The sequence below is a fragment of the uncultured Campylobacter sp. genome, from assembly GCF_937981295.1.
Taxonomy (GTDB): Bacteria; Campylobacterota; Campylobacteria; order Campylobacterales; family Campylobacteraceae; genus Campylobacter_B.
In genome coordinates, this window is sequence record NZ_CALJPC010000071.1 from 112,551 (window position 1) to 170,221 (window position 57,671).

The window sequence follows — 57,671 nt, forward strand, 5'->3', positions numbered from 1 at the left end:
TTTGTCGGTCGCGTCGATAACGACCCAGTCGCGCTTAACTTCGCTAGGCTTTGTAATTTCTGTCATGGTTTCCGCCTTATTAAAATTTGAGCTGTGATTATATAGAAATATCCTTACGTATAGCTTAATTTAAGCTATCTTTAATCTATCTGCGCTCAAATTTCATCTAAATTTTAAAATTTTATCCCTCCTCATTTACTTCGATCAACCTAGCGCCCGCAGCTTCGAGAGCCAGCACAAAGGCGCGCACCCGCGCATGCGGATAAAACTCGCGGATCACGCTTTTATACCGCGCCACTTGAGCTTTGTTTTGCGCGAGGTATTTTTCGGAGCTTTTGTAATCAAAAAGCAAAATTTCATCCTGCCTAAAGCACGCCAGATCCACGCGCAAAAGCTCACCCTCCGCGCTTTTGATCGGCATCTCTTTATAAGCTTGAGCGCCTCTTATCAGAGCTAAAAATTCCTCGTTTTTGCTTAGACCAAGCGCCCGCGCCGCGATATTTTCAAAATCCGCGTCATTTAAAAATTTAGCGTAGCGGCCTTTTGCCAGGCTAATTCCTCGTAAAATTTCATCTGCCGCAAATCCTTCGCTCATCTCGAGCGCATAGTGCAGCGCCTCGCCGAAATATATCGCGCTTAACACCTCCGCTTCGTCTTCGCTATCTTTTTCTTGCGCGCCTTGAGGCTCGCCGGCTACGAGCGTGATCTTTTTGCGCGACGACTGCTCTTCTGATTTTATGAAGCTTGGGATTACATAGCCGTATTGAAAATCCGGGATATCCAGCCACTTCACGACACCCGCGCCCTTGGTCTTTTTAGCGTAAGGCGAAAAAAAGCTATAATTGTATTGATCTATTTTTGCCTCGGAGCGTTTTACGATGATGAGCGAGCGTTCGGCGCGGGTAAATGCCACATAGAGCTTATTTATATCCTCTTCATGCGCAGAGCGATCGTTTTCATCCATTAATGCTGCAAATTCCGTATCCAGGCTCTTTCTGCTCGCAAATTTATAAAAAATTCTCCACTTATGCGTAGCAAAATCATAGTCCGTCGCGAGCTTTGAGCTCTCGCCCCGGTCTTTTCCTCCGATGCGATCGCAAACGATTACGTGCGGGAACTGAAGCCCCTTGGACTTATGCACAGTCATAATTTTAATGCCGCTTTGTTCCTTGGCAAATACCTCCGTTTCGTCGTTTGCAAATAGATACTCGCTAAAACTATTAAATTTTGCCAGCGTCTCAAAAAATAGCAGCAGATCCGGATCGACAAAATTTAATTTCAGCGAGCTAGCTATAAATTCTGCCGTTTTTTGCGCATTTTTATGCAAATCGACCGCTATTTTTTTAAGCCGCCTCCCTAAAATCGCTTCGGCGTTTCGTAGATAAATTTCATCGCCACCTACGCAAAATTTCGCGTATTGAATTACGGCATTTACCTGCTCGCTGCAACGCAGAGCCTTATTTGAGCCGCTGCAAACCTCGCAAAATTCCGATAGCATCTCTTTTAGCGCGCTTACGTGCTCGTTTTTCCAGCATAAAATCGCGATATCATCAGCTCTTACGCCGCACTCCTCAACAAGTCTGCGCGCTTGCTCCGCAGCCCCCTTTAGCACGTCGTCGTATGAAAACGCTGCTACGTAGCCGTAATCGTCGCTTTGCACCTCAAATAGCGGCATTTGTGGATGGAAAAGCGGATAGTCCTTGATTTTTTGCAGCACCGAAGCAGGCATATCGTCATCTAGCTTATTTGCTGCGATTTGATCTTCATAAGACGCAAATTTATCGCGCAAGATCTCATTTACAAATTTTACGATGAGTTTTAAGCTGCGATAATTGCACGGCAGGCTCTGCGTTTTGATTTGACTAAACTGCTCGCGCAATATATCAAAAATTTTTCTCTCCGCGCCGCGAAATTTATAGATGCTCTGTTTTTTATCGCCTACGTAAAAAAAGCTGCCGCAGCGCTCTTCCGCTCCTTTGCCAGCAAGCGCCTCAGAGATTAGCGGCAGCATGATTTCATACTGGCAAATGTCGGTATCTTGGAATTCGTCAATTAAAATATGCGTGATTTTAGAATCGAGCCTGAAATACAAAAGCTCGCGGTTGCCCTGTAACGCCTCTGCGCTTGGATTTAGCAGCGAGTGCACGGCCGCAGTGACATCACCGAACGTGAGCTTGCCGCTTTTACGCTGCACCGATTTAAGCGCTTCGGCATAAATTTTAATTAGTCCTGCCAGCTTAGCCGCATATGTCGCATCCATCCACGCTATTTCGCGAGCTATAGCGTCTTTTAGCCTTGCTAGCTCACCGTCAAGATGCGAAATTTTTTTAAGCTGTGAGCGCGGATAATCGAAACTGCCGTTGGCAAGAGCCGAAAGAATGAAGCCCGAGGATAATTTTGACAGATCACTAACAGGGCTTAGCCCATTTACGGCTCCAGCGCTTACGCCCGCATCTCTCGCCGCTTTTTGCAAGCAGGATAAAATTTCATTTATCTCTGCTAGCGCCGAGCTTGCAGGAAACGTGGGCGGATTTATGCTTATATCGCCTCTCCAAATGCTTTGTAAGCTATTTAAAAACTCGTTCTTTGTCATTCCTGAGTCGCTTACATAATCCACGACCTCTCTTAATAGCGCTTCGTTTTTACAAATCGCGCCTAAAAACGCAGCCTGCTGCACACTCAAAATCCCTTCATCGTTTTCAAAACCGGGATCGATGCCGCTGTTTAACGCAAATGAGCGCAGAGCCTTTGCAAAAAACGCATCGAAGGTAAAGACGTTTAGGCTCTCGCTTAAAAATTTAGGCAGTAGGCGCTGCTGCGCTGCCAAAACCTCATCCGCGCTCATATTTAGATCCTCGCAAATTTGCGCCAGCTCGGGGCTTGGCACAAGGGCGCCGTCGCGCACGACAAGCAAATTTTGAAATTTCTCCACGATGCGCGTTTTCATCTCAGCAGCAGCTTTTTTGGTGAAGGTAAGCGCTAAAATTTCATTGATCGGCTCGCCTTTTAGAACCAGCTCGATGAACCTCACTGCGAGATTGAAGGTCTTGCCGCTGCCTGCGCTTGCTTCAAGCGCCAGATAATTTTCAAATTTTGCCATCGATCTGCCCCTTGCAAATGATTTTATAATCGCAGTATTCGCAGCTTTGCACCGCTTCCGTGCGCGTAAAAGCGACCTCGCTTGCAAATTCCTTGCCGATAGAGCTTAGCGTCTCGCGCAGATTTTCTAAGCTAGGCGTTTTGTCGCCAGGAGCCGCAAACGCGCAATCTTTTAGCGACAGATAGGCGCATTCGCACTCCTGGGCTAAAAGCGCGCGGTAAAACGTAAGCTGGAATTTTTCCATATGCTTTTTAGCTGAACCACGTTTGTAATCGATGATAAACTTCCGCCCTGCCTTATCTTCGTCGATGCGGTCGATCCGCCCGCTCAGCCGCACTCCGTCAAGCTCGCCTTTTAGCGATACTTCACTGCCGCTAAAGCTCCAAATTTGCTCATGCTCTTCTAAAAGCCTAGCTAGCTTTTCTACAGCTTTTAGCTCAAGCTCCGCATCAAAGCGCGCGATGCTCGCTTCTCGCGCAAGCTGCGAATAAATAGGGCGAAATTTTTCCATGCTAAATTTCATCCCCGCTCGCTCGTATAAACGCTGAAAACTCGTATGTAAAATTTTGCCCAAAAGCGCATTATCCTCGCCAAATTTTAGCCCCTCTTTTAGCCCGAAAACGTAGCGGTAATAATACTTCCTCTTGCATTCTAAAAACGTATCCAGCCGCGAAAACGACAGCTCCTCGGCAAAAAAATCATGGCGAGCCACGGGATCTTCTTGTCCGCATAAGGCGGGCTTAAATTCCTCTCTCCCAAAAAGCCGCAAATAATCCTCCTGCGAAAATTCCGCGTCTTGTTGCACTTCAAAGCTTTTCAAAAACCGCGAAGGCAATTTCTCGACGCTTTGCAGATAGCAAATCGCGCTTTTTTTAGCGCCTCTTAGCAAGCCGTCGTAGTAAAATCTTTGTAAATTTTCGCGGTCTGCATGGCTGATGAGCCCTGCTCTAGCGCGCAAAGCAGAGTTTAAAAACATCTCTCCGCTACTGCGCTTAGGCACCAGATCATCGTTAAAATCGGGGATTATCACACCGTCAAATTGCAGTCCGCGGCTCTCTAAAAGCCCCATTACCGTGACCTTTCCGCCACGAACATCATCAAGCTTAATGCGCGAAATTTCTAACAAAAAAAGATCGATTAGATTGCCCAAGCTTAGGTTTTCATCCTTAAATTTTCGAAGCAAAATTTTAATTAGATATAGCGGCTCTTTTAGCTTTTCTTGCAGCAGCGCGTCGCTAATTTTAGGTAAACAGGCGAGCTTGGCAATTAGCGCCTCAAAATGCTCGAAGCTTACTTGCTTTGCAAAATCGCGTACAAACTCGCCAAAAAGCGCCTCATCCACGCCCACACTCGCAAAAAACAGATCAAGCTCCTGCGGGTTTGGGCGCTGCGGATACTCATCTGCGCCCTCGTGTATTTTAGAACACCTAAAGCGATCACGCTGCTCAGGGCTTTTTGAATACCCATCTTCTTCCTCAAGCTCTATATGCTCCCGCTGCATAGAGTCTCGTAGGCTCCCTTGCTGCTTCCTTGAAGGCTCCTGCCGTTTTGCACTAACCGAATAATCGGGCTGCTGCGCACACTCCAAGGACTCTTGCAACTCTGCAATATCCAAAGAAAAGCTTTGCTCTCCCGCGCTATCCGCGCGTTCCGCCGAAATTTCGTGCAGAATTTCAAAATTTGCCGTATTTTCAAACACCCCTGCAGACATAAAATTTAAATCCGCTTTAGAATTTGAAAAAATTTCGCAATCAAACGCGGAATTTTGCTGTGCTAAATTTTGTGAAATAGAATTCTCCGAAGCGAAATTACCTAGCGCTAAATTTTGCTGTATCGCGAAATCCCCCGTATCCAAAAATCCTCCATCCGGACTTTTGAATGCGTGGTAATCTACGCCAAATTTCGGCATGCGCGCTTCTTTTAAGCACTGCGAAATTTTCTCTAGCGTTACGTAAAATAGGCTATCTTTAAGCTTCTCTCCCATCGCAAAATTTAGCAGCCTGTGCGAGCCGCGAGCCCTTGCGATGCGCTCGTCGTAAAGCCGCAGCGTGCCGGCAAAACTCTCGTCGGGCAAAATCACCGCTATGCGCTCCGGCGCAATGCCCGCGCGCACAAAGGATGAAATTTTTTCAAAAACGTAGCTAGCCTGCAAGCTTCGCAACTCAAAGCCTCTACACACAACCGCCCCGCCCACGCTTAGCGGCTCTCGGCTTAGAATTTCACCCGTACTAAGATTTAGGCGGTAGGCAAAACCTAGCTCTAGACTTATGCCGCAAAGCTCCTCCACCGCGCGCACGGGCTTGGAATTTAAAGTCGTGGCTCTAAAGCTCAACACAACCTCGCTCAGCTCCGCAGCGCGCTTAAAAACCTCGAACTCAAATGCGCTAGGATTGCCGTCGATGTTGATTTCTATCCGCTCAAATCCGCGCAGATAGGATTCGTTTAGCTCATAAAGCGCAGGCAGCGTGATCTCGTCGTAAAATCCATGCTCGCGCAAAATCCTTGCATACGCCCCCGCTAGCTCTCGCAGAATTTCAAAATGCTCGGCATACCACGCATAGGTGTCGCTAAGATCGAGCGCATCGATACTTACGCGCTCCGTCGCAAGCTCCTTGAAAAAGCCGAAAAGATACTCGCGGTTGCGCATAAACTCGTAAAGCTCGTTAGGGAATTTAAGCCTCTCGCCTGCGCGCTTGCTCTCGTTTACCGCCTGCTTCATAAAAAGCGCGCGGTCTATCTCGCCGCAAGCGACAAGATCCGGCACAAAAAGCGCCTTTTCGTAGAATTCCGCCAACGTAATCCTGGGCGTCAACACGCCGCCGCTCTCGTTTTGCAGTGCCGCGCGTAGCGCACGCGAGCTAGTGTAGACAAAGAGATTTTTAGAGGGCAAATTTTTCAAAACAAATCCTTTAGAGCGATTCGCAGAACGCGGAATTTTGCGATATTTTAGCAAGAAATTTTTAGTTTGGGCTTTTAAGCAAAGAAGTTTTTGAAAAGCTTGAGAGGCTAAATTTTATCAAGTCAAATTTAGTAAGTTGGATGAGCGTAAAATTTTAATCTGTGGCGCTTTGAGCGCAAAATTCTACCTCGCTCCGCATTAATCGCGGCATATTTCGACGCAAAATTTTACAAGTGCAATTCCATAAATTACAAAGCGGCAAAAACGCGATCAAATTTAAGCAGGCTCAGGCTCGATCTTGTATCCCAGGCTCGGGACGTTTTTTATGATTTCGCCTCCCACTTTATCGCGGATACGCTTGACGAAGGTGCGAAGCGCCGTATCACTCACGGCTCCTTCGGTCCAAACATAACGCTTGATCTCCTCGTAAAGTACCAGCTCGCCCACGCGACTGGCTAGCAGCGAAACAAAAGAAAGCTCCTTTTTAGTAAGCACGATCTGCTCGCCATCCTTCAGTAAAATACGACGAAGCCCGTCAAATACGTAGCCCGCACCCATATTTACGACTCGTACAGAGTCCAGCTTAGACTTCATCAGTGCACTTATCTCTAGCACAAATGCGGCGATATCTACCGGCTTAAAGTAATACCGCTCGACGCCAATCTCCATAACGCCTTTTAGCTGCTCCTCCCTACTGAAGCCACTAAGCACCACGATTGGGGCATGCGGAAAGATCTGCTTAATCTGACGTATCATCGCTAGCCCATCCTCGATCGGCATTAGAATGTCGGTAATGACGAGATTGGGACTAAATTTTTTGAATTTTTTCACACCTTCAAGCCCGTTTTGGGCATTGTAAACGTTGTTAAAAATACCCTCAAACGCCTTATGCAGCGAGGCTAGTAATTTAGTATCATCCTCGACTAGCAAGACGTCCAGCTCTTTTAAAGCGCAGCTCATAGCAGACCCCTCAAGGCGAAATTTCAAACGAAATTCTTTCAAATTTTCTCTTTTATTGAGCTTAAAATAATGTTAAGTTAAAAATTTAATTTCATAAAGTAACACAACTCTTATTTTAGGTCAAATATGGGCGGGATTAAAAAAAACAAGCGTGGATAAAAACCGCAGCATAGAGATGGGTAAAATTTAAAGTGATGCGAGCTAAATCTTATCGGTGCGAAAAAGATTTAAGAGCGGCTGAAAGTAAAATTCCAAAGCTGGCGCAGGCAAAATTTCACTACGCGGCGGAGTGGAATTTTATTTTAGGCAAATGGCTTTTAGAGGGAAATGAAACGGCGCCGATAAGGTTTTAGTAGGCAAACGGCGTTAGATAAAATTTTACGGACGGCAAGGCAGCTTGCTAGCGAAACTTTTGACAGCAACAAGACGACTTCTCAAATTTAAACGGCTTGAGACTGGGCGAAATGTACCGCAGGATCTGTTTTGAAAGGGCTAAGTGCGTCAAGCCAACTTTTAAATTTAAAACGCATGAAATTTAGCCGCGCGTGCGCTTAAAAGCTATGTGGAAGCAAAATCGTGCAAATGAAAAGTTACGGCGCGCAGCCGGTTTAAATTTAAAATCGCGACTAGCACAGATCTGTTTCATCCAAAAAGCTTCTTAATCTAAAATCACCGCGGCAATCCTTAGTCCGTAAAAGCGCGCTTTGCGTACCGCTCCAGCCTGCAATTATCCAGGCTGCAACGAGTCTTAAATTCACGACGCAAAGACCGTATTAAAAATTTAAAGCTTGTCGTAAATTTAAAATTTTACCGCGCGACTGCGGTAAAATTTAGTGCAGGCAAAATTTCAAAAATCATAAAATTTCAAGAAATTCTTTGAAGATATATTTGCTCTCCGTAGGCCCCGCGCTGGCTTCGGGGTGGTGCTGCACCGAAAATACGGGATACTCCCTGTAGCGAACCCCCTCGATCGTGCCGTCGAAAAGATTTCGGTGCGTGATCTCGCAGATCTGCGCGATCGTCTCGGGGACGTTGTAGTTGTGGTTTTGCGCAGTGATCTCGATCGATTTGGTGCGCAGATTTTGCACGGGGTGGTTTGCGCCGTGCTGGCCGAATTTCAGCTTGTAGGTCTCATACCCCATCGCGTTGCTTAGCAGCTGATGACCCAGGCAAATTCCAAAAATCGGCACGCGCGCTTCGACCATCTTTTTGATCTGCGCGATCTCCTCTTTAAGCATGCGCGGCTCGCCCGGGCCGTTTGATAAAAACACGCCGTCGATCTGCCCCTTTTTAAATTTAGCAATCAGGCTCTCTGCCGTAACGTCGTGCGGAAAAACCTCTACTCCGAGCCCCAGATCGCAAAGCTCGTTTAGGATATTTCGCTTGACGCCGTAATCGATCACGGCTATCTTTTTGCCGCAGCTTGCGGGCTGGGCGTAGCTTCCGCGTTCGGCGTTCCAGCGACCGGAGGTGTGCTTGTACGGCGCCTTCGTGCTTACGATGCTTACGTAGTTGATCTCCTCTATGCGCGCAGACTCGCTAAGCGCCTTTTTAAGAGCCGCCTTATCGCTGATCTCGGTCGAAACGAAGGCGCGCAGGCTGCCCTGATCGCGCAACATCTTGGTTAAAAATCTAGTGTCGATGTCGTAAACGCCGAATTTTCCGTTTTGCAGAAAATAATCTTCTAGGCTCATCTGCGAGCGAAAATTTGAAGGCTCGTTGTTAAAATTTCTTACGAAAATTCCGCTGGCGTGGATTTTGGAGCTTTCTTTGTCGTTTTCGTTGATACCTACGATACCGATTTCAGGCATAGTGAAAATAATAAACTGCCCCGCGTAGCTCGGATCTGAAATGATCTCCTCGTAGCCCGTGGCAGAGGTGTTAAACACGAGCTCGCCGAATGCGCTGCCGCCCTTACCGAACGCCTTGGCTTGCAGGTAGATGCCGTTTTCTATGTAGATATACGCATTCATTACAGCATGCCCCATTTTCTTAGCTCCTCTTCGTAGAGCTTTTCAAACACCAGCTCGTATTCTTCGGTGCCTGGGATCAATTTTTGCTTGTATCCATCGATCTTTTCATAGACCGCATCCTCAATCTTTTGATAATTTTTAAGATATTCGTCGATCGCGTTATAAATTATCGTCTTTAGCCTGTTTTCCGAGACTTTGTAATCGATCAAATTTTTCTTCCAGACGGTTTCTAAAATTTTATGCGATATGGTGCCGTAGCGATCCTCGAAATTTAGCTCGAAATTCTCGTCGTTTGCGATGTGGCGTTTGATGAGCCAAAACATATCTTTTTTATTCACGCTCATCTCATCTAGCTCGCTTATGCGCTCATCTATCAGCTCGTTTGCGCGCTCGTCTATCGCTCTTTCTTTTTGCAGATCGGCCCTTATGATCTCGTCCGCTTCCTTGGCGACGGGCTCTATGCCCGCACTAAGCGTAACGCAGCCCGAGTTTAGCAGATCCAGCGCTATTTTATGCGCGATATATGGCACGTGTGGTAGTCGTATTCGCATGATCGTTCCTTTAAATTCAGTTCTACGAGCGGTCGCGCCGCCCGCGTTTGCAAACGGCGGAATTTTAAAATTCTTAAAATTCCGCCCGATTTTATAAAATTATCGTGTCGCTTCTTTCGGGACTGGTGGAGATGAAGCCCACCTTCGCGCCGCTTAGCTCCTCTATTTTGCGGATATAATTTTGCGCGTTTTGCGGCAGATCTTCAAATTTTGAAATTCCCTTGACGCTGTCCCAGCCCGGCATCTGCTCATAAACCGCCTCGGCCGCTTCCAAATCGATCGGAAAATAATCGATCTCCTCGCCTTTATAGCGATATGCGCGGCAAATTTTAATACTCTCAAAGCCGTCTAAGACGTCAAGCTTCATCAGCGCGAGCTTGTCGATGCCGCTAAGGCGCACGGCGTATTTAGTAGCCACTCCGTCGAACCAACCGCAGCGACGCGCCCTACCCGTCGTGGTGCCGTACTCTTTGCCGATCTCGCGCATCGCCTCGCCTTGCGGGCCCTTATCCTCGGTAGGAAACGCGCCGTTGCCCACGCGGGTGGTGTAGGCTTTTAAAATTCCCATCACCGTGCCGATATCTTTCGGCGCAAGCCCGAGCCCGCTGCAAGCCCCACCCGCGATAGTCGTCGAGCTCGTGACGTAAGGATAGGTGCCGTGATCGATATCAAGCAGGCTTCCTTGCGCGCCTTCTACGAGCACGCGCTTGTCGTAATCAAGCGCCTTCCACAGCATGTGCGTGGTATCGGCGATGTATGGCTCGAGCGCGCTTTTATAGCGCTTTAGCTCCTCGTAAATTTCAAGCTTGCTAGGAATTTTAACCCCCGCTTTTTCAAAAACGCTCTCATGCGAAGCAAAATCGCGCGATAGCGCCTCGGCAAGCCTTTCTGGCTCCAAAAGCTCTGCTACGCGGTGTCCCGTGCGCGCGATCTTATCGGCATACGCAGGTCCTATGCCCTTGCCGGTGGTGCCGATCGCAAGCTCGCCCTTGCTCTTTTCGCGTGCCTGATCGATCAGCGAGTGGTACTGTAAATTTAAAAACGCCTTCTCGCTTATGAAAAATCTACCCTTTAAATTTTCAAACTGCGCCATCTCGGTAATCAGCACGTCGGGGTTGATAACGACGCCGTTTCCGATGATATTTATGATATTTTTATGAAGCACGCCGCTAGGCACCAGATGCAGCGCAAATTTCTCGCCGTTTATGACGATGGTGTGGCCTGCGTTGTGCCCGCCGCTGCTGCGACATACGAAATCGTAATTCGCGCTTATCATATCTACGATCTTGCCCTTGCCCTCATCGCCCCACTGGGCGCCGATGACTACGTCAACTTTGCTCATTTCTCATCCTTTTGCATAATTTTTTCTATCAAAGCATCCACTAGCAGCGCAAAGCCGCTGGATTTTAGCCCGTCTATCTCGTAATTTCCGCCGTTGCAATACACCGCGCCCGCGTCTAAAAATCTAAAAAATAGCGCGTCGTAATAGCGCATTTTAGAGTAATACAGTAGCGAAACGCAGATATGCTCGTAATCCACGCCTAGGTTTAAAATTTCATCCAAACACGGCTTTAGCTCTTCAGGCACCTGCGCACGCAGAGCCTGCACGTCCTTTAGCGACACGGCACGAGCCGTAGCGTCCAGCCAGGGTAAATTTTGCTCAAGCAGCGTCTCAATCTTACCCTTTTCAAAAATTTCAAGCGGCAAATTTAAAATTTCGCAAATTTTTTTAGGAATTTCGATATTGCTTAGCTGAAGCGCGGGCATAAGATCAAATTCTTTAAAAAATTCCTGCGCGATTTTGATCGCAAGCGGCAAATTTTTCTCTCCGATCAGCTCCGCGCCGATCTGATAAAACTCGTCGCTTGGATATTTGAAAGTCGGCTGGACATAAAATAGCCGCCTTAGCTTATCGTCTTTCAGCCGCTTGCGCACGATACGTACGACGTCCACAGTACTGTCTGCGCGAAGCGCAAGCTCGTGGTTCGTGGGATCGGAGAGCTTAAGAAGCTTTTGCGGCGCGACGCTTAGGTGCTGATGATATGAAAAATATGGCGTTAAAATTTCGCTAAAGCCGTTTTGCACGAGGATTTCGCTCGCTTTATTTTCCAGCTCGCGCTTGAGCTGCGCGCTTTTTCCGAAATACAGCCTCGAGCCGTTTGGTATCTCGTGATCGAAATCGGCGCTAACGCTATCTATCATGCTGCCTCCAAATCGCTTATGAACTGATTTAGCCGCGTTTTAAAGCTCTGAATGAAGCTTGCCAAAGCGCGGTAATCAAGCGAAAGAATATCTAAAATTTGCTTACGTATTTCTGTAGTTAGCGCAAATTTTTCGCTGCCCACGCTTTGAGTTTTATTTAAAATTTCGCCGAATTTCGCTCTGAAGCTTTCAAACTCTCCGGGGCTCAGATCGCCCGCATCGGCGCGCGAAACGAAGCTTAAAGCAAGCTCTTTGTAATCAAGCGCGTTTAAGAAGCTGATAAACTCATCTTTGTCGATGGCTGCGAGCTTGGGCGTATCTTTAAAGCGCGCGATGAAAGCGTCTATCTCCCTGCGATCAAGCGCTTTTGCGATAAAATTTCCCTGCAGATAGTTAAATTTCAAATTGTTTAAAAGCCGCAGTGATAGCGCGTTTTCGACCCCTTGAGCACCGAGAGCAAATCCAAACTCCCGCTTTAGCTTGCCCGTGATCTCCACCATCGTTCGGATAGCATTTTTTTTCTTGCCTATGTCAAGGCAGAGCTCGCGGTCGATTTTAACGATATCGAAAGGCTGGGCATTCAAGAATGGGATATTATTTTTATTTGCGCTATTAAGAGCAAATTTAATCCCAAGATCTGCATAACGCCCACGCGCAGGGGCGAATTCCTTAAAATTTCGCTCACTAAAATCGGTTATCTCAAACATCAACTCGCCTTTTGCATTAGCTCTGTCTCGCAAACTGTGAGCTACAAAATCGTAAAATTCATCGTTTGCAAGCACGGCTAGACTCACGTTTATAGAGCAGTTTGCACCCGTTTGAGCGTTAAATTCCATCATCTTTGAAAACGCAAATTTTGAGATCGGCAACTCAAATCGCGGCTCGCTTAATATCTGCGCAAAATCCTGCGGGGCAAGAATTCCGCGCTTTCCGCGATCCCAGCGTAAAAGCAGCTCATATCCGTAAATCTGCGCGCCGCTAATGATCGGCTGATAGAGCACGAAAAACTCCCCCTCTTCGATCGCTGCAGCAATCCCTTCCTCGCTAGGTTCGTCTGCTTCGGCGCGCTCAAAGATGCAGTAGCGGTTTTTGCCGCTCGTTTTGGCGCGATACATCGCCCTATCTGCGCGCGATAAAAGTCCCGAAAAATCGATCTTTTCACTGCCGTCGTAAAACGCTGCGCCAACGCTGATGCTTGCGCTAATTTCGTTGCCTTTGAGGTTAAATTTCATCTTTGAAATCCCAAGCAGACGGTCTAATAGCACATGCGCGGCATCCTTACTTTGCAGATCGCCAATGATGGCGCCAAACTCATCACCGCCTAGGCGCGCTAAAATATCGCCTTTACGCAGTAGCCCGCTCATCGCTTTTGAGATCGCTTGTAAAAACATATCGCCGACCTCGTGCCCGTAGGTGTCATTGATCGCCTTAAAGCCGTCGAAATCGATGAAAAGCACAGCCATAAGCTTAGAATTTTCGCCCGAGTTTGCGGTAAATCTCTGCGCAGCCTTCATAAAATACACTCTGTTCGGAAGCCCGGTAAGCGCATCGTGATGGGCGATCTTGGCTAGCTCGCTCTCTTTTTGCTTGATCTGCGAAATTTCGGTAAACATCAAGATGAAATTTGAAGTAAGCGAGAAATCGTCCTTGATCGCGATCGCCGTAAATAGCGCGGGGAAGGTGCCACCACCTCTTTTTAGTCCGTAAATTTCATCTTTATAGGAGGTCTGTTTGCCAACTAGATTTTTTCTAATCCTCTCCATCACGTCTGCCCCGCCCTCTGTAGGAGCGAAGAAATTTGGAATTTTGCCGATGGTTTGGCTTTCGCTATAGCCGGTGATTTCATAAAAGGCGTTATTAGCGCGCAGCACGCGACCGCTCTCATCTGTGATTAAGATCGCCTCTAGCGAGCGCGAAAACACGTTAGCGTTTAAATTTAACTCCAGCTCCGTCTGCTTGCGCGAGCTGATATCTTCGAGCGTAGTTTTTACAAGGCGAGAGCGAGAGCCGTGCTTTTCTGTGACGTAGCCTTGCATACTGATCCAAGTATAGGCATTAGCGGCGTTTCGCAGACGAAATTCGCAGCTAAAATCGCTCCTAAGCCCGGCGGTGCATTCGCGGATCATTTTATTAAAATTCTCTAAATCCGCGAAGTAAATTTCATAACTAAACTCCCCAAAGCTCATCGCAGTGTTTAGCCTTTTGCCGCGATATTTTAAAATTTTAAAGTAATTTTTATCAAACGATAGCGTCTGCGCGTCAAGATCGATTAAGCAGGTGCAAAAATTCCTAGTCTCGATTACGGTGCGGTAAAAGTCCAGATCCTCCCGCAAGCCGCGGATCGCTTTGACATCGTCATCAATATTTTGAAAATAAAACGCAGCCCTGGCGGCAGATTTTTTGACGTAAATGCTTACCTCGTAGCTATAGCGAATATTATCGTTATGGCGAATTTTATAGCTTTGAGAAAAGCTTAGCTCTTCTGAAGGCATATCGGCTAAGCGGTTTAAAATTTCATTTTTAGCCTCATTCGCATCCTTTTCATCCAGCAAATCCCATAGCCTTATCTCGCCGCTTAAAAACTGCGCCGCTTCGTAACCCCAAAGCTCTTTTATATTTTTGCTAGCATCTACGATCTTGCCCGAAGTGTAGTCAAACACGAGCGTAACGATAGGCGCGTGATTTAAATACTCATATTTTTGCTTAGTTTCATCGTAAAATCTGCGATATTTCGACGCATCCAGCACCACAAAAAGGGTTGAAATTTTACTTCCGTCGCGGATATAAGATTTTTTAACATAAAGGTCTTTGACGCCATTTTTGGTCTCTTGGCGGGTTACGACATAGTTTTCTTTGACATAGTTTGCGCGCTGGGTTTGATAGGCGTGATCGTAAAACGAGCCTGCTTGCAGCGCGAATATATTCCGTCCTACGACGTCATCGCCGTAAAGCTCGCGTGCGCCGTTGCTAGCGCTTTCGATCGTGCCTGCAACGTTATCGATGCTAAGCACCGAAAGGGAGCTGTATTTTAGCGCATCTTTAAAGCTGAGGCTAAAATCGCCGTGGCGCAAATTGGACTTCAAAACCTCATCTATGGATTTAGAAATTTCTAAGACGGAGTTCAGAGGATTTAGTGCTTCTATATCGCGAATTTTGGAGTGGTAATCCCCTTGGCGCAGAGCGTTTTGAACTGCCGCAAGCGGGATAAAAACGCGCTTTTTTAAAAACGTAAAATTTGAAATTAGAAGGATTAAATAAGCTAAAATCGCTGCTGCTAGCGCTACGACGATAAAATCGTCCGCGCCCAAAAAATAGCCGGCTCGTTCGCGAGCCATTACGAAATTATCCCCAAATTTCGCAAGATAGGCAAAGCTTAGCCCAGATTCGTCTTCAAAGCTTACCACTTCGCCTAGGCGCGAAAAATCAAAATCCTGCCCCAATATATCGGTTACGCTGCCAGGAGCGTTAAAGAATTTGCCTTCGGCATTAAAGACCAAAATATCTCCCAGCGAGGAGAGCCTGGCAATCGGCCTAGCGGTGTTGGCAAAGCCTAGCAGATATGAATCAGCGTTTACGCGCTTGATCAAAAAATACCGCCACGCCCCATCCATCATCATATATCGAGAGACCCACTCGCCGTCTCTTAGCTCGCCTATGATATCCGCAAGCCGTATCTCGCCTAGATCTAAAATGCGAGCATCAGATGAGAATTCTGCCAAACTCTCTTGCTCTGTATCATGCACGCGCAGATAAAAAATAGCATCAAATCTATGAGAAGATTTTACGACATTGCGGATCAAATCCGCATAAAGCTCGCTTTGCGCAGCCTCATGCCTTGCGTCCAAAGAAAGGATATTTTCTTTTAAAATCTCAAGCTCGCCAAAAAGCGACTCGTCGGTATTTTTAAGTAAAGTAATCGCTGTGCGCGTCCGCAAATCAAGCTGCGTAGCGATCCTAGTGCGCAAAAAGCTAATCTCGCAAACTACTACAAGCGTAAGCAGCGCAGCACCTAGAATCAAGGCGGCGTTAAATCTTTCGGTAACGAAGTCTTTTTTATTTTTCATGCCAAATTCCAAATTTTGAAGGATTTTAGCAAATTTCGTTTTAAAGCCGATTTAAGCTTGTATTTTTGCGCTTTTTGCGCCCAAAAAATGCATAATCAAAAGCACCGCGAAGCTAAAGAGTAGCATCAGCGCCGAATACGCGTGAGCCTGCGCAAAATCGAGCGTCTCGGTCGCTTCGTAGATCGCGATGGAAGCGACCTTGGTCTGCTCGCTCACGCTGCCGCCGATCATCAGCACGACGCCGAACTCGCCCATTGTGTGCGCAAAGCAGATCACCAAGGCGCTAAGCAGGGAGTGGCGTATCGCGGGTAACGCGACGCGAAAAAGCTTGGAAAAATAGCCCTTGCCGAGCGAATCGCACGCCCAAAAAAGCGAGCGAGGAAGCGAGCGAAAGCCCGAAACCAGCGGCGAAAACATGAATGGCAGCGAGTAGATACAGCTCGCGATCACTAGCCCGCTGAAATTAAATACGAGCCGAAACCCGAAGTATCTGTCAAAAAACTCCCCCAGCACCGAATACGGCGATAGCAAAACAAGCAGGTAAAACCCTAGCACCGAAGGCGGCAGCACGAGCGGAAGCGAGATGATCGATTCGATCACGCTTTTGCCGCGGAAATTTTTTCTCGCCATAAAAAACGCAAGCGGCACGCAGATGATAAACAAAGCGAGCGTCGTCAAGCTGGCAAGCTTTAATGAAACGAGAAACGGCGTGTAATCGAGCCCCTTTAGAATTTCAAACATTTATCCTCCGAGCCGAGCCGCTGGGCCCAAACTATAAAATCTTAAAAGCCTAGCCCTACTTTAAAATTTAGAGGCAAAGCCAGATAGAATTTACGCAAACCTCATAGCCATAAGGTCTTGCAAAATAAAATTTTGAAAAATTCTGCGCAGACCTAGCTGCGCAAGAGCTTTAGCAAAATGAAATTTTAAAAATTTCGCGCAAGCTAAACTGGGCGGAATTTTATAAAAGTGCTTGGCTAATAAATTTCTTCAAGCGTGCAAATTCCGTCAGGCATTTAAGCTCTACCCAAGCTGGTAAATTTTTAAGACCACGAATTTTGCTGAGCTAAATTTCAAAAAGCTTAGCTCAGCTTTAAAACTTGAGCGGGCAGGATTTATCTGAGCGCAAATTTCACGCGAGATAGGCTAAACGACGCCCTCCGAACGACCTAGCGAAATTTCATTGAGCCCGACAAGACGAAATTAAAATTTCGCATAAACCTAAAAGACCCGGTTAATGAAACCTTGCCACAGCTTATTAGGCGAGTTTAACACTCAAGCTTCGAGCCGTTAAAGCTTTTAAAATTTCAAAGCCACAAAATCCAGGTAAAATTCTAAATCTGAAAATTTTAAATTTGCGCGAAGCTTCACATTAAATTTTTTACCAAGATCGCATGATAGAATTCGCGCAACTCCTGACAAAAAAGTAAGCTAAAAGCCGCCAAATTTAAAAATAAACCCACCACGCCAATTAATAAATTCAAAGAAGGAATTTAACGGCGCCTGTCTGCGCAAAATCTAAAATTTAAAGCTTAATTCCCACACGCTATCTAGGATCGCATTGCAATTTTGCTCTAGTCTGCGTTTAAATTTTGTGTTTCATGAAAATCTAAGCGCGATGCGAATGAAATTTTAAAATCTCACCGTATTTTGCGGGCAAATCTAGCTAAAATTTCGCAAAATCCCTCGTCTAAATTCCATAAAAGCCTGTATTTAAATCTCTAATCTAGTTGAAATTTCTCACCCAGGCACGCCCAAAAAGTTTGCCTATAAGTTTAAATTTTACGCAGAGTGATATTAAAGGCTTTGGCACCCGCTTTGACCTCATCGCCTACTTGCAAGCCATCGGCTTCTGCATTGCTTAGCACCACTTCGCACAGCTGGCTGCCGATCGCTACGACAGCCACTTTGACCCCGTCGCGTGCTTGTAAATCGACAATCTTGCCCGCGAAAGAAAACTTCTGCGAGCCGCTAGTTTTAAGGAAAATTTCCTCCGGCGTACCGGTGCGGACTATCCTGCCGTCCTTCATCTCATAAACCCGCTTGCAAAGCCTATAAATCTCACTCACATCGTGGCTTACCAAAATCACGGTCTGATGAAACTGCTCGTGGATTTTTAGCAGATACTCTTGGATTTTTTCGCGCATCGTAAAATCAAGCGCCGAAAGCGGCTCGTCAAGTAGCAAAATTTCAGGCTCTTGCATCAGTGCGCGAGCAAGTGCCACGCGCTGCTTCTGTCCGCCGCTAAGACCCTCTACGCCAGATTTTGCAAACTCGCTAAGCTCTAAAATTTCAAGCAACATCGCAACTTTTTGCGGATCGTTTCTGGCAAAAAGTAGATTGCCCGTCACACTCATATTCTCAAAAAGTGCGTAGTCTTGAAACAAAAAGCCGATCCTGCGCTTGCCCGCACTTAAGAATTCATTGCCTTCTTGTAGCACGCGATCGCCGTCTTTTATGCTACCACTATCTGCGCGCAAAAATCCCGCTAAAATGCGCAGCAGTGTAGTCTTACCGCTGCCGCTGCGCCCATATAGGCACACAAACGAGCCTTTGTTAATCTCTAAGCGAGCATCAATCGAGAAATCATCACTGATTTTTTTCTTACAATCAATCGTTATCATATTTTTCTATATATATCGCAGTGGCGCTAACGTATGCGAAAACCTCGTCGCCCTCGCGTAAAGCAAGCTCCTGCGCAGAATGCGCGCTAATGAGCACATCAAAGCTTATCTTGCCTTCAAACCTGAGCGTGCATAGAATTTCACCTAAGCTTAGGCTCATAATCTTGCCGTGAATTTCATTTTCGCTAGATACACCACTTAGGGTTTCGCGAGATAAAAGCACATCGGTGCTTTTAAAGCCCACGTAAACTTCGCTACCCACCTTAAGCTCGCTACTTAGCTGCAGAAATACGCCACGTAGCTTGATGCCGCCCGCGATAAATCCTACAGAATGGATGCCGTCTTTTTGTAAAATTTCGTTGATTCTCGCTCTAATCATTAAAACTCGTATCCGTATTTAGCAAAGATCTCTTTGCCCTTATCGCTTAGGATAAAATCATAAAACGCCTTGGCTTCGGCGTTGTCTTTAGCGCGGTTTAGCACGACCATGCCTTGAGCTATCGGCTCGTAGAGGCTGGTGTCGACCAAGACGAAATTTTCGCCCTGCTTGCAAGGCTTGCCGTTGCAGCCGTCCTTTGCCATCTTAGGCGCATACATCGCACTAGCCGCGATAAAGCCGACGTCGGAAGCTTTAAGCGCTTGCGAAAGAGCCTCGCCGATCGATTTTGCTTCTACGATTTTGCCTTTAATCTCATCGTAAACTCCCGCTTTTTGGAAGGCCTGTACGCTTGCGGTGCCGTAAGGAGCGGTCTTTGGATTTGCTATCGAAATCGTTTTTACGCTAGGGTCTTTTAAAGCTTCAAGCCCCTTGCTAAGATCTACGCCGCGCACGCTAAACATCGCCACTTTGCCTTTGGCGTAAGTTTTGGCAGGCGCCGTCGCAAAGCCCTCTTTATGCAGATCGTCTGCAAATTTCATATCCGCCGCCATAAAAATATCAAACGGCGCGCCGTTTTTGATCTGCGTACTAAGCGCTCCGCTCGCACCCAAGCTCACATTTAGCGTAGTTTGCGGATGTAGCTTGGCAAATTCCGCCTTGATCTCGTCAAACGCATACGTCGTGTTCGCAGCGGCTGCTACGCTAACCTCGCCTGCGCTAAGCGCGGCTGCGGTTAAAATTCCTAAAAGCACCGCTTTCAACTTCATTTTATGCCTTTCTTTTCGGCTCTCACCGAGAATTGAATTGTATCTAAAATTTTAAATTTACGCCTTAAATTTTAAAATTTTGCGCACCCAATTTCACCCTATTACGCGCCAATAATGATCTCGCTAGGCTCGATGATCGCCGTTACCTCATCTCCTACTCCCAGAGCCATCGCGGTGGCAGATTCTCGCGTGATGATCGCGGTGATATTTTGGTGCGAGCTTGTGTCTAGACAGATCTCTGCGTTTACCGCGCCGATTTTGACCTCGCTAATCGTGCCTTTGATTTGATTCGCCGTACTAAGTTTTAGCTTCTCCGAGGCTTCTTTAGCGATGATGACACTTGGAGCCTTAAATAAAAACAGCACATCCTTGCCCACCTTTAGCCCTAAATTTTTTTCGCTCTCTACGGTTACTGTCGCACATAAAATTTCGCTACCTGCGAGTTTAGCCGTGATTTGAGAATTTACAGCGCCTGTTTGAACATCCGTAATCTCAACGCTTAGCTGATTGCGCGCAGAAAGCTTCATGCCGATCTTCTCTAAGCTTAAAAGGCTCTCTTCGGTGATCTCGTCAAGCTTTAAAATTTCACTCAAAAACGTCTCGCCCGCGTGGCTGATAGCATCATAGGCGCGAATCAGCTTGTGAGCGTAAGGGGTAAGCTCGGAGCCGCTATTTTTCTTGGTGCCTTGAGTGCGGACGATGAGGGGTTTTTTGCTCGCGTTGTTGATTAAATTTAGCGCGTCCCAGCCGTTTTTATACGACACTCCTACGATCTCTGCGGCCTTTGTAATACTTTTAGTCTCATCTACGGCCTTAAGCAGCTTAATGTGCTTGGCTAAAAGCGATGCTTTGTTGCCAAGCAGGAATTCCAAAGCAAATTTTGCATCCATTTTCATCCTTTCTTATTTACTTTCACGTGATTTTATAATATATCCTCTGATATATTTCTTAAAGAGCCGCAGGCTTTATTTTGCGCTATAAAGAGGGAAATTCTATATGAAATTTTACCTTTATTGACAAAATTTCTTTAAACTTGTAAAATCGCCACTTTGATTTATAAGGAAGGTTTGCAATTTGAAATTTATAAAAATTCTATTCCTAGCCGCAGCCTTAGCGCTTTGCGGTTGCTCACAGAAGCAAGACGCGGCGCCTAGCGGCGATACAGATGGTTTTGACGAGGAGTTTGCCAAGCGCGAAGTTTTCGATCCGCTTAGCGGCTATAACCGCGTTATGACGAGCTTCAACGACGTATTTTACTCATATATACTAACCCCCGTAGCCAGCGGCTACGACTACGTGATGCCGGATCCGATCCAGGGGGCATTTTCAAATTTTTTCTATAATATTTTATATCCGATGAGACTCGTAAACAACCTGTTGCAGGGCAAATTTGAAAATTCTTGGGACGAGACGAAGCGATTTTTGATCAATTCGACCGTCGGCTTCGGCGGGCTTAATGATATGGCGGGCAAATACTACGGGATTCCGCGCCACGACGAGGATTTCGGGCAGACGCTCGGATATTGGGGCGTGCCGGCGGGTCCGCACATCGTCTGGCCGATCTTAGGACAAAGCAATCTACGCGATACAGCAGGACTTGTCGGAGATTATTTTTCAAACCCGATAAATTATATTAAAGATGGCACCGTTCGAAACTCCGTCAACGGATTTAGAATATTTAACGACTACTCGCGCGATCCGGAATTTTATGAAAAAATGACCAAAGATGCGGTGGATCTATATCCGTTTTTACGCGATGCTTACGAGCAAAATCGCGAGAAACTAATAAAGGAATAACAATGAAAATTTTAAAAGTTCTAGCGCTTTGCGGAGCGCTTTTGATCTCAGCGCACGCTATTAGCGATGCGGATATCGAGCCTGTGATGAGCCAAAAGGTCGCCGAAGCCGTAGGCATTATGCGAAGCAGCGCGCCCAAAGACGCAAAGCCAGCGAAAATCTTTGCGCTTTTCGACGGCTATTTTGATTATAAGATGATGGCGAAGCTCTCCCTTGCGAAGCATTACGCTAGCCTTAGCCCCGCGCAGATCGCGGAATTTAATAAGGCCTTTGAAGCGCATCTAAAGCGCTCGTTTATCGAAAAACTTTCGCTTTATACCGATCAGGATATGAAGGTGCTAAGCAAACAAAGCCCGAGCGATAAGCGCCGCGTGCTAAAAACACAGGTCATTGGCGAGCAGAAAAACTACGACATAGATTTTAAATTTTATCCTAACGGCTCTGATTGGCGCATCTACGATGTCGATATCGTGGGCGTTAGCCTAATCCAAACCTATCGCTCGCAGCTAGGCGACGTAACGCAAAATTTGGGCTTTGACGAGCTCATAAAACGGCTAAATTCCACCGTCATCAATAGTGGCGAATAGCGGCGCGCCTAAAAGAGCGGTATTTGAAAAAAATTTTTCGCCTAATCGTCGCGTTTCCGAAAATTACGCTTGCGCTGTTTACGGCGCTGGCGCTCTTTTTCGGATATTACTCCACAAAGCTCGAGATCGACGCTTCGACCCAGACGCTACTGCTTGATAACGACGAGGATCTTCAAATTTGGCGCGAAGTATCCAAGCGCTACGAAACGCCGAATTTCTTAGTCGTCGCCTACACTCCCGCGGGCGATCTTTTAGCGCCCGAGACGATCCGCAAGATAGCGCAGATGGATGCCGCTTTTTCTAAGCTGGATTTCGTCGCTAGCGTCACGGACATCACCAACGTGCCGCTTTTGCTAAACAAAAGCGAGGGCATGAGCGAGCTGCTTAAGCACATACCCACTCTTACCGACGCGGACGTAAATTTAACCGCGGCTAGGCGCGAGTTTGCCACAAGCCCCTTTTACGCGTCAAATTTAGTAAGCGCCGATCTTCGCACTACCGCAATTTTAATAAATTTAAAACCGCAGACTCGCTACGAGGAGCTTTTGCGCCTAAGAGACGGAGCCAAAAGCGCTCTAAAGCAAGCGGAGCATGAGAGCAACCGCTCCAATGCCCAAATTTCACAGCTCAAAGATGCGCTTAAAGCTTCGGAGCAAAATTTCAAATCCTATCGCGACGAGCTTCGCGAAAAAGATCACCGCGACATTGTGGCTTTGCGCGCGTTGATCGCGGGCTTTGAGAAGGAATTTGCGGGCGATAGACTGTTTTTGGGCGGACTAAATATGATCGCCGACGATATGGTAGGCTACGTCCGCTCGGATCTAACGACCTATGGACTCGGCGCCTTGGTGCTTCTGTTAGCTTGCTTTTGGCTCTTTTTTAGACAGGCGAAATTTATCCTGCTACCGCTCATCATCTGCGCGTATTCGGTCGTGCTCGCAGCGGGATTATTCGGCTTTTTGAGCTTTGAGGTCACGGTGATTAGCTCAAATTTCATAGCGCTTCAGCTCATCATCACGGTTTCGGTCTGTATCCACCTAATCGTCGCCTACCGCGAGTTTAGCGCGCGCTTTCACGCCTTTTCACAGCGCCAGCTCGTTTATGCGGTGCTGCGCGAGCGCGCAAGACCCTGCTTTTTCGCGATCTTTACGACCGTTATCGGCTTTATGTCGCTAATTTTTTGCGATATAAAGCCCGTAATTTCTCTGGGAATTATGATGAGCGTAGGCATCAGTATCTCGCTAGTTACGGCATTTGGAGTATTCGGCGCGGTTATGTCGCTTCTAAGGCGCACGCACAATAACCGCAGCTTCGAGCAGCACTTTAAATTTACGCTTTGGTGCGCCGAAACGGCGCTACGTAGCAGAAGCGCGGTCTACGGCGTGTGCGCTGCGGCGGTGATCTTCGGGCTATACGGCATCTCGCAGCTGCGCGTCGAAAACAGCTTCATCGGCTACTTCAAAAAAAGCACCGACATCCGCGCGGGTATGGAGGTTATCGATACCAATCTGGGCGGAACGATCCCGCTTGATATCGTCGTTAAATTTAAAAGCGCAGGCGGCGCAGATCCTGCTAGCGAGAGTGAAAATTCCGCAAGCGGCAGCGCAAATTTTAAGAGCGGCGAAAATTCCAATCCCGCTGGGCGAAATTTTGCGGCAAATTCTACTCGGCAAAATTCTATCGCGCAAAATTCCGCCACTCAGAATTCTACCGCCACGGTGCAAAATTTCAATGATCAAAATTTTTCCGAGCAAAGCTCCGCTGCGGCGGCGCAACCAAGCGGCGGCGCAAATTCAGATCAAACCCACGCCGCAAATTTAGAGCAAAATTCCACCGTGAGCGACGATTTTGGCGATTTCGAAGCCGAATACGCCGCCAACGAAAACAAGCCGCAGTATTGGTTCACCTCCGAAAAGATGCGTATCATCGGCAAAATAGATGATTTTTTGAAGGACAAAAACGTCACGGGGCACGAGTTTATCGGCAACGTAAGCTCGCTCGCATCGCTTTTAAAGCTCGGCAAGCAGATTAATCAGGGGCGCGATCTGGACGATCTAAGCCTTGCTTTGATCTACTCTGAAATGCCCGCAAACTACCGCGAATTGGTACTTTCGCCCTTTGTGAATATCAAAGCGAACGAGGCGCACTTTAGCATCCGCACGATAGACAGCGATCCGAATCTTCGCAGAGCGCAATTCCTAGCCGATCTTAAACGCGATCTGGACTCCCTACTCGCTAAAGATAACGTCACGGTGCAGATTAGCGGCATAATGGTGCTTTATAACAATATGCTTCAAAGCCTGATGAGCTCGCAGATAGGCACTCTGGGCATCACGGTGCTCGTGCTTTTCGTGCTTTTCGTGATCATCTTTCGCTCGCTGTCATACGCGCTCATCGCGATCGTCGTAAATTTGATCCCGCTTTGCGCCTGCTTCGGTATCATGGGGGTTGCGGGTATTCCGCTGGATATCATGAGTATCACGATAGCGGCGATTAGCATCGGTATCGGCGTGGACGACGTCATCCACTACATCTACCGCTACAAGCGGGAGTTTGCGCGCAGCGGCGACGAGGCTGCGGCGATCCGCGCGAGCCACGCAAGTATCGGATACGCGATGTATTATACGTCGTTTGCGATCATTTTAGGCTTTAGCGTGATGATGATGAGTAATTTCTGGCCTACGATCTACTTCGGGCTACTGATATGTTTGGTGATGAGCCTGCTGCTTTTGGGCGCGCTCATAATCCTACCTTCGCTAATAATGAGCCGAAAGGGATTAAAATTTAGCCTCTTTAAAGCTAAATAAATTTTATCTCGCTATAATTCCCGCATTTGGAGAGGATGGCGACCTGGTGGCGTCTGCGGACTTCAAATCCGATAGGAGGGCGGTTGACCGTTTTCCGGGGGGTTCGATTCCCTCCCTCTCTCGCCGAATTCTTTTAAAAATTCCATCTTTAAATTTTATCTTTCACGCTTTTAGCCACGTACTTCGCGAATTTATCTCAATTTTCAGCTCTAAATTTATCAGTTATTAAACAGAGATGGGTAGCATTGCTCGTTATAACTTTTCTTCAAGGAGCGAGTATGAAATACGCATTAGGCGCTGCGCTTGCGGCATTTATTTTTGCAGGATGCGGCGATAACGATGTGGAGCTTGTCAAAAACTACACCCTGCCCGATTTTGAATCTATGAGTATCGGTACGGCGATCGAGGGTTCAAAAATCTGCAAAAATATCACCTGGAGTAAAGAGGAAAATAGCGGATTAAAAACGGTTAAGATGGTCTGCGACGTGGATGTAGAGCAGAGGCTTAAATCATATAAACAAGAGATGTTGGACTCATCTTTAAAAAGGGTTATGACTTTTTATGAGGGCAAGGCTTACGACGCGCAGGGTTTGTTTAAGCTGGCAAAAGAATACTGCAAATTAAACGAAGCTAAATTTCAAGAAACGCTTAAAAATCAAAGGCAAAATAGAATTTTTGAGGAGGAATGGAAGTCGGTCGATTGCGACGACAAACTAAAAGGGGAGATACTAAAAGAAAGCAATACCGAAATCTACATAGACTCTATTATGGAGCGCTTAAAAGCAGCCGTTTATTACTCGCAAATAACAGAAGAGCAGTTGGACGCGAGCTTCGGACATAAAGAAGATGGGTTATCAAAGCTTGCTATCGAGCTAAATTTTATCGTAAATGAGGGTAAAAGCGTAACTCTGTCTGATAAATTTAAACTTATCACGAACGGTAAAGAAGATCCCGTAAATAAAATGAAGTCAAAAGATGTCATAGCGGGCTTCTACGAAAGGCAATAAGCGCCTCATCTCGCGGCTAAATTTTATGAAATTTTAAAATTTAGCCGCTTTTTATATCAAAATTTCATTCAAAATTTCAGGTGTGATTTTAAATTTAAAGCGCGACGGGAGTAGTTTCGCCCGCGGCGGCGTGAAATTTCACGCCTAATACAAGCTTATTTATCGTGTCCTTGCAGATACGCGATCGCGCTAAGTGCGGCAACCGCGCCGTCGCCTGCCGCGCAAACGACCTGCTTAGGCGCATCTTGCCTCATATCGCCCGCCGCGAATAGTCCGTGTACGCTTGTTTGCATCTTTAAATTTACCGCGACCTGCCCGCCCGGCGTGACGTCGCAGATGAACTTGCCGCTTTCATTCTTTAGCACCTCGTTTCGCACGTCAAGCCCCACGAATACGAAGATCCCCGGCAGCTGCAGCTCGCGCGCGGCGCCGCTGGTTTTATCCTTGACTACGACGCCCGTTACGCCGCTTGCATCGCCCTTGATCTGCTCTACGAGCGCATTTGTAATAAGCTCGATATTCTCACTTTCGCGCACCCTTTGCACGGTCGAAGGCGCAGCGCGAAACTCATCGCGGCGGTGGATCAGATAGACTTTGGAGCAGATTTTAGCTAGATACAGCGCTTCTTCTAACGCCGTATCGCCGCCGCCGAGGACGGCAACCTCTTTGCCTTTGTAAAAAAACCCGTCGCAGGTCGCGCAGGTACTGACGCCGCGACCGAAAAACTCATCCTCGCCCTCGATCCCCGCGCGGCGCGGAGTAGAGCCCGTAGCGACGATAACGGCGCGTGCGCGACGTGTTTGATCGCCCTCGAGATAGATCGTAAAATTTCCGTCGCCGTCTTTTGAGACGCGCAGCACGCGCACCATCTCGTGCTTCAGCCCGAAGCGGAAGCACTGCTCCTGCCAAGGCGCCATAAAGCTCATCCCGTCGGTCACCGCGGCGACGCCCGGGTAGTTTTCCATCTCGGAGCTTGAGGTGATCTGCCCGCCGGGCATCCCCATCTCAAACATCACGACGTCCTTTAAACCGCCTCTTGTAGCATAAAGCCCCGCCGCTAGCCCCGCAGGACCGCCGCCGATAATTGCTAAATCTAACATTTTTTCTCCTTAATTATTTTATTAAGTAAAGTCGCGGGCGCTAAATTTACGAATTTAATTAATATAACGATGAGTGGGAGAAAAAAGGGCGAAAGCCGCCCTTTTGAAATTTACAGAAGCGAGTTTAGCTTGTCGGCTATGATCTGCTTGGATTGCGCGCCGATGAGCTGAGCTTTTAGCTCGCCGTCTTTGAAAAATAGTATCGTTGGGATCGAGCGGACGCCGAACTGCACCGCAAGATCCTGCGCTTCGTCGGTATTTACTTTGCAAATTTTAGCCTTGCCCTCGTAATCGTTCGCAAGCTCCTCGATGATCGGGGCGATCATACGGCACGGTCCGCACCAAGGCGCCCAAAAATCGACTAGCGCGACACCCTCTTTAGTAACATCGAAATTCTCCGAAGTAAGCTCTATATACTTTCCCATAATGTTCTCCTTGTGTTAAAATTCTACGGATTATAGTTCATTATCTTAAATAAATAATAAAAATTCTAATTTAAAAAGATATGTTGGCGATAAATTTTATCTGCTTTGGATAAACTTCCACGACGTCGATCTGCCACGGCTCCTCCGTATCACAGCTCATCAGATAAAATTCCGCCGCCTTTAAAATTTTAGCCATCTTAGCGCCCGTCACGCGCTCTGCAGCGTCGTAATCGCCGCTCGTGGCTTTTACTTCTACAAAGTGCAAAATCCCGCCCTTACGCGCGATTATGTCGATCTCGCCGAAGCGGCAGCGGAAATTTCGCTTTAAAATTTCAAACCCTTCGCAGCGTAAAAATTCCACCGCACGGTCCTCGCAGGCAAAGCCGAAAAGATATTCTTTTAAGCTCAACTTAGCTTTCGATCCTGATCATAAAAGGCTTTTGCGTGATGAAATTTTCGCCGCTAATCACGCTTATAGCGCGCTTTATGTCCTTCTCGCAGCACGTATGCGTCGTGAAAAACAGCGTCACTTCCTCATCCGTTTTGAGCTTCGGCTTTTGCAAAAAGCTGTCGATCGAAAGATCGTTTAAGCTCATAATGTTCGTAAGCTTCGCAAGCACGCCCTTCTCGTCGCGCACGCGCAGCCTGAAATAATACTTCGTGCGGATCTGCTCGCTCGGTAGAATTTGCATAAAATTTTCGCTCGGCAAAATTTTATATCCGAGCATCGGGTTTTTGTTATCGCGCGCAATGTCGATGAGATCGCTTATAACCGCGCTTGCCGTAGCGCTTCCGCCGGCACCCGGGCCATAATACATACTCTCGCCGACGCAGTCTCCGTAGATGCTCACGCCGTTCATCACGCCGTCTACTTTTGAAAGCATCTGATCTTTTGAAATGAGCGCAGGATGGACGCGCAGCTCGACTTTGTTGTCGCACGCGCGCTTGGCTACCGCAAGCAGCTTGATTATGAAGTCAAATTCGCGCGCAAAATAGATATCCTCCTGCGTGATCTCCTCGATCCCCTCGATTAGGATATCTTCGGGATCGCCGTGCACGCCGTATGCGATGCTAGCTAAGATCAAAAGCTTATGCGCCGCATCGAACCCACCGATGTCAAAGCTTGGATCGGCTTCGGCATATCCGAGCTCTTGAGCTCGCTTTAGCGCGTCCTCAAATTTCTCGTTTTTTTGCATCATATTCGTAAGGATAAAGTTGCTCGTGCCGTTTACGATGCCGATTATTTTTTCGATACGATTGGCGCTTAGCCCCTCGCGCAGGGTTTTGATGATCGGAATTCCGCCCGCCACACTCGCTTCAAAGCCAAAAGGCGTATCGCCCGCCAAAGCCTGAAGCTTGTAGCGATGATAAGCCAAAAGCGCCTTATTTGCGGTAACGACCGCCTTTTTACGCTTTAAAATTTCGCTTACGATCTCATAGGGCTTTTCTACCCCGCCCATAAGCTCTACAAAAACGTCAATATCGTCGCGCTCAATAATGCTTTTTGCGTCGCTGCTAAGTGGAATTTGCACGTCCCTTTTTTTGCTCGTATCGCGCACGAGTCCGATTACGGGCTCTATACTAACGCCCGCGCGGGCAAGGATGATATCTTTGTTTTTTATCAAAATGTTTGCAACTTCGCTACCTACGGTGCCGACGCCTAAAATCGCTACCTTCATCAGATCTCTTTCAAATATTTTTTTATATTTCTAGCGGCCTGGCGGGTTCTATTTTCGTTTTCGATAAAAGCGATCCGCACATAATCGTCTCCCGCCGCGCCAAAGCCCACGCCGGGACTTACGGCGACGCGCGCCTTGGTAAGAAGCTGCTTGGAAAACTCCATACTCCTTAGATGAGCCGCCGCTGGCGGTAATTTCGCCCACGCAAACATCGACGCGCTAGGTTTAGCGATCACCCAGCCTGCGTCCGCAAAAGCGTCAATCAAAAAATTTCTACGCTTCTCATAGCTCGCGCGGATCTCCTCTACGCACTCCTGCGGCCCGTCCAGCGCGATCGTGGCGGCTACTTGTATCGGCGTAAACATACCGTAATCAAACCAAGATTTGATCTTTTTAAGCGCGGCGACGAGCTTTTTATTACCGCTAACAAAACCCACGCGCCAGCCTGCCATATTGTAGCTTTTAGAGAGCGTGTATGCCTCGACTGCGACGTCCTTCGCACCCTGAACCTCAAAAATGGACGGCGTTTTGTAACCCTCAAAAGCGATCTCTGCGTAAGCGATATCGCTGATGATATAAAACCGCTCCTGCCGCGCCATCGCTACGAGCCGCTCGTAGAAGCTCTTTTGCACGACGACGGTGGTAGGGTTATGCGGGAAATTTACGACGACGTATTTTGGGCGCGGAATGCTCTCGTCGAAAGTTTTTTGCAGATCGATGAAAAATTTATTCTCGTTAAAATTTAAATTTTCATCATAGGCAAGCGGGATTTTAACGACGTTGCCGCCCGCGATGATGAAGGCTTGGGTATGGATCGGATACGCAGGATCGGGCACCACTGCGACATCGCCCGGATTTACGATCGCGCTAGTTAGATGCACGAAGCCCTCTTTAGAGCCCATCACTGCGACGATCTCGCTTTCGGGATCCAAGATCACGCCGTATTTGCGCTTATACCAATTCGCGCAGGCAAGTCGCAGCTTGTAGATGCCCTGGCTTACGGAGTAGCCGTGCGTCTTGTCCTTTTGCGCGCTTTCGCAAAGCTTGTCTATTATATGCTGCGGCGTCCTGCCGTCGGGATTGCCCATCGAAAAATCGATTATATCCTCGCCGGCTCTGCGTGCAGCCATTTTTATGGCGTTAACCTCGGCAAAAACGTAATTTGGCAAACGCTCGATCTTTGAAAAACGGATTTCGTCAAACATCTCAAACCTCTTATCTTAAAGTAATTTTCAAGTCCCATTTGAAATTTAGCGCCTTAAGCGCCGCGATCCGCTCGTGCCGCGCGAAAGCTAGAATTTCAAGCCTTTGTAGCGGCGCGGCGGTGCTTTTATATCGCTAAGGCGATTTTAAAATTTTACCACACTAAAATTTTAAAACCGCCGAAACGTTGATCGTTTAAATTTATCGCATCGCGACCATTTGCGCGACATTTAAATTTACATCCGATCGAAACGACCGAGGCCTCCGTTTTGCAGGGCGCCATGGACGGCGCCTCTTAAATTTAGCGCGCTACCGCAAGCGCCCGCACCGTTTGAAATTTTATCGCACCGTTAATTTTACCTACGCCACTTGGAATTTTATCCAAGGCAACACGATTCAAACTTTTTAAATTTACAGCCGCAAGGTTAAATTTAAACCGAGCGCCGTAGCAAGCCGAAATTTCACCCTCGGCAGTGGCGAAGTCCTACGAACGAAGAGCCACGCACGAAAACGAGGATTTTACCACTTCTTGCCCTTGTTTAGGCGCAGAAACTCATCGGCTGAAATTTTAGTGATATTGCCATCTTTAACGTGAAATTTTTGAGTGTTTCTTTCGCTGAAAGTTACGTTGCCATCGGCTTTGCCGAGCTCAAACATCCCGTGACCGGTAGAGATTAGCAGCTCCTCATCTCCTTGCGAAGCGACGACGTAAGGGGCATTGATGACCATCTCGCGCTTCTTGCCACTTTTTAGATCGATGATACCGATCCACATCTTACCGCGCGGGCTAAGCACAATATCTTTGCTGGGCGCAGGTGCGCTTTGCGTGGCGTTTTCGTCGGTGGAATTTTCCTCCGTTTTGGCACTCGCACGCTCGATCCTGATAGAGCGGTCCAGCGCATTGAGCGAGCTTAAATTTTCATCCGCAACAGCGGCTGCATTGGCATCTGACTTTAGTGCGAATTTTTCATCTGTAGCGTTGTGCGAAACGACGTCGATACCGATGTTTTCAAGCTTTTTTTGAGTGTTATTTACGATTGGAGCGTCCGAGTAGGTGGTTTTGTTTTGTTCCCATAAAAGCGAGCCCAAAAATTCGCCGAAGCTTTTATAAAGTCCGAAATAAAAGATCGCCGCGATCAGCAAAACCGTGATCAGCAGCCACAAAAGCCAGCCGCCGCCGCTCCGCTCGGAGCTTATTTTTCTAGTGTAGACCTGCTCGACTTTGGCCTTTTTAACTGGCGCAAAGCCTTCTTTCGCGACCTCAAACTCGCTAAGCCAGTCCGACAGATCCAGCCCGAACTCGCGCTCTAAAATTTTAATGTAGCCCTTCACGTTAAAATTTGCTAGCTTCTCGAAGTCTTTGTTTATGATGTATTCTAAATTTTGCGCGTCGATGCGCGTCGTGCGCGCTATCTCGATCAGATCCATAGATTTTAATTTATCTAGATCACTGCTTTTTGGCTGCTGTGTTTGCTCGGGCTTCTCGGTTTGTTCCGCCTGCTCGTCCGTATTATTTAACTTCTCTTTTATTTCTTCCATTTAAAATTCCATCGCACAGTATCGCAAATGCCGCACTTACGTTAAGCGAGTCCCAGCCTTCGCGCATCTTTATCGATACCGTGCGGTCGCATTTTTTAAGCGCCCTAGCAGGTATCCCCTCTTCTTCGTTCCCCATTACGAGTGCGTTTTTTGCGCCGAGCTTTAACTCCTTAAAGTTCGTCCCGTCCGCACTCGCGGCATAAATTTCAAAGCCGCTTTGTTTAAGCTCGTTTAACACGCTAAGCCCGTCTGCGGCCTTAACGACGTTTAGCTCATACGCCGCGCCCGAGCTTGCGCGCACTACGCCCGCCATATTTAGATTATTTGCGACGACGATCACGCTATCCGTACCCAAGGCATAGGCGCTGCGCATGATCGCGCCGATGTTTCCGATGTCGGTAAGCCCATAAAGGATCGGCACGAATTTATCGTCTTTGACGCTAGCTAGATCGCCGAAGCTAAACTCCTCCACCTCGGCCAAGAAGCCTTGATGGTTGCCGCCGCGAGCGAGGGCTTGAGCTTTTTTCGCATCGGCGCGCTCGATTTTTACGCCGGTCGCGGCGATCTTTTTAAAAATTTCTTTCTCGCACTCCTTAGCAAGGATGATGCGGATAAATTTCTGCGGATGCCGGTTTAAAAGGTGCAAAAACAGTTGCTTGCCGTAAATAATCATTTTGGGATTTTAGCGAAAAACGGTTAAAATATGACTTAGCGTATCAAATTTTTATATATTTCTTTGGCGGGTTCGCCGCTGATTTTTGAGAGCAGTTTTGCTTTTATTTTCGGCGCGATCTCAAGCGACAGAATATCTTCTTGCGTGATTTTTTCAAAGCTTTTCTCGCCTGCGCCGTCAATCACGACGCACCATTCGCCGTTTAAATTTGCGCCATTTAGGCTGGATAAAACCTCTGCGGCGCTACCAAAAAATTTTGTTTCAAATTTTTTCGTAGCTTCTTTGATTGCAAAAATTTTGCGCTGTGCGTCGATCCCTGCGATCCGCTCAATTAGCTTTACCACGCGCTTTGGGGATTCGTAAAGTACGCATGGATAGGGGCTTTGCATTAAATTTAGGATCTGAGCTTTGCGCTGCGCGCCGTCATTATTCAAAAAACCTAAAAAGCTAAATTCTTTCTCCACTAGCCCGCTTGCGGCGGCTGCGAGCAGCAGAGCGTTTGCGCCGCTAAGCACCTCGTAAGCTACGCCGCTTCGCTGCGCAAATTTTACGAGCGCAATCCCAGGATCGCTGATGCATGGCATTCCCGCGTCGCTTACGTATGCGCAAGCTTTTTCGCGCATAAGCGACGAATCAAAGCCCGCGAAAAACTCCGCTTCGTTGTGCGTGTGCAGCGAGTAAAATTGTGAAATTTTAAATGAAATTTGAAATTTATCGGATAATAGGTTTAGAAGTTTTTTTGAAACCCTCGTATCCTCGCAGATTAGGATTTCGCAGCTTTGCAATACCTCAAGCGCGCGGCTCGAGATATCGCTTAGATTTCCTATCGGCGTAGGAATGAGATATAGCAACTATTTCATTCCGTATTTTTGCTTAAATTTCTCGACGCGGCCCGCGCTATCTACGATCTTCTCGCTGCCTGTGAAAAACGGATGGCAGTTGGAGCAGATATCGACGCGGATCTCAGGCTTGTTCGAGCGCGTTTTAAAAGTGTTTCCGCAAGCGCAGGTAACGGTCGTTTCGACAAAGTTTGGATGGATATCTTTTTTCATTTTTGATCCTTTTTGATGATTTTAAAAGGTTGCGATTATACAACTTTTTTATCTAAAAAGCAAATTTAAAGGGTTTTAAAAATCTCTCGGCGAAGCGGCAATTTTTTTCTCAAGCATACTTTTTGGACGCGAAATTTTAAAATTTAGCCCGCTTTGCGGGTAAAATTTTGATTTACTGCGACCTGCGGCTGCGTGCAAAATACAGCGCGCAAAGATACGCCGCAGCAAATACGCGCCGCGCGTTAAGCCGCTGATAAACATAACAGGTCACGCAAGGCAAAATTTAAATTCCAAAATTTAAAGCGCACGACTTTCAAATTTTAAAATTTGCCGAGCGTTTAAAACATCAGCTTCGCGCAAGTTGCGATCAACGCGGTGTTTGAGCGCAAAATATAAGGGCTATTAAGCGCATAGGCGTTTTTAAATTTCTCTCTTTCGCGCAGCGAAAACCCGCCCTCGGGGCCTACGAACGCGATCTCGTCGCCGCCGAAAATGTCGATGTTCTTGCCGCCAAAATCGATCAGGCTTACGTTTTCATATCTTTGCGCTAGCTCGTCCGAGCCGCTCAAAATCTCGATCTGCATGATGGAATTTCGCCCGCACTGCTGCGACGAGTTGATCAAAATCCGCTCCATCCTCTGCAGATCGAGCCTCACGTTTTTCTGTGACAGATCGGCATATACCAAAATAAGCTGCCCGACGCTCATCTCGTTTAGCGCAGGTAGGCTCTTTTCGATCACGGCGCTCTCGACGACTGCCCAAGCAACGCAAAAATCGTGGCTCGGCGTAAAAGCCGAGCTTTTAAAAACTAAATTCAAAGCCGCACCCTTACGCGAAATTTCAGAGATCTCATATAGATAACTCGCCCCGTCCTTTAGATTTCGCACGTCTATGCGCTCGCCCGCCCTTGCTCGTCTGGCCTTTAGGTGCAAAAACTGATCATTCTGCAAAATCAGGCTCTGTTCGCCTGCAAACTTATCGTAAAAATATACCATCAAATAACACTCGCTATCAAAATTATCGCTAAGCTTAGCCCCAAAATCACCCGCATTTTGCGCTGATACGGCGCAAAGTTTTGACTTAGATACGCTATTTTCAGCCGCTTGTACGATACCGCGCTAAGCGCGATCATCGCTAGCGATCCGACCGCCATAAAGTAAATTTTAAAGCTCAGATCAAAGCGCAGCACCGGCAGCATCACGCTTCCGCTAATTATCAGCGCCGCGAGAGTCGCATAATATATCGGCAAAAACAGCCTGATGCGCCTAAGAAATCTAAGCCCCGATCTGCTTTTTTGCTTTAAATTTTCAGCTTGCGGCGCGGAGGCGGCAGAATTTAAAGCCTCTTTGCGCGGGCAAAATTCCGCCGCCGCGTCGATCTTAAGCTGGGTAAAGATCAGATAAATTATCGTTAAAATCGCCGCAGCTAGCGCGAAAAACTTATGAAAACCCAGGGCGCTTTGATACAGATAATCCATTACTTCCGCCGGAGGGTTAAATTTGCAGGATAAAATTTTGCGCGGCTAGAGCCGAAACGACCGAATTTCAACGCAAATTTTTTCGGCGCGAGATAAGACAGACCTGTTCCGCGCCTTTGAAATTTTAAAAACCTTTCAAAGCGGTCGCGGATATTTATTGCGCCAAAATTTACCGCGCGCTCTCTCAACTCCGGTTTTGCGCCGTATCTCTCGCGCCAAGAATGAAATTTTGCGGATAGAGCTTTATAAAATTTAAAATTTCTCTGCGTAGATCGCACTGGCAAAAATGACACCAAAATCGCGCTTGCGCGCCGCATACAAACAACGCAAATTTTAAAAATTTTCAAATTTAGCCGCTGATTTTTCAACGCTCCGTCCTATTCGGTCACCGGAAGCGGCGGCATATCGGCATTTATATCGACTTTAGGCTCGCTAGGTGCGATAGGCACGTCCTTCGGCACCTCGCTATCCACCGGCGGCTTTTGCAAGGTGTCCTTTTTCTCATCGTCGCAGCCGCCCAAGGCAAGCGCGCAGGCAAAGATCGCGCACGCGGCAAAAACGCGCACAAATCCCGCGCCAAATTTAAAGAAATTTCTCATCAGCAATCCTTTGGATAGATGATTTTTTCGCCGCGCAGTAGCTTTTGCCAAAGCTCCGGCTGCCTCCACTCCTCGCGCACGGCCGGCGAGAATTCTATCTCTTCCAGCGCGATCTCGCCCATCTGCGCGTTGTAGGCGTCCTCGCGGAAGCACTGTGCGTAGCCGGTGGCCGTTTCGTGCACGATGACGCTGTGAAGCTTTACTTCGCGCTCGCCGTTTTGCATCTGAGTTAGGCTCAAAAGTCGGTCTACAAGGATGAAAAAAATTCTACAAAACTGCTCCGCGCTCGGATTTAGCGGTATCTGCACCCAGCGCGCGCTGTGTTTTTTAAGATCCGCGATATAGCTCGCATCATCGCGCGCGTAGATCGTCGTGGCGTGGTCGAAACTATCAATAAGCTCGCGAATGCCGAGCTTCATGTAGCCGAAGTCATAAACCATCCCCGCTTCATCCAAAAAATTTGAGCTAAGCAAAATTTCGCATCTGTAGGAGTGTCCGTGGATGCTCGTGCGGCACCGCTTCGAGCCGCACAGGCGCACGATGTGAGCGTTTTCGAATTCGTATAATTTCCTGATTATCATACCCCGTCCTTCTCGCCCCAAATTCTAATGTGTAGGCGATCGGAATAATTATAGCCGTTTTTTAGGCAAAAATCCACGCAAAATTGCGCGGCGCTTTCCAGCTCGCGACGATCTGCGCTGCGCGGCATACAATAAACCTCGCTCTCGCACGCCGCTAAAATTTCGGCGATCTCGGGCTGCGCGTCAAACTCGGGCGAGATAACGAACTTATAAAAGCTATCCTTTGCGTTTTGTTTTAAATTTCGTAGCACGGCGAAGCTCAACCTGCGTCCGCGCGGCTCGGCGGAGTTTGAGAGTTTAGGCGAGATCGCAAATACGCAGCTTTTGTAAGCGGGAAAATTTTCAAAATCCACTAAAATCGTGCCGTTGGTCTCAAAATGCACCGCGTGTCCGCGTGCGAGCAACTCGCAGACGAACTCGTAAAATAGCGCCTCTTTGTGATGTAACATCGGCTCGCCGCCTGTAATAACGACGATCGGCTTTTGATAAAGCTTAGCGCTCTGCGACGCGGCAGCGCTTTGCGGATCTAAATTTAAAGAATTCTGCGCCGCGAAATTTAAAGAATTTTCGCTCGTTAAATTTAAAGATTTTTCTGCGCTCTTGCCTGGGCGGAGAAGTGTTTGCGCGGCGGCGGAATTTAACGTATCGCTTTTAGAAAAAGCTTCGGCGGCGCAAAAACCCTGCGCAGAGCATGCGGGCGTGAAACAGGACGAATCGGATAAATTTGGAATTTTATTCAAAAGCTGCGCTAAATTTAAAATTTCTTCGTGCTCAAAATGGCTCGTAAAAACCGCGCGGATCGTATCGCAGCCGCGCAAGATCTCGCCGGTCTTTGGCGAAATGCGCTCGCCGCCAAAGCCCTCGCAGCGCAGATTACAGCCCGCAAAGCGAAAGAAAAACGCGAGCCTGCCCGCAAATTTACCCTCGCCTTGGATACTTAAAAAGCTCTCTACGAGCCTCATCCGCCCGTCTCGTAAAATGCGCGGCTTGAAATTTCATTCGAAGCGTCCGTTTGCCAACGATTTTTTTCGGGCTTATTCGCTAAAATTTTAGCCAAAATTTCGGCGGCTGCGGCAATGTCGCCCTCTTTGACCGCCTTTTTGATACTTAGCGCGTCCTCGAAGTAAAGACACGGGATCAAAAGCCCCTCGGCGCTTAGTCTGATACGGTTGCAGCTCTCGCAAAAATCGTGTTTGTGCGGATCGATGATACCGAAGGTATAGCCGTCCCCGAGCGCATAAAGCGACGCGGGCGAGCTCTGCGATTTCGGCAGAGCGGTAAAGATAAATTTACGCCTTAAAATATCTAAAATTTCACTCGATTTTAATCCCGTAAGATCGCCGGCATGGGTGTTTTCCATAAATTCTATAAAGCGGATCTGACAATCCTTCTCGCGGGCAAATTCCAGCAAATAAATAAGCTCGTCGTCGTTGATCCCTTTTAGCGCGACGGTATTTAGCTTGACCTTTAGCCCCGCTTCAAGCGCGGCGTCAAGGCCTTCTAGGACGTTATAAAGCACGCCGCGCTGAGCTATAAATTTAGCTCGCTCCGGTCGCAGCGAGTCAAGCGACATATTGATGCGCTTTAGCCCTGCGTCTTTCAGGGCGCGCGCGTAGTTTTTGAGATAATACCCGTTGGTGGTAAGCGCGAGATCGATACCCGGAGCGTAATCCGCGATCATCTTTATAAAATCCTCGATCCCCTTTCGCACCAAAGGTTCGCCGCCCGTGATACGGATCTTTTTCACGCCGCCGTCGATCGCAACTTTGACGAATAAAAACATCTCCTCAAAGCTTAAAATATTCTCTCGCGGCACCCAGTTAAACGGCGTGCTCGGCATGCAATATCTGCATCTGAAATTACACCGCTGCGTAACCGAAATGCGCAAATAATCGATCGTTCGTCCAAATTTATCAATTAGCATATTTTGCCTTAATATCAATTTGCGGCGATTATATAAAAAACAAAGCGATTTTGCAAAATTTTATTTTTATATTGCTCAGGCTATTTTCTTACCGAGCCGATGAGCTCTTTAAGCTGATCTAGCAGCGGCCTAATCTGCTTTTCTACCCGCTCGTCGATCATCGTAGGCACTACATCTAGCCTCTGCTCTATTGTCTCGTCGATTACGTCGGCAATCGCGTTTATATCGATGTTGGGAGCGACTTTGCCGCCCGAATCGATCATCTCTTTTAGCTCCTCGACCTTCTTTTTAAGCAGATAGTTTTCCTGCATAGCATCGGTCAGCACCTGATCGAAGCGCTCGAATTTTTTATCCGCTTGCTTATCCTTAAAATATATGACGAAAAACATCAAAAATATAACGACGCAAAGTCCTAAAATGATGATAGTGTTAAGATCCATAGGGGTTCCTTAAAATAAATTTACAAAAACAAAAGCAAAAAAGGCGATGCCCAAGTAGCCGTTGAGCGTGAAAAACGCGCGATCAATCTTGCTAAAATCTTTCTGCACGATCTTATGCTCGAAGTACAGGATCGTCGCACACGCAGCCACGCCCAGATAGGCAAAAAAGCCTAAATTTGCCGCTGCACAAAACAGCAGCCAAAAAAGCACCGCTACGGCGTGAAAAATTTTGGAGATAAACATTGAAGCTTCCTTGCCGTAAAGCGCAGGGATGCTGTAAAGCCCCGCCGTGCGGTCAAATTCCATATCTTGAAGAGAATACAGCACGTCAAAGCCGCCTACCCAAAATACTACTCCAAAGCACAGCAGCACCGACCACAGCGGAATTCCACCGCTAACGGCGATCGCTCCGGCAATCGGCGCAAGCCCTAGGCAAAAGCCGAGCATCAAATGCGCGGTCTCGCTAAAGCGCTTAAAATACGAATACCCGCCCAATGCCGCCAAAATCGGCACCGAAAGCTTAAACGCCAAAGGATTTATAAGCGCCGAAACCGCTATGAAAACCACTGCGTTTGCGATGATGAAAAGCAGTAAATTGCCGCGCCCGATCCGTCCGTCCACGCTAGGGCGCGAGGCGCAGCGCGGATTGGCGCGGTCGATATCCTCGTCCAAGTAGCGATTTAGAGCCATTGCAAAGCTTCTCGCGCTCACCGCGCATAAAATCCCCAAAAAAAGCAACTTCCAGCCGAACCAAACCGAGCCGTTTTGCAGCTTGCTTGCAGTAATCATCGCCGTAAAGATAAACGGCAACGCGAAAACCGAATGTTTAAAAACTATTAATTCGTTGATATCGGATAAAATTTCTTTAAATTTAGCCATTTTGCCCCTTATTTTGGGCACCATTGTATCAAAAAAAAGTAAGAATAGCTCTAAATTTGATATAATTTGAACGAAAAATTTACGAAAGGAAACGCCTTGAGCCAAAATCAAAACTCGCACGCAAGCCCGCAGATCGCGATCATCGGTACCACCGCAAGCGGCAAAAGCGATCTTGCGCTAAGTATCGCGCGCGAGACCGGCGCCGTGATTTTGAGCCTGGATTCGCTCTGCATTTACCGGCAGATCGACATCGCAAGCGCTAAGCCAAGCGAGGAGCAGCTACGCGAGATCAGGCACTTCGGCGTAAATTTAATCTACCCAAACGAGTACTTCAGCGTCGGCGAGTTTATCAAAGAATACGCAGCCGCGCGGGCTTTTGCGGAGCGTAGCGGCGCGCCTTTGATAATCACGGGCGGCAGCGGATTTTATCTAAAGGCGATGCTAAGCGGGCTAGCGCCGAAGGTTCCCGATTTTAAAAGCGAAATTTCAAACGATGAAATTTACGCCCTAGCGCGGCGGATCGATCCGGAATTTGCCGCAAAGCTTAGCGCGGCAGACAGCTTTCGTTTAAAAAAATGGCTAAGCATTTATAAATTTTGCGGCGAGGCGCCGAGTAAATTTCTGCGCGAAAACACCGCTCCGCCCGTGATTTCGGATATTAAAATTTTTGAGATCGACGCGCCCAAGCAGTGGCTTGCAGGACGTATCGAGGCGCGCACGAAGGCGATGTTTGAGCGCGGGCTTTTGGAGGAAGCGGAGTTTTTATTCGCTCGCTACGGCGCGGAATGCAGGGCGCTATGCTGCATCGGGCTAAAGGAGTGCGGGCAGCTTTTGCGCGGGCAGATCTCGCGGGCGCAGTGCGAGCAGCTCGTAAGCCTGCACACGGTACAGCTTGCAAAGCGCCAACGCACTTTCAACCGCTCGCAGTTTGCGGATAAAATTTCGGCGCCGCCGCAAGAGCTGGAGCGTGAAATTTTAAAATTCTTTCGCTACGAGATTTAAAATCGAAATTTATCAAAATTTGTGCTCTTACTAGAAAGCAGCGGGGCAAGGGAGTAAAATTTAGATTTAAATTTTACCGCGCCGGTCGCATCTTTGAAATTTTGCGGGTATGTTCCGAGCCTTGCATGGCGCAGAATTTCGATTAAATTTAACCGCCTTCGCAAATATCAAAGCTAAATTTATCGTTATCAAGCCTATCAAAATTTTGATTTTCCGCGCTTGCGTTGCGCTTGAAAATAAAGGCGTAGCCGTATTTCTCGAAGTGCTGCGAGCTGTTTTTTAGCCCAACGACGCAAAGCTCGTAAGTGCCGCTTTGCAAGCCAAGTTTGAGCGTGGAATTAAATTTTCGCATCTTGCCCGCAGCGCCGCTTTGGCACTCATAGCCTAGCTCGAGTTCGCCGCTTTTTAGCTTATCGAAACGATACTGCAAAGCATCGAAGCTCGCTAGGATCGCGGAGTCGCTTTGCGGGGCGAAATACAGCCTATCGCGCTTGAAAGCTACTTCGTAGCCCGCAGACGGCGCAAACTCCTCATCAATGCAAACGAAGATCTCATAGCTGCGCACCGTAAGCGGGTATAAGGGTAAAGCTTTAGCGCCCTTTACGGCGTCATAAAACAGCTGCTTGTGCGCGTCCCAGTAGCTTAGAAGCTTTTTTGCTCTGCATTTTCGCTCCTTTAAAAACTCACTCAAATCGCGCACATCAAGCAGCGCAAAACCGTAGCCGTCAGCACTTAGCTCGCCCAAAAACATATCTCTCCTTTGTTAGAGGCACGGCGGGCTCGCGACTAAAATTTAAGCTCAATACCCGCTTAAAAAGACGAAATTATTTACCGCGCCGGTTAGGAATTTCACCAAAAACGGCGCCAGCACGCACGCCACGCTAGCTAGCACGACGGCGAATTTTATCTGCACCGAGACCGCGCCCAGCGAGCCGTTAAGCTCCGCGTCCGCCCGCGGCTCGTGCAAAAACATACGCACGATGAGGCGCAGGTAGTAATACAGCGCGAGCGCGCTATTTACCGCCATGATGACGGCAAGGGCGAAGTAGCCCGAATTGACCGCGGCGCTTAGCAGATACATCTTGCCCCAAAACACGCTAAACGGCGGAATGCCCGCAAGCGAGAGCATAAAGATCGCCGCGCATAGCGCAAAGAGCGGATGGGTGCGGATCAGCCCGTCAAATTTTTCAAACGGATGCTCAAAGCGAGCCGCGAACTTGGAGCTTTGCTCGAAAGTTTCGGCGCCAGGCTCGCAAGTTTTAGTGCCGAAAAGGCTCTCTTCCGCGCAGAGCTCGCTCGTTTTCAAATTTGACCCGCTTGCTTTAGAATTTTGCTCGGCCGTCTTGGAATTTTGCTCGCTTGCTTTAAAGCTCCGCTCGCCGCAAGCTAAATTTTGTCCGTTCACTCCTAAATTTAACTCATTGGCAAGGTCTGCTAGCTCCTGGTTTTGCGAAAAAATGGACTTTGCGTTTGAGATAAAATTCCCCTCCTCGCCGTTTGCATTTAAATTTAAAGCAATGCTTTGGGTTTTAAATTTTAAATTTAACGAGCGCGCGCGCCTTTGCCGTACGCACCAGATGAAGGCAAACGCCCCGAGGTTTGCCACGGCGTATAGGATCCAGTAGGTGAAAAGCGCCGCATTTGCCTGCGTCGAGCCGATCACGATCGCGCAGAGCACGAAGCCCGCGTGCGAAACGGAGCTGAAAGCGAGCATCCGCTTGACGTCGCGCTGTACGAGCGCCATAAGGTTCGCTAAGCTCATCGTAAGCACCGCTACGGCGTAGAGCACGATGTTTAGCCACTGCACGCCGATGCTTCCCAGCGCTTCAAACAGCCTGATCGCCACGACAAAGCCCGCGATCTTGGGCACGACGGACAAAAAGCCCGCCATAGCCGAGCTCGCACCCTCGTAAACGTCGGGCGTCCAGGTGTGAAACGGAATCAGCGAGAGCTTAAATCCTATCGAGACGATCATAAATGAGCAGGCGGCGAAAAGCAGGGCATTGGTTTGTAAATTTGAACTCTTGGCGATCTGCGCGATATTTGAAATTTCCATAGAGCCGGTCGATAGAAAAAACATCGCCGCGCCGAATGCGAAAAACCCGGATCCCAGCGCGCCCATTATGAAGTATTTTAGCGCCGCTTCGACCGAACGAGCGCGGTTGTGAAGCGCGATTAGCGTATAAAGCGCCAACGAACCCGTCTCAAGCCCCACGAGGATCATCATTAAGCTTTCGCTCGCGACCATAAACTCATACCCCACGAGCACGAATAAAAACAGCACGAAAAACTCCGCAGTATGGTACTCGTGCGCGCTTCTTGCACCCAAAGATAGAAAGATGAAAAATATCGAACCTGCGAGCATGATAAGCATCGATAGCGTCGCGATTCCGTCCACTAGCATCACGTCGAAAAGCCCGCGTATGCCGCTGTTGTATCCAAAAACAAGCCCGAAGCCCAGAGCTAGCGCCAGTATCGTGATGACGGCGTAAAATTTATACGATAACGTGCGCGCAAAAAGCGAAACCGCGAGCATCAGCAGGGCAAACCCTCCAAGTATCGCCATAGGCGCGATCGAGGCTAAATTTAAAAGATTATTTTGCATCGCTTCTTACCTTAAAATTTGCTTTTTCCATATAGGCGCGAGTCGCGGTCTGAGAGGCTTTGTTAAACATCAGCTCAAGGCTTTGCGTCACGCTAGGCTCAATGCTCTTTAACATCAGATTCGGCGCGACGCCAAGCACTACCACCAGCACGCAGATCGGTATAATAGAGCAAAGCTCGGTTCTGTTTAGATCTCTTAGCTTTTTATTCTCCTCATGCACGAGCGCACCGAAGAAGGTCTTTTTATAAAGATTCATCGAATAGATCGCGCCCATTATTATACCGAGTCCGCCCAAAAGCGCATAGCTAAAGCTTATTTTAAAAATCCCCGCAAGGCTTAAGAATTCTCCCACGAAGCCGATCGTAAGCGGAAGCCCTATCGAGCCTAGCAGCACGACGCAAAAACAAAACGCATAAAGCGGCATCACCCGCGCAAGCCCGCCGAACTCGCTGAAAAGCTTCGTATGCCTGCGGTCATATAAAAAGCCTACGAGCATAAAGAGCCCGCCGCTTACGATACCGTGGCTTATCATCAAAAATACCGCACCGCTCATTCCTTCGCGGCTCATTGAAAAAATTCCTAGCATTATGACACCCATATGCGCGATCGAGCTATACGCGATTACCTGTTTGATATCCTTCTGCGCAAAGGCGATGAAGCTTGCATAGATGATCATAACGATCGCTACGGCGCACATCATCCCGCTAAAATGCACGCTCGCGTCGGGAAATAGCGGCAGCGAAAATCGCACGAAGCCGTAGGTGCCCATCTTAAGAAGCACGGCGGCAAGCAGCACCGAGCCTATCGTAGGAGCCTGCCCGTGCGCATACGGCAGCCAGGTATGAAAAGGAAAGCAAGGCGTCTTGATCGCAAAGGCGACCGAAAATGCCAAAAATAGAGGAATTTGCGTACTAAGCGGCAACGATAGGCTCTGCCAGTTTAGGATATTAAAGCTATACTCGCCCGTAGCCTCGTGATAGAAATAGCTCATCGCTACGAGCCCTACGAGTAGAAACATCGAACCGAGGAAGGTATAGATGAAAAATTTCACCGCGGCGTAAATTCTCTTGCCGCTGCCCCACGCGCCGATGATATAGAGCATCGGAATAAGCGAAAGTTCCCAAAAGATGTAAAACAAAATCGCATCCAGCGCCACGAAAACGCCCACCATCGTCATCTCTAAAAACAAAATGCAGATGATTAAATTTTTGGCGCGCTCTTTAATGCTTAGGCTAAGCAGCGCCAAAAAGGTAACCAGCGTGCTTAGGATCACTAAAAACAGCGAAATTCCGTCCACGCCGATGAAGTAGTTGATGCCGTATTCGCTTATGAAAGGGTGCAGCACGCTAAACGCGATGCCGTCCACCGGCTCGTAGAGTATCCACAAAACGAGCGAAAGCACGAACTCTATAAAGCTCATCGTAACGGCGTAGGTCTTGATGCTCGCTTCGTCGATCAAAAAGCCCAAAACCGCAGCTACCGCCGGAAAAAATATAACCAAACTTAAAAAGTATTCCATGCCCACCTCACAGCGCAAACGCCAAAATCAGCAAAATGAAAGATCCCAAAACCATCCACCTTAAATTTGCGCTCAAATCTCCGCTATTGCTTACGCGATCCGCACCCTCGCCGCTTTTTACCGCCACGCGAGCGATCAGATCGGCGCTGGCGTCTATGATCGCGCCGTCGCATTTAGCGCAGATCTCGCTAAGCTTAGCGTATCCGCGCACGATCACGCGCTCGTAAATTTGCGGGATAAAATACTGAGCGATCAAAATTTTATAAAATTTGCAGTTCTTTAAATTTTGGCTAAATTTACCCTTGCCGTATGTCCAAATCGTGCCGATCGCCACCGCGCTTATCATCGCTAGCGTTATGGCGATCAAAATTACCTCCACGCCGTGCGGGATCGAAGCTTTAAAGCCCGGCAGTATGCTAAGTACGAACTCCGCAAAATCGTGCTCGAAAAAGCCCGCAATCACCGCAGGCACGGCCAGCACGCCCATCGCGATGAGGGCAAAGCCTTTTGCCTCGTGCGGATGGTGCGAGTATTTTGCCTTACCAAAAAACACAAGCATTATTAGACGCACGCTGTAAAACGTCGTCATCGCAGCGCCTGCAAACAGCAGCGCCCAGATAAAATACGCGTCCGCGCTCCACGCCGCTTCTAAAATTTTATCTTTTGAGAAAAAGCCCGCGAACGGATAAAATCCGCAAAGCGCAAGCGAGCCTATGCACATTAAAATCGCCGTAGGTCGCATAAACTTATATAATCCACCCATATTTTGGATATTTAGATCGTCCTTCATCGCGTGCATTACGTTGCCCGCGCCCAAAAATAGAAGCGCTTTGAAAAACGCATGCGTCGCTAGATGAAATAGCGCGATCCAATACGCCCCGAGCCCCGCGGCTACGAACATATAGCCAAGCTGCGAAAGCGTGGAGTAGGCGATGATTTTTTTAAGATCGTTATGAACCAGCGCCATCGACGCCGCAAAGACCGCCACGAAAGCGCCCAAGCAGACGATAAAGCCGCTTACTTCGGGCGCGAGCGCGAAAATCGCATTTGCGCGGATCACCAGATAAACGCCCGCCGTAACCATCGTCGCTGCGTGAATAAGCGCGGATACGGGCGTCGGACCCGCCATCGCGTCTGCCAGCCAGGTATGGAATGGAAACTGCGCGCTTTTGCCCATCGCGCCGATGAATAAAAGCGCGGCGATCAGAGTTAAAATTTCAGGCTCCAAGCCCGCCGCGTTCGCAAATACCACCTCGTACCGCAGCGAGCCGAAATTTAAATAGATCAGAAAAATTCCAAGCAACATCCCAAGGTCTGCGATGCGGTTCATTATGAAAGCTTCGTTGGCGTACCAGCTGTAATTGCTCCTATCATACCAAAAGCCTATTAGCAGCCACGAGCAGAGTCCGACCCCCTCCCAGCCGATGAAAAGTCCTAAAAAATTATCGCTCGTTACCAAAACCAGCATCGAAAAAACGAAAAGCCCCAGGAAGCTGAAAAATTTAGCGAAGTTTTCATCATCCCACATATAGTAGATCGAATACACGTGCACTACGCTGGAAACGATGCCTACGACCACCATCATCACCGCACTTACGCTATCGATAAGAAAGCTAAATTTTGCGTCCAAAAATCCCGTGCTTATGAAATCGGCTAAATTTACGCTGATTAGGCGGTTGTCAGAGACGAGCTCCATCAAAGCAAGCGACGCGATAGTACTTAAAATCACCAGCGCCGAGCAGATTACGCCAATAAACATCTTATCTTTGGCGCGAATGAAAACGCCTGCGAAGATCGCCGAGGCAAGCGGTGCGAAAAGGGCGATTAAAAGCCACACAAAAACGGTATCAAGCATCCGGTCCATCCTTGGAAGGATTTTTAAAATTTACGAAGCCGTCAAGTTCGATGCTGCCCGTTTTCTTATACCACAAGATGAGTAGTCCAAGCCCCACGGCCATCTCGCTCGCGGCAATCGCAACGATGAAAAGCGCAAAAATTTCGCCGTTTATATTGTCGTAAAATTTCGCCACGGCGACGAGGGCTAAATTTGCGGCGTTTAATAAAATTTCGCTCGAAAAAAAGAGCATTATTAAATTCCTTCGCTTCATCATACCCGCAAGCCCGAGCCCAAACATCATCGCAGCGACGATCAGATAGTGATTTAGACCCATTTTATCCCTCGCTCTCTTCGTATGTCAGGCTTGCGTCCATCTGCTTATGCGCAAGCACGATAGCGCAGATCATCGCCACGAGCAGCATCACGGCTGCAAGCTCGAAAATCGCTAGATATTTCGTAAAAATAATCATCCCAAGCGCCTCGGTATCGTCGGTGTTTAAAATTTTAAGCGTTTCTACGTTGTTTGCGACCACCGCGCCGAGCACGATAATCACGAGCAAAAATGCGATCACGCCGCTAAGCGCGAAAAATAGCCTTGCGCCCTTTTTCGGCTCGCTTACGTTTTTATCCGCGCCCAAAAACATCAGCGCGAAGCCGTAAAGCACGATCACGGCGCCCGTGTAAACTATGATCTGCACCACGCCTAAAAACTCCGCATCCAGCAAGAAGAAAAATCCGCTCATAAATACCATGCCGCCGGCCAGCGCGCTAAGGGCGTAAAGGACGTTTTTGCTAAAAACGCTGATGCAAAAAAGCGCCAGGCAAACCGCGCTGAAAAAATAAAATGCAAGCGTTTGTATCATTGCTCCTCCCCCTGCGCGGCGGAATCCGGCGCGGAACTTTGCGTAGAATTCTCAGCGTCCGCGGCGGAATTCTTTTTAGAATTTGCCTTAGATTTTTTACCTCGCGCGGCGGAATTTCCCGCGTCTTGCGGAACGGAATTTTCTTTAGAATTCTCCAAAGAATCGTCGTTCGTAGCGGAATTATTTTTAAAATTTTCCGTAGAATCGCCGACATAATTTTCAGCGTGCGGCACAACGGAATTCTCTTTAAAATTTTCCGCCAAATTTTTACTATCCATAGCGGAATCTTCGGCGCTTTGAGAAGCGGGGTTTTCTTTGGAATTCCGCTGCGAATCAGGCGCGGAATTTTGAGCGTCCGTAACGGAATTTTCTTTAGAATTTTTGGCGTTCGCGGCGGAGCTTCCCTTTAAGCTTGCCCGCCCCACGTCTTGCCGCTCGGCTAAAATTTCGCCGCTTAAGCCAGCGCTCTTTGAAAATAGAATTTTATCGTTAGCGGCGCCCTCTTTTTTAGAGCTTTCCGCAGCGCTATTTTTTAAATTTGAATCTGCGCTCTTTGAGCTTAGCTCATCGCTTGCGGCGTCGCTTTTTATATAGGCGTTCGGCGTCATCTTGATTCGCGCGCCTGCGTTTTCATCCAGGCTGCCATAGCCCGCAAACTCCTGTGCCGCGCCGTTTAAGCATAAATTTTCGCCGCGGATCAAAAGATCCTCTTTAAAGCCGTAATACGCGCGCTGTTCGCTCGCAAGCTCATATTCGCAGCCGTGCACGATAGCGATCTCGGGGCAGACGTCCGCGCAAAGCCCGCAGTAGACGCAGCGCCCTAAATTTATCGAGTAGTTATCTACCTTTTTGCGGCCGTCGGCGCCGAGGCTTGTCTCCATCGCGATGCAGTTCGCCACGCAGATCTTCTCGCACAAACCGCATCCGATGCAGCGTTCGCTGCCGCTTTCAAGCAGGCGCATAAGCTTGTGCACGCCGCGGTATCTAGGCGGCATGACAAATTTTTCCATAGGATACCGAAGTGTATGCGAGCCGCCGCGCTTAAACATATTTTTTAGCACCACCCACAGCCCCACGAAAAGCTCGCCGCGAAAGGTGCGGGAGAGGAATCTGCGCAGCTTATCGCCGCCGGATTTAATAGGGGTTCGTTTATCGATCTGAGCGTATCTTGCCATCGCGCCCTCCTTAAACGATCGCTAGCGCGGTAATTAGAACGCAAGCAAGAGCTAACGGCATGCAGACTTTCCAGCAAAGCCCCATCAGCTGATCGGGGCGCAGATGCGGCCACGCCGCGCGCGCCCATAGGAAGCAGAAAAACACGAGGCTTGATTTTAATACCATCATAATGCCGCCGGGGATAAACCAAAACGCGTTAAATCCGCCTAAAAAGACCAGCGTCGTAGCGACTGAGTAAGTTATGATATTGGCGTATTCGCCGATAAAAAACATACCCCAGCGCATGCCCGAATACGCCGTACCAGCGCCCGCTACGATCTCAGTTTCGTTTTCGGTGAGGCATAGCGGCGTGCGGTTGCACTCTAGAAAGGCTGCGATGAGAAAGAGCGCGAAGCAGACGGGCTCTTTCCAGATAAACCACTTGTCAATACCGCCGCTTTGCGCGCTTACGATGTCGATGAGCGAGAGCGAGCCCGTGATCATCACGATAGGGATCAGGCTAAGGCCGTTTATCACCTCAAAGCAGGTGATCTGCAAAAACGCGCGAAACGCGCCTATCGTGCCCCATTTATTGTAGCTCGCAAGCCCTCCGATCAGCAGTCCGTAAACGCAGGTACCGCTAGCTCCGAGCAAAAATAAAATTCCCACATTTATATCGCTTAAAATCGGCTGTATCGTCCGCCCGCCGATCGTAAACTCCGGCAGCAGCGGCACTACCGAAAGCGCCACGAAAGCGCCCGTAGCCGATATTATCGGCGCGATTTTAAAAAGAAGCTTATTCGCCCGCGCAGGGATCGCGTCCTCTTTAGTAAAAAGCTTTATCATATCAGCGCCCACCTGCAAAAGCCCCGCAGGCCCGACCATAGAGGGTCCGATCCTGCGCTGCATAAAGGCAAGCACCTTACGCTCGGCATAGGTTGCAAGCCCCGAGAGTAGCGCGATGACGGCTAAAATCACGAGCGCCTTTAAGACGGTAGCTACGAAATAAAATGCACTATCGCTCATCTGCCCTCTCCTTTGGAATTTGAAATTTTCTCGATTTTCACGCTTGCATAGCGCGAGGTTTTGAAAAATATCTCGCCGCGAAGCTTCTCATCAAAATACGGCAGATACGCCCCGCTAAAGCCTGGATCGATCTTTACGCTAGCGACGATTTCGCATTTTAAATTTACGAGCTCAGTCGCGCCGTTTTCGCTATTTTCATCACCAGTAGTATCGGCTTTATACACGGCGCTTGCGCGATCCGTTTTTTTAGCGCGACCAGTGCCGCTTTTATCATTAGCGGCACTCGTTTTGCCCGCGTCGCTAGTTTTTTTATCGTTGCTCGCGCCGTCTGCTTGGTAAATTTTAACGACGTCGCCCGCGCTTACGCCCAGAGCTTCGGCGATGCCGGGGCTTAGATACAGCGCGCCCGCTTCGCCCAGAGCGCTGCTTGCGCCGCTAAATTTATTGAATTGATGCAGCGGATTTGCCTCATAGATTAAAATTTCGCCCTCGCCCGCGCTAATCGGCGCTGAAAGCGAAATTTCAAACTCCTCCTCGCTAGCGGCGAACCCCTCATTTCGCAGCTCATATCCGCGGTGGTTTGCGCCGCCGTTGTCGTAAAAATTTTCTAAATCGTCAAATTTAACCTGCTCAAAATCTGCGCCCAAGCTTGACGTATAGCTGATCGCGTGTTCCGCGCAAACTCCCAGCGCACAGGCGATGTCGTTTAACTCATATCCGCCGTAATCAAGCGCCGCATTTGTAGGCACTACGCGCTTGTCGTAGTTCGTAAACGTGCCCTCCTGCTGCACTAAGCTAGGCGCGTCCAGATCGGCCTCCAGCACGCCGAAGCTTATATCGCCCGCTTCGTTGTAGCCTAGCGTCTCACCCGCGCTCATTTGCGCACTAAGCTCACAGATGAGAGCGACGCCAAGGCTGTTCGTGCGCGGCGGCACCACTAGCACTTTTAGCGGCGTGTAGCGCTGCACCAAGCCCGCTAGACGCGCGAGCGTGGCGCTATTTGGCGTGCGGATAAAATCCTCGCCGATGATGAGCGAAAAACTCTCCTTTTTAGCCAAAAGCTCATCCACTTTCTGCTCGTCCAGCCCGAGCGTGCGGGCAAAATTTGAAATTTTACTTTCCGCGGGATTCTCGGAATTCTGCGCGGAATTTTTTGCGGGATTTTCAGCGCCATCCGCGCCTGCGGAATTTTCGGTACCGCTGGCGCTCGCAATATTCCCGACGCCATTTGCCTCCGCAGAATTCTCAGGATTTTGCGAATCTGCGGGTTTATCGTCTAAATTTTCCTTCGCCGCGGCGCGCGAAATTTCAAATTCCGCCGCGAGTTTCGCATCCAGCCACTCAGGCAGATCGCGCCCGAACTTTTGCAAGATCCAAAGCAGGATCTGCGCCTCCAAGCCCGCGGCGTGTGGCTGATGGATGAAATTTTTACCAAAGCTCTTAATTCCCTCGTCGCAAAACGGATGAAAATAGATCCCGCTTGCCTTATTTAGCTTGCAGGCGCTGTTTACCGCATAGCCTAGATTTGGAGCGTCGCTGCGCAAAAATGTGCCGCAAACGACGATAAAATCGCTATTTTTAATCGTCTGCGAATCCGCATTATAAAATTTCGTGCCGCTAAGCTTAGAAAATTCGCGCAGGAATTTTTGATACGCAAGCGCTTCGTCGTTAATCAGAGCGAGCTTAAATTTTTGCCGCAAAAGCTCTAAAATCCGAGCTTCTTCGTTGGTGATGAAGCTATTAAATTTGATATTTTTGATCTCGCCGTCCTCGATGCCGCGCACGATGCGGTTAAAAACCGCTTCGTTTTTGCTCGCCCGCTCGTTTGAAAAATCCCAGCCGAAGCGTGCTGCGGCGTGCAGGACGCTAAAATTTATGTCACTACTAACGCGATAAATTTTTTCACGCGGGTCGCCTATGCCGCGGCGCTTGATCTCGTAATAAAGCAGTTCGCAGTCGCTGCTGTGCGGGTTGGAAGCGGGGATTTGGCGCAGCTCCCAGGCGTTTGAAACGTATTTAAATGCGCTCTCTACCAGAGCCCCAGTCGGGCAAACCGCCGCGCTCTCACCGTAGTTTACGCAATCATCATTTTCATTTACCCGCGCGATTAGGCTTTTTTGCAGTTTGTTCCACACGGCGTAGGCGTCTTTGGGCATCGCGTCCTTTTGCTCCTTACTCGGCGCGTCTCCGCCGCGCGGAACGAGCTTAAACGCATCTACGCCTAAGCGGTCTTTCGCGGCGGTGATACAGCGCTCGCAAACGATGCAAAGGCTAGGATCGTAGCTCAAATAACCCCAATCCTGCACCTCGCGCGCCGTATCGCGGATAGCGTAGCTTTGGGCATTTGTGCGCATCAGATGGGCTAAATTTTGAAGCTCGCACTCGCCGCTTTGATCGCAAACCCCGCACGCCATCGGATGGTTGATACAATAAACCTGCGTGATCGCTTCGCGCTCGACATCGATCTCGGGGCTGCGGCTGTAAACGACCATGCCGTCCTTGGCCTTGGCGTTGCAGCTATAGACGCGCTTGCCGTCCGCTTCGACCATACAAAGTCTGCATGCTAATGTCGGCGTACCGCCGCTTAGATAACAAAGCGCAGGGATAAAAACGCCGCAGCGACGCGCGACCTGCAAGATGTACTCGCCCTCGTCGCACTCGCAAGCTTTACCGTCGATCGTGATCTTTGCCATTTTAAACCTTAGAAATTTCGGCTAGTTCGAAATTATAGCCGCTAAAGCCCCGTCCGCCCGAGCCTAGAAGTGCGATCGCGCCATTTATCCACCCCTCTTGGATAAATTCTTTTTCCAAATTTAAATGCGGCGTTTTGATGCGGACGCGATCGCCGTATTTGATCTTTGCGACCATACTAAAATACACTCCGCCGACGAGCCGATCATCCGCATCGTGTTTGAAAACCACGGCGCCGTCGAAGTTCATAGGCTCTTTAAGCGGGCTTAAATTTACCGCATGCGGTGCGGCCAGCTCCACTTGCTCGCCGCGTAAGCTTAAAATTTTAACTCCGAATTCTGCCGCTATGAGAGATAGAAAGACTTTGATATTTTCGGCATCGGGATGAGTTTTAATAAGCGCATCGTCGATCAAAAGCGCGTCGCAGCCTCCCCGTAAAAACTCGCAAATCTGCTCGATCTCCTCCTCGCCCACGTTGCTTTCGCCGTTTAGATACTCCAGATCCAGCTCCGCGAAATATGGCTCGTCGCAAAAGCTCGCGCAGATTAGCGCCAGCACGAAGTTTTGCGCGCCGATCTCGCATTTAATCAGCTCACTTTCTAAATACGGATCTTGCAACGGAGATACGCTTAAAATTTTAGCGTGTTTAAAACCTTCCGTAAGCCCTGGACTTTGCAGTCTAAGTAGCGGCGCAAAATTTAAAATTTTCATATTCTCCCCTTTTTTGCGACTATCATCCAATCGACCTGGTTATATCGGATGGAATTTAATAGCGTGGAATTTAGCCCCTCCACCAGATCTGCGCTTTTTTGAACCGCGCTGAAATCGCCCATCTCAAACATAAAGATCATCGTCTCGCCGTGAGCGGAATTTTTTAAAATTTCGCCCATGCGGTTTAAAAATTTATCGCCCAGATGCCTTAAATCATATCGCTTCATCGATCCACCTCGCCTAAGATAATATTAGTGCTGCCGATGATCGCCGCGGCGTCGGCAAGATACTGCCCCGGTAAAATTTCCTCATAGACCGCGCAATGCCAAAAGCTCGGCGTGCGGATCTTAAGGCGGTACGGGCGGCTTTCGCCCATCGAGCGGATATAAAATCCAAGCTCGCCCTTAGGACTCTCGCTCGCGGCGTAAATTTCGCCTACCGGCGGGCGTAAGCCCTGAGTGACTAGCACGAAATGCTGCATCAGCGAGTAGTTTTGCGTCATGATCTGCTCTTTGCTAGGATTTACGTAAGCGGGGTCGATCGCTAAAATTTGCGGATCGCTCAGCGGATAGTGCTTCGCGCACTGGCGCAAAATTTTAAGACTCTCGCGCATCTCCGCCATATAGCATTTATAACGCGCGTAGCAGTCGCCCTCGCTCGCATACGGCACGTCGAAATCAAGCTCGTCGTAGATGAGATAGGGCTCTTCCTTGCGGATATCCCACGCATGCCCGCTAGCGCGCAGCGTTACTCCGCTACAGCCGCAGCTAAGGGCATCTTCGTGCGAGATCACGCCCACGCCCTCGGTTCGCATTAGCCAAATTCTATTCGTATCGAGCATATCTTCAAATTCTTTAATGTCGCTCGGGAACTCGTCGCAAAATTTCAACATCTCTTCTAACCAGCCGTTAGGCAGATCCAAAAAGACGCCGCCGATTTTGACGTTATTGTGCGTAAGGCGCGCGCCGCAGTATTTCTCTATGAGATCAAGTATGTATTCGCGCGAACGAAAGCAGTAGAGAAACACCGTCATCGCGCCGATATCAAGCGCGTGCGTACCCAAAAACAGAAGGTGCGAGCTGATGCGATTAAGCTCCAATAGGATCGTGCGGATGATCTGCGCGCGACGCGGCACTTCGATGCCGCAGAGCTTCTCGACCGCAGCGCAAAAGCCGTAGTTGTTCGAGCCCGATGCGACGTAATCGACGCGGTCCGTTACGGGAACAAATTCTGCGTAGATCATATTTTCGGCCATCTTTTCGATGCCTCGGTGCATATAGCCCACGCCGGGGCGGGCTCGCACGATGCGCTCGCCGTCAAGCTCCAGCACTAGCTTTAGCTGACCGTGCGCGCTTGGGTGCTGCGGGCCGAAATTTAAGATCATATTCGCGCCATCGCGCTCGTACTCGATGTTTTCGAAAAACGGTCTTAGCTTGCTTGGATTTTGCATTATTTTCTCTTTGTAATGATCTTGTAAATTCCGCGTTTAGCGCGTTTTACGAAGCGCACGCCGCCCTCTTCTTGGTATTCTTGTAAAATTTTCTCTTGCGGGCGCGGCTCGCCTTTAGCGCCCTCGTGATAGAGCCGCGCGAAGTTAAAGGTATCCTTTTCATCTACGAATGCGGAATTTCGGTTTTCTTCGCCGATCCGCTCGCGCGCGCCGACCCCAAAAATTTTATCCACCTCGTACCACTTGGCAAAATCGTCTCCTTGCAGCGGATAGGACTTCAAAAGCGGGTGTCCGAACCAATCATCGGGCATTATTAGGCGCGCCAAATTTGGATGATTTTCAATCCAAACGCCCATCATATCGTATAGTTCGCGCTCCGCCCAGTTCGCGCTTTTGTAGATGCCCGCAGCGCTTTGCAAAAAGCTCTCATTCGGCACGAAGCACTTTAGCCGCGCGCGGCGCGCCCTTTTGATGTCCAAAAGCTGATAAAAAACCTCGATGCCGCCGCGAGCCTCGGTAAAATCTACGCCGCTTAGCTCGCATAAAATTTCATATCCGGCACTCTTAAGCGCGCGTAGCGCCGCTAAATTTTGCGTAGGCTCTACGTAGAGCACGAGGGCGCTAAATTCCACATATGAGTTTAAAATTTGGATGCCTTCAAGCGCGTCCAGATCGTCTTTGAAATCGCTTTTGGCTACCTCCACCTTCGGCGTTTCTTCGGGGATGAAAAATCTGTCTTTGTAGTAATTCTTTTTACTCTGATCGCCTTTGGGATTAAATTTTCTCATCAGATCAGCCTTTTTGCCTTTTGTGCACGGCGCGGCGTTTGGGTGCGGATCTTTTTTTGCAGCACCATCAGCGCAAACTGCAGCGTCTCGGGACGAGGCGCACATCCGGGTAGATAAATATCCACAGGCACTATGCGGTCGCAGCCCTGCACCGTTGCATAGGTATTAAACATCCCTCCGGTATTGGCGCAACTACCCATACTGATGACCCATTTGGGCTCGGGCATCGCGTCGTATAGGCGGCGCGTAAACTCGGCGTGCTTTTTGCTAAGCGTGCCTGCGATTATCATTACATCCGATTGCTTGGCGCTTGCGCGAAATATCGTGCCGAAGCGGTCGAAGTCAAATCTGCCCGCGCCCGCCGCCATCATCTCGATCGCACAGCACGCAAGCCCGTACGTCATCGCCCACAAAGAGTTGCTCCTGCCCCACGCAATCAGCTTATCAACGGTGGTGAGAACTACGGGAAGCCCGTTTTCGCGCGCGTAGTTTATCTTATGCTCTGCCAATTTAGCGCTCCTTTTTTCCAGGCGTAGATGAAACCGATGCCTAATAATACGATGAAAAACGCCATCTCCACGAGCCCGAACACGCCTAAAATTTTAAAATTTACCGCCCACGGAAACATAAAGATAATCTCGACGTCAAAAAGTATGAAAAGCACGGCTATCAAAAAAAAGTGGGAGTTCATTCGGTTGGGCTGTTTGACGGCCTCGGGGCCGCTTTCGTAAATTTCGCCCTTTAGCCGCTCGTCGCACTTGTCTGCCAAACGCGAGCCCACCAAAGAGGATAATTTAACGATGAGCGAAAAGACGCAAAAAGCCAGGATTAGCATTACAAATATTCCGAAATATGGGCTTTGCAGCGGAATTCTAGACATTTTTCGCCTCGGTTTTAAAATTTAATGCGGATTGTAACGAAGTATTGATTTAATAAAGCTTAGCGCGCGCCACTAAATTCGCTTTTAAAATTAAAATTTATATACCTCGCCCGTGCGATTTAGTGGGGATTAAGGCGCGTGTGGTAAAATTTCGCGGATTTTAAGGGAGAGCTATGAAATCTAGCAAGATAAGTCTCATTTTCTACGGCATATTCTGCGGCGTAACAATCTATTTTCTTATCTGGGGATTCGGTTTTATAGGAAGCGGCGATAAAATGCTATTTTTAGTTTCGGTATTTTTGGGCATCTTTATGGCCTTTAATATCGGCGGAAACGACGTGGCAAATTCCTTCGGCACCAGCGTCGGAAGCGGCACTCTTAGCATCGCGCAAGCCCTTTGTATCGCGGCGGTATTTGAAGCAAGCGGCGCGGTAATCGCAGGCGGCGAAGTAACTTCGACGATCCGCAGCGGCATAATCGATCTTAGCAAAATAGACGTGCATCCTAGAGATTTTATCTACGTAATGATGAGCGCGCTTTTTGCGGCGGGGGCATGGTTGCTTTTTGCCAGCAGAAAGGGTTTGCCCGTATCCACTACTCATGCGATCATAGGCGGTATCGTGGGCTCGGGACTTACGCTAGGCGCCCTGCTTAATACCGCAGAGACTTCCGCATTGTGGCTCGTGCAATGGGATAAGATCGGCAAAATAGCGATCTCTTGGGTGCTCTCGCCAATTTTGGGCGGAGTGATCTCCTTTGGAATTTTCTGGCTAATTAAGCATTACATTTTGGATTACAACCGCTACGCTCAAATAAAGATCGACCGCATAAAGCGCGAAAAAAAATCTCTCCGCAAGCTGCATAAAAAGACCTTCGAGACTCTGGACGACATCCAAAAGATCGCCTATGCAGAGGCGCTAAATCACGATATTTACGCGATGCGCGATCCAGATTTTGACCCAAGCGAGCTGGATAGCGAGTACTATAAAAAGGTGATCGAGCTTGACGCTAAAAAAGAGAAGCTCAAATCCCACAAGGCCCTAGAGTACGGAATCCCTGCCGTAGCCGGTATCGGAGCCTTCGTAATCTCGGCGATGCTGATATTTAAGGGGCTGCATAATCTAAATTTCGGGCTTACGAATTTTTACAACTACCTCATCATCGGTATGTCGACGCTAATTACCTGGCTTTTGATGTTTATTTTTGCTAAAACCCTGCGCCGCTCAAATTTAAACAAATCCGCGTTTTTGATGTTTAGCTGGCTGCAAGTGCTCACCGCTAGCGGCTTTGCGTTTTCGCATGGCAGCAACGACATTGCAAACGCCGTGGGTCCGTTCGCCGCCATCATCGATACGATGGCTACGAATAGTATCAATCCCTCCACTCCCGTGCCGCAGCAGATTATGATAATGTTCGCAGTAGCCCTCATAGCGGGGCTTTGGTTCATAGGCAAAGAGGTGATCGCCACCGTAGGCACCAATCTTACAAAAATCCACCCGGCCTCGGGCTTTAGCGCCGAGCTCGCAAGCGCCGTCGTCGTCATGGCGGCATCGGTGCTGGGGCTGCCGATCTCCTCGACTCACGTGCTAATCGGCGCGATTTTGGGTATCGGCTTGGTAAATCACAGCACGAACTGGTCCTTGATGAAGCCGATCGGGCTAGCGTGGATCATTACCCTGCCCGTCTCGGCGCTGCTTTCGGCGTTTGCATTCGTGCTTTTGCGCCACGTATTTTAGGCTAAATTTAAAAATCCGCTCCCCTGAATTTTAAAATTTCGTAAAATTCTACGCAGGCTAAATTTTAAAATTTTATGGCGCCGAAGCGAGTAAATTTTGCAGCTCCTCTTGCGGCGAATC

The 57,671-nt window shown here is 48.5% G+C and carries 53 protein-coding genes and 1 pseudogene (1 of these 54 only partly in view); 6 read left to right on the forward strand and 48 right to left on the reverse strand.

Going from position 1 to position 57,671, the window contains the following annotated elements:
* From rplM to Q0135_RS06435, 14 genes are all read right to left on the reverse strand, one after another.
* Positions 1–66 carry the start of a 50S ribosomal protein L13 gene (gene rplM / locus Q0135_RS06370; RefSeq protein ID WP_005869672.1) on the reverse strand. Its footprint begins 360 nt before the window's first position, so only the first 66 of its 426 coding nucleotides appear in the window; the start codon lies at positions 64–66; its stop codon lies off the left edge, out of view.
* Positions 67–181: 115 nt separating this feature from the next.
* Entirely contained in the window at positions 182–3,100 is a 2,919-nt protein-coding gene (locus Q0135_RS06375; protein ID WP_297989240.1) for a RecB-like helicase, read from the reverse strand.
* Entirely contained in the window at positions 3,087–5,999 is a 2,913-nt protein-coding gene (locus Q0135_RS06380; protein WP_297989242.1) for a PD-(D/E)XK nuclease family protein, read from the reverse strand. The genes Q0135_RS06375 and Q0135_RS06380 overlap by 14 nt, the downstream gene beginning before the upstream one ends.
* A gap of 276 nt (positions 6,000–6,275) precedes the next feature.
* On the reverse strand, positions 6,276–6,959 hold the full coding sequence (locus tag Q0135_RS06385) for a response regulator transcription factor (protein ID WP_297989244.1): 684 nt from the start codon (positions 6,957–6,959) through the stop codon (positions 6,276–6,278).
* Between the two features lie 854 nt (positions 6,960–7,813).
* The gene (gene carA / locus Q0135_RS06390; RefSeq protein WP_297989356.1) at positions 7,814–8,932 is read right to left on the reverse strand and encodes a glutamine-hydrolyzing carbamoyl-phosphate synthase small subunit; all 1,119 of its coding nucleotides are present in this window, start codon (positions 8,930–8,932) and stop codon (positions 7,814–7,816) included.
* Complete coding sequence (locus Q0135_RS06395) at positions 8,932–9,483, reverse strand: DUF507 family protein (RefSeq protein ID WP_297989246.1); 552 nt, start codon at positions 9,481–9,483, stop codon at positions 8,932–8,934. The genes carA and Q0135_RS06395 overlap by 1 nt, the downstream gene beginning before the upstream one ends.
* Before the next feature lie 91 nt (positions 9,484–9,574).
* Positions 9,575–10,825, reverse strand: coding sequence for an adenylosuccinate synthase (locus tag Q0135_RS06400; protein ID WP_297989247.1), 1,251 nt, complete (start codon positions 10,823–10,825; stop codon positions 9,575–9,577).
* A complete protein-coding gene (locus Q0135_RS06405) occupies positions 10,822–11,685 on the reverse strand; it encodes an ATP phosphoribosyltransferase regulatory subunit (protein WP_297989249.1) in 864 nt (287 codons plus the stop codon). Before Q0135_RS06405 ends, Q0135_RS06400 begins: the two co-directional genes overlap by 4 nt.
* Positions 11,682–15,749: a sensor domain-containing diguanylate cyclase gene (locus tag Q0135_RS06410; protein ID WP_297989251.1), complete on the reverse strand. Its 4,068-nt coding sequence runs from the start codon at positions 15,747–15,749 to the stop codon at positions 11,682–11,684. Before Q0135_RS06410 ends, Q0135_RS06405 begins: the two co-directional genes overlap by 4 nt.
* Positions 15,750–15,800: 51 nt before the next feature.
* Positions 15,801–16,490, reverse strand: coding sequence for a molybdate ABC transporter permease subunit (gene modB / locus Q0135_RS06415; RefSeq protein WP_297989253.1), 690 nt, complete (start codon positions 16,488–16,490; stop codon positions 15,801–15,803).
* 1,034 nt (positions 16,491–17,524) lie between these two features.
* Complete coding sequence (locus Q0135_RS06420; protein WP_297989255.1) at positions 17,525–18,373, reverse strand: ABC transporter ATP-binding protein; 849 nt, start codon at positions 18,371–18,373, stop codon at positions 17,525–17,527.
* The gene (locus Q0135_RS06425) at positions 18,360–18,752 is read right to left on the reverse strand and encodes a hypothetical protein (RefSeq protein ID WP_297989257.1); all 393 of its coding nucleotides are present in this window, start codon (positions 18,750–18,752) and stop codon (positions 18,360–18,362) included. The genes Q0135_RS06420 and Q0135_RS06425 overlap by 14 nt, the downstream gene beginning before the upstream one ends.
* Positions 18,752–19,519, reverse strand: coding sequence for a molybdate ABC transporter substrate-binding protein (gene modA, locus Q0135_RS06430; RefSeq protein ID WP_297989259.1), 768 nt, complete (start codon positions 19,517–19,519; stop codon positions 18,752–18,754). Before modA ends, Q0135_RS06425 begins: the two co-directional genes overlap by 1 nt.
* 101 nt (positions 19,520–19,620) lie before the next feature.
* Positions 19,621–20,409 (reverse strand): TOBE domain-containing protein, encoded by a 789-nt coding sequence (locus Q0135_RS06435; RefSeq protein ID WP_297989260.1) that lies wholly within the window; start codon positions 20,407–20,409, stop codon positions 19,621–19,623.
* Between the two features lie 184 nt (positions 20,410–20,593).
* On the opposite strand from Q0135_RS06435, the gene Q0135_RS06440 reads away from it, so the two are divergent.
* The 4 genes from Q0135_RS06440 to Q0135_RS06455 all read left to right on the forward strand — a co-directional run bounded on the left by Q0135_RS06440 (position 20,594) and on the right by Q0135_RS06455 (position 25,717).
* Positions 20,594–21,316 (forward strand): VacJ family lipoprotein, encoded by a 723-nt coding sequence (locus tag Q0135_RS06440; RefSeq protein ID WP_297989261.1) that lies wholly within the window; start codon positions 20,594–20,596, stop codon positions 21,314–21,316.
* 2 nt (positions 21,317–21,318) lie between these two features.
* The gene (locus Q0135_RS06445) at positions 21,319–21,903 is read left to right on the forward strand and encodes an ABC transporter substrate-binding protein (protein ID WP_297989263.1); all 585 of its coding nucleotides are present in this window, start codon (positions 21,319–21,321) and stop codon (positions 21,901–21,903) included.
* Positions 21,904–21,926: 23 nt separating this feature from the next.
* Positions 21,927–24,710, forward strand: coding sequence for an MMPL family transporter (locus Q0135_RS06450; protein WP_297989265.1), 2,784 nt, complete (start codon positions 21,927–21,929; stop codon positions 24,708–24,710).
* Positions 24,711–24,988: 278 nt separating this feature from the next.
* The gene (locus Q0135_RS06455; protein ID WP_297989266.1) at positions 24,989–25,717 is read left to right on the forward strand and encodes a hypothetical protein; all 729 of its coding nucleotides are present in this window, start codon (positions 24,989–24,991) and stop codon (positions 25,715–25,717) included.
* A 155-nt stretch (positions 25,718–25,872) separates the two neighbouring features.
* Here the strand turns inward: Q0135_RS06455 and trxB are convergent, their stop codons facing one another.
* The 19 genes and pseudogenes from trxB to mqnP all read right to left on the reverse strand — a co-directional run bounded on the left by trxB (position 25,873) and on the right by mqnP (position 39,288).
* Entirely contained in the window at positions 25,873–26,817 is a 945-nt protein-coding gene (gene trxB / locus Q0135_RS06460; protein ID WP_297989268.1) for a thioredoxin-disulfide reductase, read from the reverse strand.
* A 110-nt stretch (positions 26,818–26,927) separates the two neighbouring features.
* Positions 26,928–27,242 carry a thioredoxin gene (trxA, locus tag Q0135_RS06465; protein WP_295151069.1) on the reverse strand — a complete coding sequence of 105 codons (315 nt, stop codon included), beginning with the start codon at positions 27,240–27,242 and terminating at the stop codon, positions 26,928–26,930.
* A gap of 70 nt (positions 27,243–27,312) precedes the next feature.
* Positions 27,313–27,651 carry a YraN family protein gene (locus tag Q0135_RS06470; protein ID WP_297989270.1) on the reverse strand — a complete coding sequence of 113 codons (339 nt, stop codon included), beginning with the start codon at positions 27,649–27,651 and terminating at the stop codon, positions 27,313–27,315.
* 1 nt (position 27,652) lies between these two features.
* Entirely contained in the window at positions 27,653–28,921 is a 1,269-nt protein-coding gene (locus Q0135_RS06475; protein WP_297989271.1) for a homoserine dehydrogenase, read from the reverse strand.
* Positions 28,921–30,126, reverse strand: a complete 1,206-nt coding sequence (locus Q0135_RS06480; RefSeq protein ID WP_297989273.1) for an LL-diaminopimelate aminotransferase — start codon at positions 30,124–30,126, stop codon at positions 28,921–28,923. Before Q0135_RS06480 ends, Q0135_RS06475 begins: the two co-directional genes overlap by 1 nt.
* 152 nt (positions 30,127–30,278) lie before the next feature.
* Positions 30,279–30,407, reverse strand: coding sequence for a hypothetical protein (locus Q0135_RS06485; RefSeq protein ID WP_297989275.1), 129 nt, complete (start codon positions 30,405–30,407; stop codon positions 30,279–30,281).
* 236 nt (positions 30,408–30,643) lie between these two features.
* On the reverse strand, positions 30,644–31,663 hold the full coding sequence (locus tag Q0135_RS06490) for a hypothetical protein (protein WP_297989277.1): 1,020 nt from the start codon (positions 31,661–31,663) through the stop codon (positions 30,644–30,646).
* Positions 31,635–32,336 carry a 23S rRNA (guanosine(2251)-2'-O)-methyltransferase RlmB gene (gene rlmB / locus Q0135_RS06495; protein ID WP_297989279.1) on the reverse strand — a complete coding sequence of 234 codons (702 nt, stop codon included), beginning with the start codon at positions 32,334–32,336 and terminating at the stop codon, positions 31,635–31,637. Before rlmB ends, Q0135_RS06490 begins: the two co-directional genes overlap by 29 nt.
* 35 nt (positions 32,337–32,371) lie before the next feature.
* Complete coding sequence (gene rsmI, locus Q0135_RS06500; protein WP_297989281.1) at positions 32,372–33,187, reverse strand: 16S rRNA (cytidine(1402)-2'-O)-methyltransferase; 816 nt, start codon at positions 33,185–33,187, stop codon at positions 32,372–32,374.
* On the reverse strand, positions 33,188–33,388 hold the full coding sequence (gene rpmE / locus Q0135_RS06505; RefSeq protein WP_177387662.1) for a 50S ribosomal protein L31: 201 nt from the start codon (positions 33,386–33,388) through the stop codon (positions 33,188–33,190).
* Positions 33,389–33,726: 338 nt separating this feature from the next.
* Entirely contained in the window at positions 33,727–34,383 is a 657-nt protein-coding gene (locus Q0135_RS06510) for a 16S rRNA (uracil(1498)-N(3))-methyltransferase (RefSeq protein WP_297989358.1), read from the reverse strand.
* Positions 34,383–34,865, reverse strand: coding sequence for a hypothetical protein (locus Q0135_RS06515; protein WP_297989283.1), 483 nt, complete (start codon positions 34,863–34,865; stop codon positions 34,383–34,385). Before Q0135_RS06515 ends, Q0135_RS06510 begins: the two co-directional genes overlap by 1 nt.
* Positions 34,866–35,242: 377 nt before the next feature.
* The gene (locus tag Q0135_RS06520; RefSeq protein ID WP_297989285.1) at positions 35,243–35,464 is read right to left on the reverse strand and encodes a hypothetical protein; all 222 of its coding nucleotides are present in this window, start codon (positions 35,462–35,464) and stop codon (positions 35,243–35,245) included.
* Entirely contained in the window at positions 35,464–36,045 is a 582-nt protein-coding gene (locus Q0135_RS06525) for a 6-carboxytetrahydropterin synthase (protein ID WP_297989286.1), read from the reverse strand. The genes Q0135_RS06520 and Q0135_RS06525 overlap by 1 nt, the downstream gene beginning before the upstream one ends.
* Positions 36,042–36,785, reverse strand: coding sequence for a 4Fe-4S cluster-binding domain-containing protein (locus tag Q0135_RS06530; protein ID WP_297989360.1), 744 nt, complete (start codon positions 36,783–36,785; stop codon positions 36,042–36,044). Before Q0135_RS06530 ends, Q0135_RS06525 begins: the two co-directional genes overlap by 4 nt.
* A pseudogene (locus Q0135_RS06535) lies at positions 36,765–37,007 on the reverse strand (7-carboxy-7-deazaguanine synthase QueE); the annotation flags it as partial. The pseudogene Q0135_RS06535 and the gene Q0135_RS06530, both read right to left, overlap by 21 nt.
* Complete coding sequence (gene moaA, locus Q0135_RS06540) at positions 37,004–37,969, reverse strand: GTP 3',8-cyclase MoaA (RefSeq protein WP_297883215.1); 966 nt, start codon at positions 37,967–37,969, stop codon at positions 37,004–37,006. The gene moaA and the pseudogene Q0135_RS06535, both read right to left, overlap by 4 nt.
* An 80-nt stretch (positions 37,970–38,049) precedes the next feature.
* On the reverse strand, positions 38,050–38,409 hold the full coding sequence (locus Q0135_RS06545; RefSeq protein ID WP_005869739.1) for a hypothetical protein: 360 nt from the start codon (positions 38,407–38,409) through the stop codon (positions 38,050–38,052).
* Positions 38,410–38,418: 9 nt separating this feature from the next.
* The gene (mqnP, locus tag Q0135_RS06550) at positions 38,419–39,288 is read right to left on the reverse strand and encodes a menaquinone biosynthesis prenyltransferase MqnP (RefSeq protein WP_297989287.1); all 870 of its coding nucleotides are present in this window, start codon (positions 39,286–39,288) and stop codon (positions 38,419–38,421) included.
* Positions 39,289–39,384: 96 nt separating this feature from the next.
* Here mqnP and miaA point away from each other — a divergent pair, with 96 nt between their 5' ends.
* Complete coding sequence (miaA, locus tag Q0135_RS06555; protein ID WP_297989288.1) at positions 39,385–40,290, forward strand: tRNA (adenosine(37)-N6)-dimethylallyltransferase MiaA; 906 nt, start codon at positions 39,385–39,387, stop codon at positions 40,288–40,290.
* Between the two features lie 148 nt (positions 40,291–40,438).
* Here miaA and Q0135_RS06560 read toward each other — a convergent pair whose 3' ends face one another.
* From Q0135_RS06560 to Q0135_RS06630, 15 genes are read right to left on the reverse strand one after another with little or no spacing between them, the layout of a single operon-like run.
* Positions 40,439–41,041 carry a hypothetical protein gene (locus tag Q0135_RS06560; RefSeq protein WP_297989289.1) on the reverse strand — a complete coding sequence of 201 codons (603 nt, stop codon included), beginning with the start codon at positions 41,039–41,041 and terminating at the stop codon, positions 40,439–40,441.
* Between the two features lie 48 nt (positions 41,042–41,089).
* Complete coding sequence (locus Q0135_RS06565) at positions 41,090–42,895, reverse strand: NADH-quinone oxidoreductase subunit N (protein ID WP_297989291.1); 1,806 nt, start codon at positions 42,893–42,895, stop codon at positions 41,090–41,092.
* The gene (locus Q0135_RS06570; protein WP_297989292.1) at positions 42,885–44,414 is read right to left on the reverse strand and encodes an NADH-quinone oxidoreductase subunit M; all 1,530 of its coding nucleotides are present in this window, start codon (positions 44,412–44,414) and stop codon (positions 42,885–42,887) included. Before Q0135_RS06570 ends, Q0135_RS06565 begins: the two co-directional genes overlap by 11 nt.
* A gap of 7 nt (positions 44,415–44,421) precedes the next feature.
* The gene (gene nuoL, locus Q0135_RS06575; RefSeq protein WP_297989294.1) at positions 44,422–46,269 is read right to left on the reverse strand and encodes an NADH-quinone oxidoreductase subunit L; all 1,848 of its coding nucleotides are present in this window, start codon (positions 46,267–46,269) and stop codon (positions 44,422–44,424) included.
* A complete protein-coding gene (gene nuoK, locus Q0135_RS06580; protein WP_297989296.1) occupies positions 46,262–46,585 on the reverse strand; it encodes an NADH-quinone oxidoreductase subunit NuoK in 324 nt (107 codons plus the stop codon). The genes nuoL and nuoK overlap by 8 nt, the downstream gene beginning before the upstream one ends.
* A gap of 1 nt (position 46,586) precedes the next feature.
* Positions 46,587–47,114: an NADH-quinone oxidoreductase subunit J gene (locus tag Q0135_RS06585; protein WP_297989298.1), complete on the reverse strand. Its 528-nt coding sequence runs from the start codon at positions 47,112–47,114 to the stop codon at positions 46,587–46,589.
* On the reverse strand, positions 47,111–48,289 hold the full coding sequence (gene nuoI / locus Q0135_RS06590; RefSeq protein WP_297989300.1) for an NADH-quinone oxidoreductase subunit NuoI: 1,179 nt from the start codon (positions 48,287–48,289) through the stop codon (positions 47,111–47,113). The genes Q0135_RS06585 and nuoI overlap by 4 nt, the downstream gene beginning before the upstream one ends.
* Positions 48,290–48,299: 10 nt before the next feature.
* Positions 48,300–49,295 (reverse strand): NADH-quinone oxidoreductase subunit NuoH, encoded by a 996-nt coding sequence (gene nuoH / locus Q0135_RS06595; RefSeq protein WP_297989302.1) that lies wholly within the window; start codon positions 49,293–49,295, stop codon positions 48,300–48,302.
* Positions 49,292–51,988 (reverse strand): NADH-quinone oxidoreductase subunit G, encoded by a 2,697-nt coding sequence (locus Q0135_RS06600; protein ID WP_297989303.1) that lies wholly within the window; start codon positions 51,986–51,988, stop codon positions 49,292–49,294. Before Q0135_RS06600 ends, nuoH begins: the two co-directional genes overlap by 4 nt.
* Before the next feature lies 1 nt (position 51,989).
* Positions 51,990–52,697: a hypothetical protein gene (locus Q0135_RS06605; RefSeq protein WP_297989305.1), complete on the reverse strand. Its 708-nt coding sequence runs from the start codon at positions 52,695–52,697 to the stop codon at positions 51,990–51,992.
* Positions 52,694–52,924, reverse strand: coding sequence for an NADH-ubiquinone oxidoreductase subunit E family protein (locus Q0135_RS06610; RefSeq protein ID WP_297989307.1), 231 nt, complete (start codon positions 52,922–52,924; stop codon positions 52,694–52,696). The genes Q0135_RS06605 and Q0135_RS06610 overlap by 4 nt, the downstream gene beginning before the upstream one ends.
* On the reverse strand, positions 52,921–54,147 hold the full coding sequence (gene nuoD, locus Q0135_RS06615) for an NADH dehydrogenase (quinone) subunit D (protein WP_297989309.1): 1,227 nt from the start codon (positions 54,145–54,147) through the stop codon (positions 52,921–52,923). The genes Q0135_RS06610 and nuoD overlap by 4 nt, the downstream gene beginning before the upstream one ends.
* Positions 54,147–54,935: an NADH-quinone oxidoreductase subunit C gene (locus Q0135_RS06620; protein WP_297989310.1), complete on the reverse strand. Its 789-nt coding sequence runs from the start codon at positions 54,933–54,935 to the stop codon at positions 54,147–54,149. Before Q0135_RS06620 ends, nuoD begins: the two co-directional genes overlap by 1 nt.
* Positions 54,935–55,444 carry an NADH-quinone oxidoreductase subunit B family protein gene (locus Q0135_RS06625; RefSeq protein ID WP_177386788.1) on the reverse strand — a complete coding sequence of 170 codons (510 nt, stop codon included), beginning with the start codon at positions 55,442–55,444 and terminating at the stop codon, positions 54,935–54,937. Before Q0135_RS06625 ends, Q0135_RS06620 begins: the two co-directional genes overlap by 1 nt.
* The gene (locus Q0135_RS06630) at positions 55,426–55,815 is read right to left on the reverse strand and encodes an NAD(P)H-quinone oxidoreductase subunit 3 (protein WP_297989311.1); all 390 of its coding nucleotides are present in this window, start codon (positions 55,813–55,815) and stop codon (positions 55,426–55,428) included. The genes Q0135_RS06625 and Q0135_RS06630 overlap by 19 nt, the downstream gene beginning before the upstream one ends.
* A 173-nt stretch (positions 55,816–55,988) precedes the next feature.
* Between Q0135_RS06630 and Q0135_RS06635 the strand changes: the two genes are divergently transcribed.
* Positions 55,989–57,551 carry an inorganic phosphate transporter gene (locus tag Q0135_RS06635; protein ID WP_297989313.1) on the forward strand — a complete coding sequence of 521 codons (1,563 nt, stop codon included), beginning with the start codon at positions 55,989–55,991 and terminating at the stop codon, positions 57,549–57,551.
* Positions 57,552–57,671 lie beyond the last annotated feature (120 nt).

Bases quoted from the DNA above. Each gene is read 5' to 3' on its own strand.
- mqnP (WP_297989287.1), bottom strand. From the start codon at position 39,288: ATGGCTAAATTTAAAGAAATTTTATCCGATATCAACGAATTAATAGTT.
- Q0135_RS06620 (WP_297989310.1), bottom strand. From the start codon at position 54,935: ATGAGAAAATTTAATCCCAAAGGCGATCAGAGTAAAAAGAATTACTAC.
- Q0135_RS06485 (WP_297989275.1), bottom strand. From the start codon at position 30,407: ATGGCGCCCTGCAAAACGGAGGCCTCGGTCGTTTCGATCGGATGTAAA.
- Q0135_RS06385 (WP_297989244.1), bottom strand. From the start codon at position 6,959: ATGAGCTGCGCTTTAAAAGAGCTGGACGTCTTGCTAGTCGAGGATGAT.
- Q0135_RS06410 (WP_297989251.1), bottom strand. From the start codon at position 15,749: ATGAAAAATAAAAAAGACTTCGTTACCGAAAGATTTAACGCCGCCTTG.
- Q0135_RS06490 (WP_297989277.1), bottom strand. From the start codon at position 31,663: ATGGAAGAAATAAAAGAGAAGTTAAATAATACGGACGAGCAGGCGGAA.
- rpmE (WP_177387662.1), bottom strand. From the start codon at position 33,388: ATGAAAAAAGATATCCATCCAAACTTTGTCGAAACGACCGTTACCTGC.
- moaA (WP_297883215.1), bottom strand. From the start codon at position 37,969: ATGCTAATTGATAAATTTGGACGAACGATCGATTATTTGCGCATTTCG.
- Q0135_RS06610 (WP_297989307.1), bottom strand. From the start codon at position 52,924: ATGAAGCGATATGATTTAAGGCATCTGGGCGATAAATTTTTAAACCGC.
- Q0135_RS06395 (WP_297989246.1), bottom strand. From the start codon at position 9,483: ATGCGAATACGACTACCACACGTGCCATATATCGCGCATAAAATAGCG.
- Q0135_RS06525 (WP_297989286.1), bottom strand. From the start codon at position 36,045: ATGATAATCAGGAAATTATACGAATTCGAAAACGCTCACATCGTGCGC.
- Q0135_RS06560 (WP_297989289.1), bottom strand. From the start codon at position 41,041: ATGTTTTTGGGCGAGCTAAGTGCTGACGGCTACGGTTTTGCGCTGCTT.
- Q0135_RS06400 (WP_297989247.1), bottom strand. From the start codon at position 10,825: ATGAGCAAAGTTGACGTAGTCATCGGCGCCCAGTGGGGCGATGAGGGC.
- Q0135_RS06425 (WP_297989257.1), bottom strand. From the start codon at position 18,752: ATGATTAGAGCGAGAATCAACGAAATTTTACAAAAAGACGGCATCCAT.
- modB (WP_297989253.1), bottom strand. From the start codon at position 16,490: ATGTTTGAAATTCTAAAGGGGCTCGATTACACGCCGTTTCTCGTTTCA.
- Q0135_RS06515 (WP_297989283.1), bottom strand. From the start codon at position 34,865: ATGGATTATCTGTATCAAAGCGCCCTGGGTTTTCATAAGTTTTTCGCG.
- Q0135_RS06510 (WP_297989358.1), bottom strand. From the start codon at position 34,383: ATGGTATATTTTTACGATAAGTTTGCAGGCGAACAGAGCCTGATTTTG.
- Q0135_RS06405 (WP_297989249.1), bottom strand. From the start codon at position 11,685: ATGATAGATAGCGTTAGCGCCGATTTCGATCACGAGATACCAAACGGC.
- Q0135_RS06585 (WP_297989298.1), bottom strand. From the start codon at position 47,114: ATGATACAAACGCTTGCATTTTATTTTTTCAGCGCGGTTTGCCTGGCG.
- nuoK (WP_297989296.1), bottom strand. From the start codon at position 46,585: ATGGGTCTAAATCACTATCTGATCGTCGCTGCGATGATGTTTGGGCTC.
- Q0135_RS06545 (WP_005869739.1), bottom strand. From the start codon at position 38,409: ATGGATCTTAACACTATCATCATTTTAGGACTTTGCGTCGTTATATTT.
- Q0135_RS06635 (WP_297989313.1), top strand. From the start codon at position 55,989: ATGAAATCTAGCAAGATAAGTCTCATTTTCTACGGCATATTCTGCGGC.
- Q0135_RS06420 (WP_297989255.1), bottom strand. From the start codon at position 18,373: ATGATAACGATTGATTGTAAGAAAAAAATCAGTGATGATTTCTCGATT.
- rlmB (WP_297989279.1), bottom strand. From the start codon at position 32,336: ATGATTATTTACGGCAAGCAACTGTTTTTGCACCTTTTAAACCGGCAT.
- nuoD (WP_297989309.1), bottom strand. From the start codon at position 54,147: ATGCAAAATCCAAGCAAGCTAAGACCGTTTTTCGAAAACATCGAGTAC.
- Q0135_RS06600 (WP_297989303.1), bottom strand. From the start codon at position 51,988: ATGGCAAAGATCACGATCGACGGTAAAGCTTGCGAGTGCGACGAGGGC.
- Q0135_RS06475 (WP_297989271.1), bottom strand. From the start codon at position 28,921: ATGAAGGTAGCGATTTTAGGCGTCGGCACCGTAGGTAGCGAAGTTGCA.
- Q0135_RS06455 (WP_297989266.1), top strand. From the start codon at position 24,989: ATGAAATACGCATTAGGCGCTGCGCTTGCGGCATTTATTTTTGCAGGA.
- Q0135_RS06565 (WP_297989291.1), bottom strand. From the start codon at position 42,895: ATGCAAAATAATCTTTTAAATTTAGCCTCGATCGCGCCTATGGCGATA.
- trxB (WP_297989268.1), bottom strand. From the start codon at position 26,817: ATGTTAGATTTAGCAATTATCGGCGGCGGTCCTGCGGGGCTAGCGGCG.
- Q0135_RS06375 (WP_297989240.1), bottom strand. From the start codon at position 3,100: ATGGCAAAATTTGAAAATTATCTGGCGCTTGAAGCAAGCGCAGGCAGC.
- Q0135_RS06570 (WP_297989292.1), bottom strand. From the start codon at position 44,414: ATGGAATACTTTTTAAGTTTGGTTATATTTTTTCCGGCGGTAGCTGCG.
- Q0135_RS06630 (WP_297989311.1), bottom strand. From the start codon at position 55,815: ATGTCTAGAATTCCGCTGCAAAGCCCATATTTCGGAATATTTGTAATG.
- nuoI (WP_297989300.1), bottom strand. From the start codon at position 48,289: ATGGCAAGATACGCTCAGATCGATAAACGAACCCCTATTAAATCCGGC.
- carA (WP_297989356.1), bottom strand. From the start codon at position 8,932: ATGAATGCGTATATCTACATAGAAAACGGCATCTACCTGCAAGCCAAG.
- modA (WP_297989259.1), bottom strand. From the start codon at position 19,519: ATGAAGTTGAAAGCGGTGCTTTTAGGAATTTTAACCGCAGCCGCGCTT.
- Q0135_RS06445 (WP_297989263.1), top strand. From the start codon at position 21,319: ATGAAAATTTTAAAAGTTCTAGCGCTTTGCGGAGCGCTTTTGATCTCA.
- nuoH (WP_297989302.1), bottom strand. From the start codon at position 49,295: ATGAGCGATAGTGCATTTTATTTCGTAGCTACCGTCTTAAAGGCGCTC.
- nuoL (WP_297989294.1), bottom strand. From the start codon at position 46,269: ATGCTTGATACCGTTTTTGTGTGGCTTTTAATCGCCCTTTTCGCACCG.
- Q0135_RS06520 (WP_297989285.1), bottom strand. From the start codon at position 35,464: ATGAGAAATTTCTTTAAATTTGGCGCGGGATTTGTGCGCGTTTTTGCC.
- Q0135_RS06435 (WP_297989260.1), bottom strand. From the start codon at position 20,409: ATGGATGCAAAATTTGCTTTGGAATTCCTGCTTGGCAACAAAGCATCG.
- Q0135_RS06605 (WP_297989305.1), bottom strand. From the start codon at position 52,697: ATGAAAATTTTAAATTTTGCGCCGCTACTTAGACTGCAAAGTCCAGGG.
- trxA (WP_295151069.1), bottom strand. From the start codon at position 27,242: ATGGGAAAGTATATAGAGCTTACTTCGGAGAATTTCGATGTTACTAAA.
- Q0135_RS06480 (WP_297989273.1), bottom strand. From the start codon at position 30,126: ATGTTTGACGAAATCCGTTTTTCAAAGATCGAGCGTTTGCCAAATTAC.